This is a genomic window from Kineococcus anabasis (genome assembly GCF_054590795.1).
This window is the reverse complement of sequence record NZ_BAAIHU010000001.1, coordinates 597,193-652,731: the sequence shown is the minus strand read 5'-3', so window position 1 is coordinate 652,731 and position 55,539 is coordinate 597,193. Positions and strand designations below refer to the sequence as shown.

Genomic DNA, 55,539 nt, shown 5'->3' with positions numbered 1-55,539 from the left:
GATGAGCCCACCCAGCAGGGGCGCGACGATCGGCGCGATACCCCCGACGCCCTGGACGAGGTTCAGGGCCCGGACCAGCTGGGTGCCGCTGGCCAGGTCGACGATGACAGCGCGAGCGATGACCATGGCCCAGCCGCCGGCGAAGCCCTGCACGAAGCGGGCCAGCGCCATGAACGTGATGCCGGGGGCCAGCGCACAGGCCACCGAGGCGAGGAGCATGAGCACGGTCGCGGCCAGCAGGGGCCGGCGGCGGCCGCGCTGGTCGGAGACGGGCCCGCCGATGAGCTGGCCGGTGGCCATCCCGACGAAGAACGTGGTGAGCGTCAGCTGCACCTGGGTGGCGCTGGCATCGAGGTCACGGGCGACGTCGGGGAAGGCCGGCACGTACATGTCGGTGGCCAGCGGCGCGATCGCCGTGACGAAGACGACCGTGCCGATCAACGCCGCCGAGATCGGCCTGGCCGACCCGTGCTGGGTCGCTGCTGGTGAGATCGGCTGTTCCATCGCTCCTCAGATGACTGGACGACTTGCTCGGTGCCGGCAGGCGGAGCGCCGGCAAGCTGATGGGGGCGGGCGGGTGGTGGCGGGGGCGTGCTGGCAGCCCGCCACCACCCGCCGGCAGCCACGGGGGCGCGGCCGGTTACAGGTTCTGCGTGAAGAAGCTGGTGAGCTTGTCCCAGGGGATGAGCTCCACGCGGTCGTAGAGGTCCACGTGACCGGCGCCGGGAACGATGTGCAGCTCCTTCGGCTCGGATGCGCGGGCGTAGGCGTCCTCGCTGAAGTAGCGGGAGTTCGCAATCTCCCCGTGGATGAGCAGTAGCGGGCGCGGGCTGATCCAGTCCAGGTGATCGAAGGGGAAGAACTGCATCAGTGCGCCGTTGCTGTTCAGGGACATCTCGGTCGTGGAGCGGGGGTGGTGCCCGCGCGGGGTCCGGTAGTAGTCGTAGAACTCTTCGGCCACGTCCGGGGAGTCCGCGGTGATCTGCTCCGGAGTTCCGATGACGTACTCGGTGGGCCAGCCCTCCGCCTCGGCCCAGCGCTGCTGGCCGATGTCGACCAGGTGCTGCCGGCGTTGTGCTTCGGTCATCGTGTCGCCGAGCTGCTGGCGGCGGTCGCGGCCCATGTCGTACATGCTGACCGTGGCGACGGCCTTCATGCGGGGGTCGATCTGCGCAGCGGCCAGGGAGAAGCCGCCGCTGCCGCACACGCCGATGACGCCGATGCGGTCGCGGTCGACGCGGGGGTGCAGGCCGAGGTAGTCCACGGCGGCGCTGAAGTCCTCGACGAAGGCTTCCGGGGAGGCGATGGCGTGGGGCCGGCCACTGCTCTCACCGTTGTAGGAAGCGTCGAAGGCGAGGGTGACGAAGCCGCGTTCGGCCATGGTCTGGGCGTAGAGCCCGGACGTCTGCTCCTTCACCCCACCGAAGGGGTGACCCACGATGATCGCCGGGGCCCGGGTCGTGCGGTCGAGGCCGGCCGGGGTGTAGAGGTCGGCGACCAGGCGGATGCCCAGGCGGTTGCGGAACCCCACCTTCTCGTGGGTCACCAGGTCGCTCCTGGGGAAGGTCTTGTCCCAGGACTCCTCGCTCGCCTCGTGCGCGAGGGCATCGCCTGCGGTCATGGTGACTGCCCCCGTAGCCAGTGCGCCGGCTCCGGCCAGCTTCAGGAGTTGACGCCTGCCGAAGCCGTCGCTGTCTCGCTTCGGCGACGACGCCAGGTCGTGTGCGTCGGAAGTCGTGCTCATGCTCAGTCCTCCTTGAGGCCAGGTGAAGGGGTGACCGGTTCCGGGCGCCCTCTGTGGGGTCAGGGCTGCAGGAGGGTCTTGATGGCGCGACGCTCGTCCATCGCGCGGTAGCCCTCGGCGGCCTGGTCCAGGGGCAGGGTGAGGTCGAAGACCTTGCCCGGGTCGATGCGGTCGGTGAGGATCCGCTCGATCAGGTCGGGCAGGAAGTGGCGCACGGGGGCGGGACCGCCGTGCAGGTGCACGTGGGAGAAGAACAGCTCCATGCCGGGCAGTTGGACCTCGTGGGCGACGCCGACGTAGCCGACGTGGCCGCCGGGGCGGGTGGAGTGGATGGCCTGCATCATCGACTCCTGGGTGCCCACGGCTTCGATCACCGAGTGCGCCCCGAGGCCACCGGTCATCTCCTTGATCCGTGCCACACCCTCGGTGCCGCGTTCGGTGACGATGTCGGTGGCGCCGAAGTCGCGGGCCAGGGCCTGACGGGACTCGTGCCGGCTCATGGCGATGATCCGCTCCGCGCCCAGCTCCTTCGCGGCCAGCACCCCGAGCAGTCCGACGGCCCCGTCACCGACGACGGCGACGGTCTTGCCCGGGCCCACCTGCGCGGCCACGGCGCCGAACCAGCCGGTGCCGAGGACGTCGGAGGCGGCCAGCAGGCTGGGGACGTACTTGGCGTCGGGGGCCTCGGGGGTTGCGACCAGGGTGCCGTCGGCCAGCGGCACCCGCATCAGCTGCGCCTGCGAGCCACCGGTGCCCTGCCGCTGCACGCAGGAGGTCTGGTAGCCCGAGCGGCAGACCTCACACGTGTTGTCGGAGGCGAAGAAGGAGCCGACGACGAACTGGCCAGGCGTGATCGTGGTGACGTCGCTGCCGACGGCCTCGACGATCCCGGCGTACTCGTGGCCCATCGGCCTCGGCCCGTCCAGCTTCTCGATGCCGCGGTAGGGCCACAGATCCGAGCCGCACACGCACGCCGCGGCCAGGCGGATGATCGCATCCGTCGGCTCGACGATGGTCGGGTCGGCGACATCCTCGACGCGGACGTCTCCGGGGGCGTACATGAAGGTAGCGAGCACGAGGGATCCTCTTCTCTCAGCAGCCGTACAGCAGCAGCGCATTGACGGCCGGGCAGCTGCCCGGCTCGACGTCGTCCATGCAACCCCCGTCCGCGTGCGCGTGGGAGGCCGCGTCTACAGGGGGGTCCAGCACGACCCCCCTGCGGCCGCTGGACGTGCCTAGCCTGGGTGCATGGACCACCGCGCCGAGATCCGCGAGTTCCTCGCCACCCGCCGGGCGAAGATCACCCCCGAACAGGCCGGGATCCCGCTGTACGGGGGCAGGCGCCGGGTGCCCGGTCTACGCCGGGAGGAGGTCGCCATGCTCGCCGGGGTCTCCACCGACTACTACGTCCGGCTGGAGAAGGGCAACAGCGCCGGCGTCTCCGACGAGGTCCTCGACGCCGTCGCCCGCGCCCTCCAGCTCGACGAAGCCGAGCGGGTCCACCTCTTCGACCTCGCCCACGCCGCCCGTCCCACCCGCACCCGTGCCCCGCGCCGGCGGCAAGGGCAGGTACGGCCCAGCGTGCAGTGGATGCTCGACGCCCTCGCCACGGCGCCCGCGTTCGTCGCCAACGCCCACCTCGACGTCGTGGCCATCAACGCCCTCGGGCGGGCGTTCTACGCACCCATGTTCGACGGCACCGCAGAAGCCAAGAAGCCAGCGAACTTCGCCCGCTTCTGCTACCTCGACCCCCGCTCCCACGAGCTCTACCCCGACTGGGACGGCGCCGCGAACGTCGCCGCCGCGCAGCTGCGGATGGCGGCTGGACGCGACCCGCTCAACCGGGACCTGTCCGACCTGGTCGGCGAGCTCGCCACCCGCAGCGAGGACTTCCGCGCCCGCTGGGCCGAACACGACGTACGTCTGCACCGCGCCGGGGCCAAGCAGTTCACCCACCCCGTCGTCGGACCGGTCGAGGTCGCCTACAACTCCATCGACCTGCCCGCCGACCCCGGCCTCACCATGACCGTCTACACCGCCGCCCCCGGCTCCCCGGCGGCAGACGCCCTGCACATGCTCGCCAGCTGGGCCGCCACCCACACCACGACCACGTCGACCGACCGTCACGCCGTTTGAAACGAAGCCCTCACACCGATGCTCAGCCAGGAACAAGAGGAGCAGGGGGCCAGCTCCACACCAGGTCGCTCACGGCACCTGAGAAGCCCGGAACGCCTCACCAGCAGTTCGATCCCCGAGAGCCTGGTGCGGACGAAGGGTGGGGGCACCTCCCGCGCGGAGCGTGGGGGAGTGTAGGTCTGGCGGAACAGGTTCACCTCAACTGCCAGAGCATCACCGCCGTCGATGATGGCGCGGTAGAGGTGCTCGTACTTGAGGGTGCCGAAGAACCGCTCGACGACGCCGTTGGTCTGCGGGCTCCGGACGCGGGTGCGAACGTGGCGCAGCAGTGGGTCCGGGCCGGTAGGGGCACCTCCCGCTCGCGGGGGAGCGGTGACCAGAGCGATGGGTACGGGCCGGTCGAGGAGCTCCCCGGTGGACTCGTCGAGAACCTCGACGCTGCCGCGGTCGGCCCGCAGGTCCTCCAGACCCAGTTGGCGCTGCGCTGCGGTGATGGCGGCGTGGACGCAAGCCACCGCATCGGCGCCGCGACTTGTCGTGGTCACGGTGACAGCGAGGCAGAACTTCGTGGCGTGGTCCACGACCGCGCAGAGGCGCCAGATGCCGCCGGTAGGGGTCTCGAACGAGGTGGGGGTACCTCCCGCTTGCGGGGGCAAGTCCATCTGCCACGCCCGGTTCCTCACCGTGGGCGGGTCGTGGAAGACCCGGCGGCGCACCATCGACCACGCCTTGCGGTCAGCGCGGAAGCCCGACGACAGCAGCAGTCCCCGGCGGCGCAGCGCCCGCTCCACTGTCGAGGTCGACACCTGGTGGCCGTCGGCCCGCATGAGGGCGGCGATCTTGCGGTGGCCCCAGGCGGGCCAGTCCGCGGCGTACTTCGCGGCCAGCGCCTCGACGGCGTCCACCTTCGGGGAAGGCCACGGCCCCCGGCCCGGATGGTCTGGGCCGAGCTGGCGGTAGCGAGCGAGCCGGCGTCGGTAGGTCCGCTCCGGCACCCCGGCCAGCTTCGCGAGCCGCCCCCGCGAGCGGGAGGTACCCCCAGAGACCGGCAAGTCAGCCTCGCCTCTCAGGGCCTCTGGGGTACCCCGCTTGCGGGGCGGTCTTCGAAGGGACCCGATCCACCGCCGCCGCGCCGGTGTCGGGGTAGCGGGTGGCCATCTGCAGGATGCGCACCTGGATGACGGCCTCGGCCAGGGCGAGCTTGAGCTGCTCGTTCTCCACCCGCAACCGCCGCTCCGTCGACGTCCCGGCTCCAGGGGTGCCCGGCAGCTTGGGGACGAGGCCTTCCTTGCCGGCGGTGATGAAGCGGTCGCGCCAGTTGCCCACGGTCGCCTGGGCGACGCCGTGGCGGCGGGCGGGCTCCGCCATCGAGACCTCCCCGGCCAGCACGACGAGCACCACACACCACTACGCTCGAACACGTGTTCGAGCAGCGTCGTGCCCCCGGCACCCCGCCGGGCTGGCCCCCCGGGGTGCCGCCGCCCGGGGCGCCCGACTTCGAGGACGTCGCCGTGCGCTGGCTGCTCGACCAGGCACCGCCGGAGTACCGCTCCTACCCGGTGGCCCGCCGCCACCCCGTGCTCCTCGTGTGGCTCGTCGGGCACCACGTCGAGGGGCAGGCCGAGGCCGTGCGCCGCGCCGTGTCCACCGCCCGCGTGGACCTGTCCGACGTCCTGCCGGTGGAGGCCGCACCCCGCGTCTTCGAGGTGCTGGAGCGCGAGGAGCTGCGGCTGCGCCGGCTGCGCCGCTCCGTGGGGCTGCTGTCCGAGGCGCTGCGCGGGCGGCGCTTCGTGCCCCGGCTGTGAGGAGCCGGGTGCGGGCCGTCGTGAGCATCCGGGGAGAACCTGTACGCACCCGGCCGTCCCGGAAGGCGGCGCGCGCAGGTGCTCCTACACTCGATCAGGCGGGGCAGCCGAGGTCCCGTCCACGCCCGGCCCCGGGCCAGGTGTGCTGTCGCACCCCAGGAGGAACGCCCGCATGGGGCTGCTCGCATCCATCACCGGCCCGCAGGACCTGCGCACCCTGGACCCGCAGCAGCTGGAGCAGCTCGCGCGGGAGATCCGGGACTTCCTCGTGGACTCCGTCAGCCGCACCGGCGGCCACCTCGGGCCCAACCTCGGCGTCGTGGAGCTGAGCATCGCCCTGCACCGGGTGTTCGAGTCCCCGCGGGACCGCATCGTCTTCGACACCGGCCACCAGTCCTACGTGCACAAGCTGCTCACCGGCCGGCAGGACTTCTCCCGGCTGCGCTCCCGCGGCGGCATGTCCGGCTACCCCAGCCGCGCGGAGAGCCCCCACGACGTCGTGGAGAACTCCCACGCCTCCACCTCCCTGTCCTGGGCGGACGGGCTGTCCCGCGCCCACCAGGTGCGCGGCGAGCACGACCGGCACGTCGTCGCCGTCGTCGGGGACGGCGCGCTCACCGGCGGCATGGCCTGGGAGGCGCTGAACAACATCGCCGCCGGCGACCGGCCCGTGATCATCGTGGTGAACGACAACGAGCGCTCCTACGCGCCCACCATCGGCGGCCTGGCCTCCCACCTGGCGACGCTGCGCACCACCAGCGGCTACGAGAAGTTCCTGGAGTGGGGCCGCGGCACCCTGCGCCGCGGCGGGGCGCCCGGGCGCCTGGCCTACGACACCCTGCACGGCATGAAGAAGGGGATCAAGGACATCGTGGCCCCCCAGGGCCTCTTCGAGGACCTGGGGCTGAAGTACGTCGGGCCCGTCGACGGCCACGACGTCACCGCCGTGGAGCACGCGCTGCGCCGCGCCCGGGCCTTCGGCGGCCCGGTCATCGTCCACGCCCTCACCCAGAAGGGCCGCGGCTACCGCCCGGCCCTGGACGACCACGTCGACCACTTCCACGCCGTGGGGATCATCGACCCCGAGACGGGGGAGGCGCAGGCGTCCTCGGGCTCCTCCTGGACCAGCGTCTTCTCCGAGGAGATGGTGGCCGTCGGCTCCGAGCGCGACGACGTCGTGGCGATCACCGCCGCGATGCTCGCCCCCGTCGGCCTCGACGCCTTCGCCCGCGCCCACCCCGGGCGCGTCGTCGACGTCGGCATCGCCGAGCAGCACGCCGCCACCTCCGCGGCCGGGATGGCCGCCGGGGGCCTGCACCCGGTGGTCGCCGTCTACGCCACGTTCCTCAACCGGGCCTTCGACCAGGTCCTCATGGACGTCGCCCTGCACCGCGCGGGCGTCACCTTCGTCCTCGACCGCGCCGGGGTCACCGGCCCCGACGGCGCCAGCCACCACGGCATGTGGGACATGTCGCTGCTGCGCCTGGTGCCCGGTCTGCGTCTGGCCGCGCCCCGAGACGCCACCACGCTGCGCGAGGAGCTGCGCGAGGCCCTCGCCGTGCCCGACGCGCCCACCGTGCTGCGCTTCCCCAAGGGCAAGGTGCCCGCCGACCTGCCCGCCCTGGCCCGCACCGGCGGCGTCGACGTCCTGGAGAACGCCGGCTGGGCCGAGGGCACCGACGTGCTCCTCGTGGCGGTGGGGGCGATGGCGCCCACCTGCCTCGACGTGGCGGCGAGGCTGCGCGCCCAGGGCGTCGGGGTGACGGTCGTGGACCCCCGCTGGGTGATCCCGCTGCCGTCCGCGCTGACGGAGCTGGCCCGCACCCACCGGCACGTCGCGGTCGTGGAGGACGGCGGGGAGGCCGGCGGGGTCGGCTCCGCCCTCGCGGACGTCCTGCGCCGGGAGGGGGTGGGCGCCAGCGTCCTCACCTTCGCCCTGCCGCAGCGCTTCCTCGACCACGGCACCCGCGACGAGATCCTCGAGGAGGCGGGCCTGGCCCCGCAGACGGTGTCGCTGCGGATCGTGGAGGCCGTCGCGCGCCTGCAGGAGGTCGGCTCGCCCGCCGCGGCGTCCTGAGGAGCGCGGGCCGGCGCTCTCACACCCGCAGCGAGCGCCGGTCCAGGTCGACGTGCGGCTCGGGCATCGCCACCTCGTCGCGGGTGACGAGCAGCGCCCGGGGGAAGCCGCGCCGCTCCACCTCCGTGGCCGACCACGCCGCCCCCACGAACGCCGGGTCGATGCGGGCCAGGTCGAACCAGCCGCGGTCCCGCATGGGCACCGCCACCGCCCGCAGCCCCTGCGCGCCGCCGGCGAGGAAGTCCCGCAGGGCCGACGACGCCAGCAGCGTCGGCACGTCGCAACCACCCACCGGGCGCAGCACGTCACCGCCGCGCACACCCTCGTCCCGGCGCAACCGCGAGGCCGCGTAGCCGCCCATCCGCTCCAGGTACGACAGCACCCCCTGCGGCTGCGCGCCGCCCGGCAGCACGTCCAGCCCCAGCCGGGCCGCCACCGGGCGCGGCAGCGGGACCACGCGCGCCTCCGGCGGCTCCGCGGAGGGCACCCGCACCCCGAGCCCCAGGTCCAGCGCCCCGCCCAGCACGCGCGTGCTCGCCCACGCCGCCCCCAGGTGCGCGGCCGAACCCACGGGCAGCGCCAGCGGGAGCAGCAGGTTCCACGGGTCCGTGCCGGCCGCGGCCTCCTCCTGCAGGCCGCGGTGTGCCAGCAGCCAGTCCCGCACCCGCAGCCGGGCGGGCGCGCCCGCGCTCCCCGACGGGCTCCCGACCGCGGCGGCCACCTCCGGCCACGGCACCAGCGGGTCCCCGCCGGCCACGGGAACCCCCACCCCGTCCTCGCCCAGCTCCAGGTCCAGGTCGTCCAGCACCACGACGCCGAGCAGGCAGCGCCGCAGGGCGGCGAGGTCCGGACCGGGGGGCACGGGGGAGACGCTAGTTCGCGGTGCCGGGCACGCCCCCGTCCGCCACGCCCCCGGTTGGTCCGATCGGACGAGCCGCCCCGGCCGGGCGGGGAGCTCAGGCCTCCGGGTCCCCGCCCTCGGCGGGAGCCTCCAGCACGTCCTCGGCGCGGGCACCGGCGAACGCCTCCGCGAGGGCCGCGGCGACCAGTTCCCGCTGCCAGGGACGCGCGCCCCGGGCCGCCAGGGCCGCGTCGACCTCCGCGGGGCCGGCCGGGTCCGGGGGAGCCCACGCCAGGCGGCGCAGCGCGTCGGGCTGCAGCACGTTCTCCACGGGCAGCCCCCGCTCGTCGGCGATGCGCTGCACCACCGCGCGGCCGGCAGCCAGGCGCGCCGCGGCCAGGGGCTCGCGCTGCGCCCACGCCCGCGGCGGCGGCGGGCCGTCACCGCGCGGCGGGTGCACGGGCAGCTCGGCCTCCGGCAGGGCCAGCGCCCGCTCGACCGCGGCGGCCCACCGCTCCGCACCGCTGCGCGCCGCCCGGCCCCTGAACCCCGGCAGCTCCAGCAGGTCCCGCGCCGAGCGGGGCATCGCGCGAGCCGCGGCCACCACCGCCGAGTCCGGCAGCAGCCGGCCCGGGGAGGTGTCCTTCGCGCGGGCCTGCGCGTCGCGCTCCAGCCACAGCTCCCGCACCACCGCCAGCTGCCGGCGCGAGCGCACCGCGTGCAGGCCCGACACCCGCCGCCACGGGTCCGCCGGGGCCGGGGCGGGGGTGGCCGCCGCGACCGCCGCGAACTCCTGCAGCGCCCACTCCAGCTTCCCCTGCGCCGCCAGCCGCGCGGCCAGCACGTCGCGCAGGTCCACGAGGACCTCCACGTCCAGCGCGGCGTACGTCAGCCACGGGCGCGGCAGGGGACGGGTCGACCAGTCCACCGCCGAGTGCTCCTTGGCCAGGCGGATGCCGAGCAGCTCCTCCACGACCGCGCCCAGCCCGACCCGCGGCAGGCCGGCCAGGCGGGAGCCGAGCTCCGTGTCGAAGAGCACCGCGGGCCGCATGCCGAGCTCCGCCAGGCACGGCAGGTCCTGGCTGGCGGCGTGCAGGACCCACTCCACGTCCCGCAGCGCCTCCCCGAGGGAGGACAGGTCGGGCAGGTGGGTGGGGTCGAGCAGGACGGTGCCCGCCCCGGCGCGGCGCAGCTGCACCAGGAAGGCGCGCTGCCCGTAGCGGTAGCCCGAGGCCCGCTCGGCGTCCACGGCGACGGGACCGCTGCCGGCGCGGAGCGCGGCCACGGCCTGCGCGAGGCCCGCCTCGTCGACGACGAGGTCGGGCAGGCCGCCGGAGGGGGTGTCCAGCAGGGGCAGCGGCGGGGGCGCCTCCTCGTCCGGCGGGGCTCCCTGCTGCTGCGTACCGTGCGACGACACGCCCCCACGGTACGCACCGGGGGCGCGCGACGTGGGGGCGGTGGTCCCCGGCCGGTCAGCCCCGGCCGGGGAGGGGTGTCACTGGATGACGCCGGCGCGCAGGCAGATGGCGACCATCTCCGCGCGGTCGCCCGTGCCCAGCTTGCGGGCGATGCGGGCGAGGTGGCTCTTGACGGTGAGGGCGGACAGGCCGAGCAGGGCGCCGGTGTCCTTGTTGGAGCGGCCGTCGGCGACGTGCTGGAGCACCTCGATCTCCCGCTCGGAGAGGCTGTCGACCCCGTTGTCGCCCTGGCGGGCGTCGGGACCGGCACCCTCGGGGCGGCTGGTGACGAGGTAGCAGCGCACACCGGCGGCGACCGCGCCGCGCACGGCGAACGGGTCGGCGTTGGTGGACAGCACGACGCAGCGGTTCCAGCCGGCGGCGCGCAGCTCGGAGACCAGGGCGGCGCCGGAGCCGTCGGGCAGACCGGCGTCGGCGACGAACAGGGCGCGGGGGCCGGTGCGGGCGAGAGCACGGGCCTGCGCGACGCTGGTCGCGTGGTCCACGTGCGCGGCACCGAGCAGGCGCAGCGTGCGGGTCACCGACTCCCGCGTCGCGGGGTCCGCGACGGCCACCAGCGCCGCGAACCGACCGAGCCGCGAGGGCACCGCCATGCCGGGGCGTTCCACGAGGGCAGTCATCGAAGTCCTCCTGCGGACACGGGAACCCGCCTCCTGCGGATCCCTCCCCAGGTGCATCGGTCGCCCGTACGGGGGACTTGACAATCCGGCGTGCGCCGGTGTTGCGCGGGGACTGTCGTTCGGAGCCGCGCACCGGCCCCGATGGGTGCCGCGACAGTGTAGGTGCGCTCCTCGGGTGCCCGGAAACCGGTTGCGCTCCGCTGATCTGCCCTCTGCGGAGCGTCAGCGGACGCGGGTTCAGTGCAGCCGCTGCCCCAGCACGGCCACGCCGTCGGGCAGCGGGGGCAGACCCGCCACCGCGCACAGCAGCGCCCCCCACGCCCGCAGGTGCCCCTCCACGGCCACCTCGCCGTCGGCGTCGGGCACGGGTGTCCAGGAGGCGCGCACCTCCACGTCCACGGACGCCGGCCGGTCCGCCAGCGCCCCGTAACCCTCCGACAGCACGCGCGTCACCGTCCCGCCGGCGCCGGTGGCCAGCGCCCCGGCCTCGGCCAGCCCGTCCTCCAGCCAGGACCAGGCCACCTCGCCCAGCAGCGGGTCCGCGCCCACCTCGGGGTCCAGGTCGGCGCGGACGTAGGCCACGACGCGGAACTGCCCGCCCCACTCCTCGGGAGCGGCCTCGTCGTGCAGGAGGATGAACCGGCCGGTCGCGACCTCCTCGTCGCCGACCACGACGTCACCGGCCAGGGCGGCGGCACGCGGCGCGATCCGGGCGGGCGGCGGCACCTCGCCGAGGGTGACCTCCGCGCGCAGGCGGACCTGGAGCATCTCGGCGACCGCCCGGTCGAACGCCGTCAGCCGGGGGCCGGGGACGCGGGGCACGTTCACGGCGACGACCATAGGCAGCGCGCGGGGCGCCGCGGTGGCGCGGCGCGCCGACGTGACCGATCCGTGCCCTGTGCCCTCCCCGCGCCCGCCCCGCGCCCGCCCGGCGCGGGGCCGGGCGGGCGGCGTCCGGGGTGCGTGCGACGATCGGGGGGTGCCGCCGACCTCGCCGTACCTGCAGGTGTGCCGGGGTCTCCCGGCCGACCGCGTCCCCGTCTGGTTCATGCGGCAGGCCGGGCGCTCGCTGCCGGAGTACCGCGCGGTGCGCCAGGGCGTGCCGATGCTGGAGAGCTGCCGGCGCCCCGAGCTCGTCACCGAGATCACGCTGCAGCCGGTGCGCCGCTACGGCGTGGACGCGGCGATCTTCTACTCCGACATCGTCGTGCCGCTGGAGGCCGTCGGCGTCGACCTCGACATCGTCGCCGGCACCGGCCCCGTCATCGCCGAGCCGATCCGCACCCGCGCCGACCTGGACCGCCTCCCGGAGCTGCACCCGGAGCAGCTGGAGCACATCACCGCCGCCGTCCGGCTGATCACCGCCGAGCTGGGCGCCACGCCCCTCATCGGCTTCGCCGGCGCCCCCTTCACCCTCGCCAGCTACCTCGTGGAGGGCGGTCCCTCCCGGGACCTGCTGCGCACCAAGGCGATGGCGCACGGCGACCCGCAGCTGTGGCACGACCTGCTGGCCCGCCTCGCGCAGATCTCCGGGGCGTTCCTGCGCGCCCAGGTGCAGGCCGGGGCCTCGGCGGTGCAGCTGTTCGACTCCTGGGTCGGGGCGCTGTCCGCCGCCGACTACCGCGCCCTCGTGGCCCCGCACTCCGCCGCCGCCCTGGCCGCGGTCGCCGACCTCGGGGTGCCGCGCACCCACTTCGGCACCGGCACCGGCGAGCTCCTCGCCGACATGGCCGCCCCCGCGGGCAGCGCCTGCGTGGACGTCCTCGGCGTCGACTTCCGCGTCCCCCTCGACGAGGCCGCCCGCCGGGCCCGCGGCGCCGGCGGGGCCGTGGTGGCGGTGCAGGGCAACCTCGACCCGGCGCTGCTGTTCGCGCCGGCCGAGGTGCTGCTGGAGCGGGTGCGGGCCGTGCTGGCCGCGGGCGGGCGCGCCCCCGGGCACGTGTTCAACCTCGGCCACGGCGTGCCGCCCACGGCGGACCCCGACGTGCTGCGCCGCGTCGTGGACGAGGTGCACGCCTGGGAGCCCGGCCCGGCGCGGACGGACGCGGCGGGCCTCGGGCAGCCGGTGGGCTGAACGTGCCGGAACCGCGCCCGCGCCCGCGCGTCGTCGTCGTCGGCGCCGGGATCAGCGGCCTGACGGCGGCGCTGCGCCTGGCCTCCGGGCCCGCGGCGCCGGAGGTGGTGGTGCTGGAGGCGGCACCGCGCACCGGCGGGGTCCTCGACCTCGCGGAGGTCGCCGGGATCGTGGTCGACACCGGTGCGGAGTCCCTGCTGGCGCGCCGCCCCGAGGCCGTGGAGCTGGCCCGCGAGGTCGGCCTGGCCGCGGACCTGGTGTCCCCGGCCACCACGAGCGCACGCGTGCGGGCCGGCGGGCGGCTGCACCCCCTGCCCGCCGGGACGCTGCTCGGCGTGCCGGGCAGCGCCGGGGACGTCGAGGCCCTGCTGGGGGCGCGGGCCGCGGCGCGCGTCGCCGCCGAGCCGGACCTGCCCGCGCCGCCGCTGGAGGCCGACGTGGCCGTCGCCGACTACGTCGCCGCCCGGATGGGCCCGGCCGTGGTGGAGCGGCTGGTGGAGCCCCTGCTCGGCGGGGTGTACGCCGGGCACGCCGCCGAGCTGTCGCTGCAGGCCGCCGCGCCGCAGCTGTGGGCGCACGCGGTGCGGGGCGGCTCCCTGCTGCACGCCGTCCGCGACCGCGCCCCCGCCGCCGGGGCGGGGCCGGTGTTCGCGGGCATCCGGGGCGGGGTGGCGCGCCTGCCCGCCGCGGTGCGGGCGGCGCTGCTCGCCGCGGGGGGCACCGTGCGCTGCGGAACGGCGGTGGAGGCCCTGGAGCGCACCGCGGCCGGCTGGTCGCTGCGCACCGCGGGCGGCGCCCTGGACGCCGACGCGGTGGTCCTCGCCGTGCCCGCGCCGGTCGCCGCGCGGCTGCTGGCCCGCGCCGTGCCGGGCGCCGCGCGGGAGCTGGCGGGCGTGCGGACCGCCGGCATGGCCATCGCCACCCTCGCCGTCCCGGCCGCACAGCTCGAGGGCCTGGCCGGCTCCGGTGTCCTCGTGCCGCCCGTGGAGGGCGCGGCGGAGGGGCTGCAGGCGAAGGCGCTGACGCTGTCGGCGTCGAAGTGGGACTGGGTGCGCGCCCAGCGCCCCGACGTGCGGGCGCTGCGGGTGTCCCTGGGCCGGGCGGGGGAGGACGTGCTGCACCGGGAGGACGCGGACCTGCTGCGCGCCGCGACCGCCGACGCCTCGGTGCTGCTGGGGCGGGAGCTGCACCCGGTGGACGCGGTGCTGACGCGCTGGCCGGGTGGGCTGCCGCAGTACGCCGTCGGCCACACCGGCCGCGTCGCGCGGCTGCGGGCGGCCGTGGCGGAGGCCGGCGGGCTCGCCGTCTGCGGGTCGGTGCTGGACGGGGTGGGCGTGCCCGCGTGCATCGCCGCAGCCACGCGCGCCGCCGCGCAGGTGCGGGCCGCCCTGGACGCGGCGAACCCTGGCGCCGCCGCCGCGGCGGGCCGGGGGAGGATGGGGGCATGACGCAGAGCACGACCCCCTCCGCGCAGGAGATCAACGAGAGCATCCGGTACACGATGTGGTCGGTGTTCGCCGCCTCCGGCTCCCTCGGCGAGGACCGCGCGGGCAGCGCCGCGGAGGTGCAGGCCCTGCTGGACGAGCTCACCGGCAAGGGTCTGGTGGTGCGCGGCTTCTACGACGTGGCGGGGCTGCGCGCCGACGCCGACCTGATGGTGTGGTGGCACGCCGACAACGTCGAGCTCGTGCAGGAGGCGTACCGCCGGCTGCGCCGCACCCACCTGGGTCGGCACCTGGAGCCGGTGTGGTCGGTGGTGGGCCTGCACCGGCCCGCGGAGTTCAACCGCGGTCACGTCCCCGCGTTCATGGCGGCCGAGGAGCCCCGCGGGTACGTGTGCGTGTACCCGTTCGTGCGCTCCTACGAGTGGTACCTGCTCCCCGAGGAGGAGCGCCGCAAGATGCTGCGCGACCACGGCCTGGCGGCCCGGCCGTTCCCCGACGTGCGGGCCAACACCGTCTCCGCGTTCGCCCTCGGGGACTACGAGTGGATCCTGGCGTTCGAGGCGGACGAGCTGCACCGCATCGTCGACCTCATGCGGGACCTGCGGAACACCGAGGCGCGCCGGCACGTGCGCGAGGAGGTCCCCTTCTTCACCGGCCCGCGGGTGCCGCTGGCGGAGCTGGTCGCCGCGCTGCCCTGACGCGTCCGGCCCGGGTCCGTGCCCGGACCCGGGCCCGGTTCCCCTCAGCCGTGCCCGACCTGCTTGTCCACGACGTTGGCGTCGAACGTGTCGGCCTCCGCGACGTGGTCGGGGCCGGTGCTGGCGGCGCCGATGTCCCCGACGTCCGGCTCCTCCTGGGCGAGGCGCTGCTCGATGGTCTCGTTGTCCGGGTCGTCCTCGGTGATCAGCAGCCCCGTGGCGTTCGACAGGGTGTAGTCCGGCTCGAACGTCTCGTCCTCCTCGTCACCGTCGAGGGTGTCGCTCGTCAGGCCGTGCGGGTCCGCCGGGTTGCCGGGCTGGTCCTCGCCGCCGATCTGGCTGTCGTGCTGGCGCAGGTCGGGGTCGTTCAGGGCGTCCAGCTCCGGGTCGATGCCGTTGTCGGGGATCTCTGCGCTCATGGTCCAACCCTGCCGCGCGCCGCCGGTCGCCGCACGCCGGGCGGCGGCCCGCGGCACCGCCCGGCGGCCCGCGCACGACCCGCACCCGGCGCCGCCGCGCACCGGGCGGGGAGCCGGGCGGAAAAGGGCGTGCCGGCCCGCGCAGCGCCCGCGTAGCCTCGCGCCGGCAGCGGCGCGGGCAGCGGCAGCGGACGGGGGTGGCCTGTGGCGGACGGCGGGCACGACGACGCGGTGGGCGCCCGCCCGGTCGCGCTGGTGACGGGGGTGGGCCGCACCCGGGGCATCGGGGCGGGCATCGCCCGGCGGCTCGCGGCCGGCGGCTGGGACCTCGCCCTCACGTACTGGGGCGCCTACGACGAGCGGATGCCCTGGGGCCCGGAGCCGGGCGCCCCGGCGGCGATCGCGGAGCTCCTGCGCGCCGAGGGCGCGCAGGTCCTGGCCGTGGAGGCCAACCTGTCCGACCCGGCCGCGCCCGCCCTCGTCCTGGACCGGGCCGCGGAGGCGTTCGGCGAGGTGCAGGCCCTGGTCCTGTGCCACTGCGAGTCGGTGGACAGCGGCCTGCTGGACACCACCGTGGAGAGCTTCGACCGCCACGTCGCCGTCAACGCCCGCGCGACGTGGCTGCTGCTGCGGGAGTTCGGCCTGCGGGCGCGCGGGGCGGACGACCGGCGCCGCATCGTCGCCCTGACCAGCGACCACGTCGTGGGCAACGTGCCCTACGGGGCGAGCAAGGGGGCGCTGGACCGGATCGTCCTGGCCGCCGCCCGCGAGTTCGCGCACCTCGGCGTGCGCGCGAACGTCGTCAACCCCGGACCCGTGGACACGGGCTGGATGAGCGAGGAGATCCGGGAGTCGGGGGCGCGGCGGACCCCCCTGGGCCGGGTCGGCACCCCGCGGGACGTCGCGGAGTTCGTGGCCTTCCTCTGCTCCCCGCAGGGCGGCTGGGTCAACGGCCGGCTCCTCACCTGCGACGGCGGTTTCTCCGCCTGAGTCCCGCGCCTGGCCGGGAGCGCATCACGCGACGGTGCGTAGTCGTCGCGCGACGCAACCGGCCTCCCGTGTGCCCCGCCCGCGTGAAATCCCGCCGCGCGTGCCCGCTCCCGCGCTCCGGTGACGGACGCTGCCTGCACGGACGACGCAGGAGGCGGCATGAGAAGCGGGCAGCCAGGCAACGGGTGCATGGACCCCCGTCACCGGCACGAGCACTGGTGCGGGTTCTGCGGCGCGGTGCGCGTCTTCTCGATCATCCAGTGCCGCATCCTCACGGTGGTGCCGCCCTGCCAGCGCTGCGGGGAGCGGCAGTGGCGCGACGAACTGGACCCGGTGACGCTGCCGGACCTCGGCGAGGGCTGAGCGGGCCGGTCCGCCGGGAGCACCCGCGCGACGGGCCGGCCGCGGGAGCGTTCACCACCGCTCCCGCGACCGGCCCGTCGTCGTGCGTGCGACGCCGCGGCGGTCGCCCGCCGGGTTCTCAGTCGCCGGTCAGCGCGCGTGCGCCGAGTTCCACCCCGGGCTCGGGCCGGGGTGCCCGGTCGTCGCCGTGGCGGGCGAGCAGGACCACGAGCAGGCACGAGAAGAGCATCAGGCCGCCCACCACGAACATGGGCACGACGTAGCCGCCGGTGAGGTCGCTGAGCCAGCCGGTCACGTAGCCGGCCGCGAAACCGCCCAGGTTGCCCACGGTGTTGATCAGGGCGATGCCCGCGGCGGCGGCCGCGCCGGAGAGGAACCGGGCGGGCAGGGTCCAGAAGTTCGGCAGGGCGGCGAAGATCGAGCAGGCGGTCACGGTGATGACGGCCACGGTCGCGGCCGGCGAGTCCATGAACAGGGCGACGGGGATGCTGACGCCGCCAACCGCCGCGGGCACGGCCAGGTGCCAGGTGCGCAGTCCCCGGCGGGTGGCGTCCCGCGACCACAGGTACAGCACGACGGCGGCGGGCAGGTACGGGATCGCCGTGATCAGGCCGCGCTGCAGCAGGGTGAACTCGGTGCCGAACTGCTGCTGGAACCCGTCGATGATGGTGGGCAGGAAGAACGCCAGGGCGTACAGGCCGTAGATGAACCCGAAGTAGATCAGCGCCAGCGTCCACACCCGGCCGCTGGTCAGGGCCGAGCCGATGCCGACGTTGGCCCTGTGGTGGACCTTGGTCGCCGCCTCGCGGTCCAGGGCGGAGATCAGCCAGGTCTTCTCCTCCGCGGTCAGCCACTTCGCCTGGGCGGGGCTGTCGCTGAGGTAGAACCACGCGACCACGCCGACGAGGATGGCGGGGACCGCCACGCACAGGAACATGAAGCGCCAGCCGCTCAGCCCCAGCGCCCCGTCGGCCGCGATCAGCGAACCGGCGAGCGGTGCGCCGATGACCGTGGTCAGCGGCTGGGCCAGGTAGAACAGCGCGAGGATCCTGCTGCGGTGCGCCGCGGGAACCCACAGGGACAGGAAGAGGATCGCCCCGGGGAAGAAACCGGCCTCGGCCACGCCCAGCAGGAAGCGCAGGAAGTACAGCCCACCCGCGGTGTCGACCCAGGTGAAGAGCAGGGCGACGATGCCCCAGCTCACCATGATGCGCGAGAGCCAGCGGCGGGCGCCGAACCGGGCGAGGGCGACGTTGCTGGGGATCTCCAGCAGGATGTAGCCGATGAAGAAGACCCCCGAGGCGAAGCCGAACTGGGCCGCCGACAGGGCGAGGTCGTCGTTCATCCCGTTCGGGCCGGCGAAGGAGATCGCGGTCCGGTCCAGGTAGTTGATGAAGAACATCAGGGCGACGAACGGCACGAGCCGGATCGCGACCTTGCGGATGGCCGATCTCTCGACCGCTGGTGCGACGACCGCGTCCACGGGAACTCCTCAGGGTGGGGAAGAACGACTCTCGGGCTCCGGAAGCAGCGCGTCACAGGATCGCGGGGGGAGTCCTGCGGTGTGGGTGGTGCGGGGAGCGCTGCTCCGGTGCAGCGGTGTCCCTCTGGGAACGAGTGTGCTCGCTCGGCGACAACGAGTCAACCGGTTGACCAATATTGTGCGAGGCGGGTGCCCGTGGGCGCCGCAGCCGGTACCCGCCCGGCGCCGGCCCCCGCGGCGCCGCCCGGCCGGCACCCCGGAGAACCCCGTCGCGGCGGGCGGTGGCGCTGGATCCGTTGCGGTGCAGCCTGTGCGGGCACGGGGTGGCGGATCAGGAGGCGTGCTGGGGCGCCGGGTGGCGCCGGGCGGCGCGCAGGACGTCCACGGACCGCCGCGTCCACTCCTCCTCCGCGCGGCAGGTGGTGCCGGCGTCGCCCTGCCAGGGCAGCCAGTGCTCCACGATCTGGCTGATGCCGCGCTCGTCGGGACGGACGGTCGCGAGGAGGTGCCCCAGGTCGAGCAGACCCTCGCCGAGGGGGCGGCCGGTGAGCTCGAACCCCACCCAGCCCTCGGCCCGCGCGAAACCGAAGTCCTTGACGTGCAGGTTGACGGTGCGGTGCGCCAGGCGCTCCACCACGTCGACCGGCCGCTCCAGCCCGGCGACGGTGTTCCCCGGGTCCAGGCAGATCCCGAGCCGGGGGTGGTCGATCGCCTCGACGAGGGCGAGCAGGTCCCCGCTGCGGACCTGCTCGTAGGTCTCCAGTGCGATCGTGATCCCGGAGGCCGCGAACTCCGGCAGGACGTCGCGCAGGCGGCGGGCCGCCTCCTCCGGCCCCGGGCGGTCCGTGCCGCTCGTGAGCATCGTCCTGAGCAGCGGGGCCCCGAGCGCCGCGGCGATCTCGAGGTGGCGCAGGAGGTGGTCCTGTCCCAGGCCGCGGGTGCCGACCTCCAGCGCCACCCCGGCCGCCTCCGCCACCGTCCGCAGTTCCCGCAGCCCGGCGGCACCCAGTTCCGCCAGTCGTGGGTCGTCGCAGATCTGCAGCAGTTCCAGCCCCGCCCGGCGGGTCGCCTCCACCACGTCCGGCAGGGACATCGGGTTCTCCGCGCGCGAGGAGGTGCGCCAGAAGAACGCGTACGTGCTCAGCCCGATCGCCACGCCGTCAGCTCCGCCGGGTCAGCGGCGGACGGCGTCGATCTTGAGCATCCGTGCGATCACGGCGTCCAGCTCCTCGTCGCGGAAGACCTTCTTCCAGTCCTCGCGCACGATCGACTCGCGGCCGTAGTCCATGGCGACGTGGCAGGCCTCGGAGAACGGGTTCGAGCCGCGCAGGGCGTTGGTCAGCGCGATCCCGACGTGACCCCACAGCATCGCGCGCGCGGCCTCGGCGGGGACGCCGGCGGTGTGCACGGTCTCGTGCAGCGCCTCCTTGAGCAGGTCGCCGATCATGCAGGCGATCGTCTCCACGAGGGTCGGCTCCAGGACCGCGAGCTGCTTCACGCTCACCCAGTGGACCTGGATCACCGGTGCGTAGATCGTGGTGATGACCTCCTCGGCCCTGGCGCGCACCGATTCGTCGTCAACCTCCAGGGCGGCGACGACCTCCTGCGGGGCGGCGATGCCGCCGAAGGTGTCCGCGTACTCCTCGTCGGTGCGCCGCTCGAGGAAGACCGAGGGGTGGCAGGGGTGCGCCACGGCCTGGGCGACGCCCTCGCGCCGGGCGAGCAGGCCCGCATAGGCGGCGGCCGGGTCCAGGGTGAGCAGGATGGAGCCGGGTCGCATCAGGGGCACCACGTGCTCGGAGACGGCGCCCAGCACGACGTCGGGCACGGCCAGGATGACCACGTCGGAGTCGGTCACCGCCTCGTCCGTGTCGCTGACCTCGCGCCCGAGCTCGGTCAGGGCCTGCCGGCCGCGGGGGGAGTTCTCGCAGTACCGGACGGCGAAGGGGCTCTTCTGCAGGTTCGCCGAGACCCGCATGCCCATCTTCCCCCCGGCGCCGACGACGGTGACGGTGAGCGGCTGGGTCTGCTGGTCGGTCCGCGGGTCGGTCTGCTGCACGGTCATCGCGTTCTCCTGTGGCAGGTCGGGTGCTCGGGTGGGCTCGTGCCCGGGGCGTGCGCCCGCAGGGTGCTGCGCGCGAGGGGGCGGGGGCGACGCTCGTGCCGCGATCCCGGCTGCCCGCCCGGCGACCTCGCCGGGCGGTCCTGCTCGCCACGCTCCGGTGGCTCTCGCTCATCCTGACCCTCCACCGGCATGATGTCAACCGGTTGACCAATTCCCGGCGCGGAGTCGTCCCAGCAGCGGGGGTGGGTCACCGGTGCGCGACGACCCCGCCCGCGGGTAGGACGGGACGGCGGTCCGGGTGGCGCCTGCTACGCGTGGTCGCCGAGGGTCTGCGCCAGGCGCTGCCCGGCGGTGCGCATGTGCTCCCGCATCGCCGTCTCGGCCGCCTCCGGGTCACGCGCGGCGATCGTCTCGAGGATCCTCTGGTGTTCCCGGCAGGCGGCCTCGGCCTGCTCCCGCTCCGTCAGGCCGCGCTCCACCCACAGCCGCAGCATCGAGCGCACGCTCTGCAGCAGGTCGCTGAGGACCGAGTTGCCGGAGCTGACGGCGATCTGCAGGTGGAAGCGGGCATCCGCCTCGATGAAGGCGGGCAGGTCGTCCAGGTGCTCGCGCATGACCTCGACGTGGGCGGTGAGCCTCGCGACGCCCGCGTCGTCGATGCGCTCGGCCGCCAGGGTCGCGGCCTGCACCTCCAGCCCACCGCGCAGCTCCACCAGCTGCTCCGTGTGCGAGGCCGCCAGCATCAGGCCCCAGCTCAGGGTCGTGGGCAGGAGCTCGGACATGCTGTCCCGGATGTAGGTGCCCGAACCCGGCCGGACCGTGACGATGCCGAGGATCTCCAGCGCCGCCAGCGCCTCGCGCACCGCTGAGCGGCCGACGCCGAGGGACTCGGCCAGCTGCCGCTCCGGGGGCAGCCGCGCACCGGGCTGGAACCGCCCCGACACCAGGAAGGACGTGAGCTGCTTGGCCACCTCGGCGACCGCCGTGCCCCGCGGGAGCGCCTGCAGCTCCAGCTGCACGAGGGCGGGGTCGTCCGCGGGGTAGGCAGGCATCCGCCCATGCTAGTGCGGGGCCTGCGACCCACCCCGTGCCGCAGGGGGCCGGCGCCCCGCGGCACCGCCTCTCACGCGCGGGCGGGGCGCAGCTTCAGGGACACGGAATTGATGCAGTACCTCTGGTCCGTGGGCGTCGGGTACCCCTCGCCCTCGAACACGTGCCCCAGGTGGGAGCCGCAGTTCGCGCAGCGCACCTCGGTGCGGACCATGCCCAGCGAGCGGTCCTGGATCAGCTCGACCGCGTCGTTGTCCTTGGCGTCGTAGAACGAGGGCCAGCCGCAGTGCGAGGCGAACTTCACGGTGCTGGTGAACAATTCCGCCCCGCAGGCCCGGCAGGCGTAGACGCCCTCGGTGGTGGTGTCCTCGTACTCCCCGGTGAAGGGCCGCTCGGTGCCCGCCAGCCGCAGCACCTGGTACTCGAGGGGGCTCAGCTGCGCGCGCCACTCCTCGTCGCTCTTCTGGACGGGGTAGCGGCCGGTCTGCTCGGTGGTCACGACCGGTGCAACTCCCGGCGGGGGACGGGTGTTCCGGTTCCTCCCCGCGGTGGCCGCCCTCCTCAGACGACCCGGGCGGTCCCGGCGTAGACGTGCAGCACGGGCACGCCCAGCTCGGCCCGCGCCCGGGAGGCCCAGTCGCGGTGGAAGGTGTCCTCCACGGCGTGCATGCGGGTGACCACGACGACCTCGCGCGCGGGTTGCTCCCCGTCCGCGACGGCCTCGCGCAGCGCCGGCAGCGGGTCCTGCCCGGTGGTGGTGCCGACCGCGTGCAGGCCCGCCTCGTGCATCGACTGCAGGGAGCGCACCAGCGTCTCGCCGGGCTCGGGGTGCTCGGCGTGCCGGCTGCCGCGGACGGTGTCGAGGGCGGCGCGCAGCTCCCCGAGGCTGAGGTGGTCCAGGAGGTCGGCCAGCACGCTGCGGTGGGTGTCGGTGGGCACGAGGACCGTCCAGGCGAGGTCCTCGCCCTCGTGCAGCGCGGCGAGGCGCGCGACGTCGCCCGCGCCCAGGGGTTCCTCCGTCAGGACCACGACCCGCTCCGCCATGCCAGTCTCCTCCGGTGGTGCCGCCGCGCCGTCGGCCCCGACGCTACCGACGCCGCTGCCCGCGCGCCCGGCGGCTGGGGGATGATCGGGGCATGGCTGCTGCAGGAGCGCGCCCGCCGCGCCGGGCCGCCGGCCCCCTCGTCGTGGCGGCGGTGGGCGCCGGTGCCGTCGCGGGTGCCGCCGTCGCGACCACGGGGCTGGCGGCGCTGATCGCCCGGATCGTCGTCACACCGGTGCGGCACCGGCCCGACGACGTGCGGGTCCTCGCGGTGACGGGGGAGACCGTCACGCTGGCCGCCTCCGCGCAGACGCGCGCCCCGGGCCGCTACGGCGTGTGGACCCGCCGCGGGCGCGGGCACCTGCGGGTGGGGGAGGTGCTCGCCGAGCGGGACGGGCGGGTGACGCGGGCGCTGCTGGGCGTGGACCGCGGTGCGGCGGTGCCCGGACGGGCGCGCTGGAACCAGTACTTCCATGAGGGCACGCCGTCCACGGCCCTGGGCATCGCCCACGAGGACGTGCTCGTGCGCTCGGAGGTGGGGGACCTGCCGTCCTGGTGGGTGGGCGCGGCACGGGCACCGGGCGCGGCGGGGCCTCCGGTGCCCACGTGCGCGGTCCTCGTCCACGGCCGCGGCGCGACGCGGGAGGAGGCGCTGCGGGCCGTGCCGGTGCTGCACCGCGCCGGCCTGGACGTCCTGGTGCCGAGCTACCGCAACGACGCGGACGGCCCGTCCTCACCGGCGGGCCGCTACGGCCTGGGCGACACGGAGTGGCGCGACGTGGAGGCGGCCGTGGAACTGGCGCTGGCGCGCGGCGCGCAGCGCGTGGTGCTGGTGGCCTGGTCGATGGGCGGGGCGATCGTGCTGCAGCTGGTGGCGCAGTCGCCGCTGGCGGAGCGCGTGGCGGCCCTGGTGCTGGACGGGCCGGTGCTGGACTGGTTCGAGGTGCTGGACCACCAGGCCCGCCGGCTGCGCCTGCCGGTGGGGCTGGGCCGGTACGGCCTGCGCCTGCTGGGGCACCCCCAGGCCCGGCGCCTGGTGGGCGTGGACGGGCCGGTGGACCTGCGCCGCATGGACTGGGTGACCCGCGCGGCGGAGCTGCACCTGCCGATCCTGCTGCTGCACAGCGACGACGACGAGGTGGTGCCGTCGGGGCCCTCCCGGCGCCTGGCCGAGGCGCGCCCGGACCTGGTGACGCACGTGCCGAGCAGCGGGGTGCTGCACACCAAGGAGTGGAACCTCGACCCGGCCGCGTGGGAGGCGGCGGTGGTGGCGTTCCTCACGCGGCACGGGGTGCTGACGTCCTGAGGGCCGGTCCCCGGGACCGGCGTCCGGGGGTGGGGCGGCCGTTCGGGTGGAGCGTGCCGCGCGGTGCTCTCCCGGCGCCCGGATCGGGCCGATGCAGGGGACGCGGGCGAACCGGCCCGCGGAACCACGGGCCCCGCCGCACCCGCAGAGGTGTCGTGGGGCGGCCCGGTCACCGATGGGGGAACACGGATGCGCACCACCACCAGGACCGCTGTCGTCGCCGCACTCGTCCTCGGGCTCACCCTGCCCGCGGGCGGCGCGGCGCTCGCCGCGGGCGGGCAGCACGCACAGCGCGGGACCGCCGCCGTCGCGGCCCAGAAGGAGAAGCCGGCCAAGCAGGCGAAGAAGCCCCGCAAGGCCACCGTGAAGTTCACCGCCGGCGGGGTCGTCACGGCCGTCGCCGCGGACGGCCTGACCTTCACCGTCAAGGGCGGCAGGGACAAGGCGCTGCGCGACAAGCCCCTGACGGTGGTCCTCGGCAAGGACGCCCGCGTGCAGCGCGACGACGCGCCCGCGACCCTGGCCGACGTCGTCGTCGGCGACCGCGTCACCGTCCTCGGCACCACGGCCGCCGGTGCCTTCACGGCGGTGCGCGTCAACGCCTCCTCCGCGCAGGCCACGCCCACCCCGGCCCCCACCGAGACCCCGGCCCCCACCCCGGCGCCGAGCGAGACCCCGACCGCGGGGCCGACCCCCACGGCGAGCGCCGCGCCGGCCCTCTGAGCGGGCGCACGGACGGGCGAGGGCCCCGGGGACGCAGCGTCCCCGGGGCCCCCCCCCGTTCCGGTCCCGGCGTCAGCCGGCCTGCGCGGCGGCCTTCTGCGCGCGGATCTGCCGCTTGACGCGCCCGAGCATGCCCGTCATGCCGCGCAGGCGCAGCGGGCTGATCGCCGCGGTCAGGCCCAGGCGCGCGCACACGTCGTCCGGCACCGCGAGGACCTCCTCGGAGGGCATGCCCTCCAGGCCCTCGCGCAGCACCCCGGCGAAGCCCCGCGTGGTGGGCGCCTCCGGCGGCGCGGAGAAGTGCAGGTGGGTGCGGTCCGCGTCGTCGATCTCGACGCTGACGAACACCGGCGACTGGCACTCCTCGACCTTCTCCAGCAGCTCCGGGTGCCCCTCCAGGCGCGCCGGCAGCGCCGGCAGCCCGTCGGAGTACTCCAGCAGCAGCTTCAGCCGGTCGCGCTCGGAGACGGAGTGGAACTCCTCCACGATCTCCGCGAACTTCGGCGACAGGCCCTCGGTGTCCGGCCCGGTCAGGTTCACCATCACTTCCCACCCTTCTGCGGGGCCTCGCCGGGCGCCTCGCCCACGGCGATCGGCACCCGCACCGTGTTGCCCCACTCCGTCCAGGAGCCGTCGTAGTTGCGGACCCTGCCGAACCCCAGCAGGTGGGTCAGCACGAACCACGTGTGCGAGGAGCGCTCGCCGATGCGGCAGTAGGCGATGACCTCCTCGTCGGGGGAGAGGCCCTTCTCCTGCTGGTAGATCGCCTCCAGCTCGGCGCGGGCCTTGAAGCTGCCGTCATCGGCGGCCGCGCGCGCCCACGGCACGGACTGGGCGCCGGGGATGTGCCCGCCGCGCAGGGTGCCCTCCTGCGGGTAGTCGGGCATGTGGGTGCGCTCGCCGGTGTACTCCTGCGGGGAGCGCACGTCGACCAGCGCCCCGCCGAGGTGGGCGAGCACGTCCTCCTTGAACGCGCGGATCGGCGCGTCCCGCCGCTCCACGACCGGGTACTCCGTCGCGGCGGGCTCGGGCACGTCCCGGGTGAGCTCGCGCTCCTCGGCGATCCACTTGGAGCGGCCGCCGTCGAGCAGGCGCACGTCCTCGTGGCCGAAGAGGGTGAACACCCACAGCGCGTACGCGGCCCACCAGTTGTTCTTGTCGCCGTAGATCACGACGGTGGTGTCGCGGGAGATGCCCTTGGCGGACATCAGGCGGGCGAAGCCCTCGCCGTCGACGTAGTCGCGGGTGACGGGGTCGTTGAGGTCGGTGTGCCAGTCGACCTTCACCGAGCCGGGGATGTGCCCGGTGTCGTAGAGCAGGACGTCCTCGTCGCTCTCGACGACGACGAGGCCCTCGTCACCGAGGTGCTCGGCGAGCCAGGAGGTGGTGACGAGCCGCTCCGGGGAGGCGTACTCGGCGAGCTTCGCGTCGGGGTCGTGGGGCAGGGCCACGGATGTCCTCCGGTGTCGTCGTGCTGGTCTCGTGCTGGTCCTCGTCCTGCTGACGTGCGGCAACACCACGACGTGCCCTGGCGTTCCCCGCGCGCCGAGTGTCCCAGACCGCGGGCCCTGCGCGCGCCGCCCGCGCCCGGCCCCGTGCGGGGCCCGGCCCGGCCGCAGGCCCGCGCGGGCGAGGCGGGGGCGTCCCGGGGCGGGGCGCGGGTGCGCCTACGCTCGACGGGTGACCGCCGTCGACCGCGCCCCCGCGGCCCGCCTCGCCGACCGCGACCCCCACGTCGAGCCGGGCCGGCTCGTCGCCGAGCTGGTGCCGCCGCCCCGCTTCCGGGACGTGCGCTTCGGCACCTACGTGCCCGACCCGGCGCAGCCCTCGCAGGCCGAGGCGGTGCGGCGGCTCGGCGCCTTCGGGCAGGAGGTCGCCGCGGGCCGCCGCGCGGGCGGGGGCGGCCTGCTGGGCTTCCTGCGCCGCGGGCGCGGCGAGGAGCCCGGGAGCTCGGGGCGCTACCTCGACGGCGGCTTCGGCGTCGGCAAGACCCACCTGCTGTCCTCGCTGTTCCACCAGGTCGCCACCGAGGGCGGGCGCCCCGCGGCGTACGGCACCTTCGTGGAGTACACCAACCTCGTGGGTGCGCTCGGCTTCGCCCCGGCGGTGCAGGCGCTGTCCGGCAACGCGCTGGTGTGCATCGACGAGTTCGAGCTGGACGACCCGGGCGACACCGTGCTGATGTCCCGCCTGATGCGGGAGCTGGTGGACGCCGGGGTGAAGCTGGCGGCCACGTCGAACACCCTGCCCGACGCGCTGGGTGAGGGGCGCTTCGCGGCGCAGGACTTCCAGCGGGAGATCCAGGCCCTCGCCTCGCAGTTCGAGGTGCTGCGCGTGGACGGGGAGGACTACCGCCACCGCGGCCTGGCGCCCGCGCCGGACCCGCTGGCCCCCGAGCAGGTGGCCGAGGTGGCCCGCACGCACCCCGGCGCGACGTGCGACGTGTTCGCGGACCTGCAGGCGCACCTGGCGCGGGTGCACCCCAGCCGCTACGGGGCGATGGTGGAGGGCGTCTCCCTGGTGTGCCTGCGGGACGTCACCACGGTCGCGGACGACGTGGTGGGGCTGCGGCTGGTGGTGCTGGCCGACCGGCTGTACGACCGCGACGTGCCGGTGGTGGCCTCCGGGGTGCCGTTCGACGCGCTGTTCACCGAGCGGCTGCTGACGGGCGGCTACCGCAAGAAGTACCTGCGGGCCGTCTCGCGGCTCTCGGCCCTGGCCCGCAACGGCGCAGCCCTGCGGGGCTGAGCCGCCGCGGGCGGCGCCGAGCGCTCAGTCCCACTCCGTGGGCAGGGACCGGTCGCGGTGGTGCGCCAGGACCGTCTCCAGCTCTGCGGGCAGCACCCGGCCCAGCGACAGCGGCGGCAGCTCGTCGATGCCGAACCAGCCGACCTCCAGGGTCTCCAGCGCCTGCGGGGCCTGCGGGGGCCCGGCGGGCTCGCAGAGGAAGAACAGCTTGTGCACGGCCACCGGCAGCGGTGGGGTGTGCCCGCGGGCGTCGCGGTCCCACACCGCGACCAGCTTGACGGCCCGCACCGGGTGGCCGGTCTCCTCCAGCACCTCCCGCTCCGCGGCCTGCCCCGGCCGGTCGCCCGGGTCCGCCCAGCCGCCCGGCAGGGACCACAGGCCGTCGCTGCGCTCGCGCATGAGCAGGAACCGCTCGGACCCGTCGATCACCGCGGCGCGCACGTCGACCTTCGGGGTGGCGTAGCCGCTGTCGCGCCCCAGCTCCAGGAGCAGCTCCTCCCGGGGCAGGCCCGACTGGGCGCTGAGGATCTCCGCGGCCAGTTCCCCCATCAGGCGGTACCGGGAGGTGTCGTAGTCCTTGGCGGGGTTCCCCACGGTGAACGCCAGGCCGGACTGCGCCAGCCCGGCGAGCAGCACCGCCGCCCGGCGGACCCGCTCGCCGGGCGGCAGGTCCTCGGCGGCGACCTGCCCCGCCTCCTCCGGCGGCGCCGGGACGCCGGGAGGCGTGCTCACGACAGCGCGACGACGGCGACGCCCTGACCGGACAGCCGCACCCCGCCCGCGGTGGGCTCGGCGCCGCCGGGGCCCTCGTCCGTCGTCGCCAGCACCACCCGCGCCGCGGGGGCATCCAGCGGGACCTCCCGCGCGGGGCCGAGGTTCACCACCACCCGGAACCTCCCGCGGTGCACGACGAGCCAGCCGTCGTCACCCTCACCGGAACCCGCTTGCACGTCCACCCGCACGGCGGCCAGGTTCCCGTCGCGCAGGTCCTCCTCCGCGCGCCGCAGGGCGATGAGGTCGCGGTACCAGGTGAGGACGCGCGCGTGCCGCTCCTGCCCCATCTCCTCCCACCGCAGCACCGAGCGCTCACGGGTGGCGGGGTCCTGCGGGTCCGGGACGTCCTCGGCGTTCCAGCCGTGCTCGCCGAACTCCGAGCGGCGGCCCTTGCTGACCGCCGCCCCCAACTCGGGGTCGGGGAAGTCGGTGAAGAACTGCCACGGGCTGCTCGCCGCCCACTCCTCGCCCATGAACACCATCGGCGTGAAGGGGCCCGTCAGGTACAGCGCCGCACCGGCGGCCAGCCGGCCCGGGGAGAGCGCCGCGCCGATGCGGTCACCCACGGCGCGGTTGCCCACCTGGTCGTGGGTCTGCAGGTAGCCGAGGAAGCGGTGCCCGCTGGTGCGCTCGCGGTCCACCTTCTTCCCCCACACCTCGCCGCGGAAGCTGGAGTGCCGCTCCGCGTGCCAGAACGCCTCGGTGAGGGTGGTGGCGAGGACCTCGGGGGAGCCGAAGTCGGCGTAGTAGCCCTGGCGCTCGCCGGTCAGCAGCGCGTGCAGGGCGTGGTGCACGTCGTCGTCCCACTGCGCCGTCATGCCCTGGCCCCCCTCGGCCGTGGGCGTCACCATGACGGGGTCGTTGAGGTCGCTCTCGGCCACCAGCGACAGGGGCCGGCCCAGCTCCGCCGACAGGGCGGCGGTCTCCTCCGCGAGCTGCGCCAGGACGTGCTGCCCGGAGTCGTCCACGAGGGCGTGCACCGCGTCCAGGCGCAGGGCGTCGACGTGGAACTCCCGGAACCAGCGCAGGGCGTTGTCGACGATCCAGCGGCGCACCTCGTGCGAGCCGGTGTCGTCGAGGTTCACCGCCTGCCCCCAGGGGGTGTCGTGCTTGTCCGTGAAGTACGGGCCGAACCGCGAGAGGTAGTTCCCGCTGGGGCCGAGGTGGTTGTAGACGCAGTCCAGCGCGACGGCCAGACCCCGTGCGTGGCAGGCGTCCACGAACCGGGCGAAGGCGTGCGGGCCGCCGTAGGGCTGGTGCACCGCGTACGGCGCGACGCCGTCGTAGCCCCAGCCCCAGCGCCCGTCGAACGCCGAGACCGGCAGCACCTCCACCACGTCCACACCGAGGTCGACCAGGTGGTCGAGCCGGGCGGCGGCCGCGTCGAACGTGCCCTCGGGCGTGAAGGTGCCCACGTGCATCTCGTAGAACACCGCGCCCCGCGCGTCGCGCCCGGCCCAGCCGGAGTCGCTCCAGCGGAACGATGCGGTGTCCAGGACGGCGCTCGGGCCGTGCACGCCGTCGGGCTGCCAGCCGGTGCGGGGGTCGGGGGTCGGGTCCCCGCCGTCGATGCGGAAGGCGTACAGGACCCCCTCCGCGGCCGGTCCGCCGGCCTCCTCGTCGCCGATGCCCCACCACCCCGGGCGGGGGTCGTCGGTGCGCCGCATCGGCACCGTCCGGAACCCCTGCCCGTGGTCGACGTCCAGTTCGACGCGCTCCGCGTCCGGAGCCCACACTGCGAAAACCATGGGGCTCACCCTGTCGGAGAAGGCACCGGCCCGCGACCCGGTGCGGGCAGGTGCACGCCGCTCCCGGCGGTCGTGCCGGCGGCCCCGGCCGGGGCGGCGGGCGGCGGTGCCAGCGGTGCGCGCGGAACGGGCGGGCGGGTCGCGGAGGGCAGCCGGGAACCGCCGTAGCGGACCCCGCCGCGGGCCCGGGCGCCGATCGCGAGCCACACGCACACGGCGCGCTCGGCCGCCCACGCCGGCGCCCACAGCGCCGCCGCGGCACCGAACGCCTCCCGCCCGCGGTGCCGCCGCCGGCCCACCTCGGCCACCGCCACCGCCGCACCGGCCGCCAGCGCCGTCGCGGCCGCACCCCGGCGGGGCCGGCGCCACGCCAGCGCGAGCGCGGGCAGCCAGCTCGCCTCCCACAGCAGGCGGCCGGGCTGGGCGAAGTCGTCGTAGGCCTGCCGCACCCGCTGCCCGAGGAAGTGCCGCGTCGTCGGCGGGCGCCGCGTCACGAACAACTCCGGTGCGCGCAGTTCCACCCCGCCGGCCGCGCGGATCGTGCGGAGCATCTGCAGGTTCTCGAACAGCACGTCGCCGTCGTAGCCGCCCGTCGCGCAGAAGGTGCTGCGCCGCAGGCCGAACGTGCCCGGGTAGTCGGCGCCGGCCGCGCGGTTCAGCAGCGTCCGGCCGGTGTCCCAGCGCGCGTGCCACGGCGCGGGGCAGAACACGTTCTGCGGCCGCACCACGTCCGCGCGCTCCAGCAGTCCCGCGATCCGCCGCAGCCCGGCCTCGTCCCAGCGCACGTCGTCGTCGGCCACGACGACGTGCTCGTGCCGGGCCAGGCGCACCCCGGTGACCACCCCGGCCACCTTCCCGTTGCGCCCCGGCCACGGCTCCGGCGGCACGTGACGCGCGCAGGACCCCCACGCCGCCGCGTGCACCGCGAACTCCGCGGGCGCCGAGCCGTCCACAACCGTGACGTCCACCACGCGGGAGAGGGCGCGGAGGTATCCCGTCATCTCCCGCACGGGCCCGTCCGGGCCCCACCGCAGCGGGACCACCACCTCCAGGTCCAGGCGTGCGGACACGTCAGCTCCCGGTGCCGGGCCGCAGCGAACTGCCTCCCGCCTCCCAGCACTCCAGCAGGTGCCGGCCGGCGACGGCGTCCAGCGCCAGGCAGGCCGCGGCGCCGAACAGGACGTCCGCGGCGCGGGCCGGTTCCTGCCGGGCCAGGCCCCCGGCCATGTCGCGCCCGGCGATCTGCTCGTGCACGGCGTCGGCCTCGACGTGCTCGTCGAAGAACCACGTGGCGTCCTCGTCGAAACCCAGCCGTCGCATGCCGTTGCCGTAGAGCCTGTTGGGGATCGAGGACGTCATCTCGAACACCGCGAGGTGGCCGACGATGGCCCCGACGAGGCGGCGGTTCAGCCCGAACATCGACATGGCGTTGGTCCCGGCGAGCGTGGTGGCGGGAACCCGGTCCACGTACGCACCGTAGGTGTCGTCCAGGCCGGCGGCACGCATCGTGCGGGCGAACAGCGCCGCGTGCATGCGGTCGGGGCGCCCGCCGCCGTACTCGTCGGCCTGCACCTCCACGAGCGCGGCCTTGGGCACCCCCGACAGGCGCGGGATGGCCCACGTGTGCGGGTCCGCCTCCTTCAGGTGGTACACCGAGCGGTGCACCAGGAACTCCCGGAACTGCTCCAGGGAGGCGGTGCGGCACAGGTGGCGCGACAGCGGGGGACCGGTGTCCTCCGCGGCCATCGTGAACAGCGTCTCGGCGACGTCCCGGGCGTCCGCCTCGGGAACCTCCACCAGCTCCCGCAGCGCGCGCTCGAACCCCGCCTCCAGGACCCGCCGCGCCGCGATGAGGTCGAGGTCCCACTCCCAGGCGTCGTCCACGCCGCGCAGGCCGCGGTAGTGCAGCTCGTACAGCAGGGTGAGGCTGAGCTGGACGTCCTCGTCGGTCACGACGTCGTCACAGGCGACGGCGATCCGCGCGAGCGCGGCGAACTCGCCGTCCTCGTGGGCGCGGCTGCCGCTCAGGACGGCCAGGAGGGCGGAGCTGAGGGGCCCGCGCGCGGCGGGCAGCGGCATGCGGGGGGCCGTCGCGTGCGCGGGATCCGGCAGGACGGCAGGCATCTCGGGAACGGCGGACGCGGGCAGGGTCGCGGTCATCGAAACGTCGTTCTCCTTCTGCGCAACTGCGACGGGTACGTCATTGTCTGAGCATGGACGAGTTCTCCGATGCGGCAACCGCACCCGCGGGCAGGGACGAGCAGGTGACCATCTCGGTGTGCCCGGACGGCCCGCTGCTGGTGCGCGGCCCGGCGCGCATCGTCGACGCCGAGGGTGAACCGGTGCAGCGCCGCAGGGCGACGGTCGCGCTGTGCCGCTGCGGGCGCTCGGGCATCGCGCCGTACTGCGACGGCGCGCACAAGGTGCGCGGCAGGGTGGGCGCGCAGCGCCGGGTCCCGGAACAGGGGAGCGGTTCCCCGCAGGAGCGGGGTCTGCCGCGGGGCTGACGGACGCCGGCGCGCCCCGCCGGACCCGGGAACCCCACCGCGGGGCGGGGCAGGAACACGCCGGGTGGGGCGCGGGTCCGCCGGGCGCTCAGGCGCCCTCGCGCACCGGGACCTCAGGCGCCGTCGCGCACCGAGACCGCGCCGTCGCGGCCCAGCGCGACCACCACGCCGCGGCGCTGGCCGGGATCGGCCGGTGGGCGCACCACCACGGGCAGGCGCACCTCCGGCCAGCAGATGCCGTGCACCCGCACCAGCGAGGCCGGTGGCCGGGCGATGCGGAACTCCGCGCCCGTGGTGCCTGCGTGCCGCGCCACGTCGAGCAGCGCCCGCACGGAGGCGCTGTCGAAGAAGATCGCCTCCCGCAGGTCGACGACCGTGGTGCTGGACCCCGCAAGCGCGCACGTCAGCGCGTCGGAGAAGGCGGTGGCGTTGCCGGAGTCGACCTCGCCCGTGACGCGCACGGTGGTCACCACACCCGACGGGGGGTCGCCGGCGCGGGCCGCGGCCCGGCGGTCGAAGTGCACCTCGAGGCAGTCGCGGTCCACCCGGTGCCGGCGGCTGCGCGGGCCGCTGGGCCGCAGGGCCCCCGGGACGTGTGCGGACCGTGCGGGGACCGGGGTGCGGCGAGCCGACGACGACGCTGTCATGACGGGCTCCTGGGGCCGGTGGCCGGTACCCGGCCGTGCCCCCGACTATAGGTACCGCGCCCGTCGCGGCAACTCGGCGCCGACGGCGCCCGCCGTCGCGGACGAGCAGCGCCACGGGCAGCCCCTCCAGCAGCTCCGCGAGGCGCACGCCGCCACCGGGGACCGTCGTGCCCGTCAGCACGCAGCGCCAGGTGCCCTCGGGCAACGCCAGGGTGTGCTCGCCCCAGCCGCCGTTGCGCTCCAGCGCCACCGGCAGGCGCGTCGCGACGGCCACGACGTGCGTGCCCAGGCCGTCCCCGCGCGCCACCGCCACCGCGTTGCCGGTGCTCGTGGGCACCGGCGCGTACGCGGCCTGCGGCCCGAGGAACCACTCCGGGTGCTCCCGGCGCAGGCGCAGCGCCCGGGAGGTGACGAGGAGCTTCTCGTCGGAGAGGTCCGCCGGGGCGCGACCGGCGTCCAGCTCCGCCAGGCGCCGCTCCCGCTCCGCGTAGTCCACCGGGCGGCGGTTGTCGGGGTCAACCAGCGACAGGTCGACCAGCTCGCTGCCCTGGTAGACGTCCGGCACACCGGGCATCACCAGCTGCAGCAGCTTCTGGCCGAGCACCGCCGTGCGCGTGGACCCCGCCAGGGAGGCCACGAACGCCCCCACCTGCTCCCGGATCGCCGGGTCCCCGAGGATCCCCTCGGCGAAGCGCCGCACCGCCGTCTCGTACGCCTCGTCGGGCGCCGTCCACGTGGTGTGGTCCTTCGCCTCGCGGGTGGCCTTCTCCAGGTACGCGACCAGCCGCTCCGCGCTGATCGGGCCACCGGCCCCCCACGTCCCCACGACCGTCTGCCAGATGAGGACCTCGGTGCGGGTGTCGAGCTCCGCCTCGCGGTGCGGACCGGCCGCCTCCCGCCACGCCGACAGGGCCTGGTGCCACTCCTCGTGGCGCTCCGAGAGCCCCGACAGCTGCGCGCGCACGTCCTCGCTGCGCTTGGTGTCGTGGGTGGACAGGGTCGTCATCGTCGCCGGCCAGTCGCGGGCCAGGCGGGCGGAGTAGGCGTGGAACTCCTCGGGAGCCACCCCGAAGCGGGCGGGCTCCCCACCGACCTCGTTGAGGGAGGACAGCCGGAACCAGCGGTAGAACGCGGTGTCCTCCACGCCCTTGGCCATCACGGGGCCGCAGGTCTGCTGGAAGCGCACCACGAACTCGGCGCGCCGGGCCGTGGACCCGCTCTCGCCCGCGGTGTCGGCGGTGCCCAGCCCCAGGGCGAGGTCCACCACCACGTCGAGGGTGTCGTGCCGCTCCGCCGGCAGGTGGTGCCTGGCCCGCTCCGCGGCCGCGCGCAGCACCCGCTCGGACTCCGCCGGCGCCGGCTCGCCCGGCACCACGTAGGCGCGGTAGCGGTCCATCGCGACCAGCAGCTCCACGACGGACTCGTGCAGCCCCCGCCGGGTGTGGTCGCGCAGGTCCACGTCGGCGTGGCAGATGTCCACCAGCAGGTCCACCAGGCGGTGCACCTCCGCGTAGAGGCCGTGCTCCACGACCTCCCGCTTGGCCTTGTCGACGACCTCGTGGAAGTCGGAGGTCTCACCGGTGAGCGTGGCGTAGTGGGCCAGCAGGGGAGCGGCGCCCGCGGGGTCGAGGAACAGCCCGCCCACCACGTGCAGCGCGTCGTAGCCGGTGGTGCCGTCGCAGGCCCAGTCCTCCTCCAGCGTCTCGTCGCCCTCCACGATCTTCTCCACGACCACCCAGGCGCCGCCGTCGCCCCGGTCGGTGGCCGCGCGCAGCCGGCGCAGGTAGCCGGCGGGGTCGGCCAGCCCGTCGGGGTGGTCGATGCGCAGCCCGTCGAGCTGGCCGGCGTGAAGCAGCTCCAGCAGCAGCTCGTGGGTGGCGTCGAACACCTCCTCGTCCTCCACGCGGATCGCCGCGAGGGTGTCGACGTCGAAGAAGCGGCGGTAGTTCAGCTCCTCGTCCGCGACCCGCCAGTGCGCCAGGCGGTACCACTGCCGGTCCACCAGCTGCGGCAGCGGCAGGTGCTCCGTGCCCGGGCGGACGGGGAAGACGTGCTCGTAGTATCGCAGCAGCGGCTCGGGGCCGCCGGTGTCCAGCGAGAGCTCCCCGGCCGCCAGCACCTGGCCGATGCGCCCGCCCAGCACGGGGACGAGCAGCGCCCGGTCCGGCACGGACCAGTCCACGTCGAACCACTTCGCGAAGGGCGAGTGCGGTCCCTCCCGCATGACCGACCACAGCTGGCGGTTGTCCGACGCGGGGGTCGGCACCGCCATGTGGTTGGGCACCACGTCGGCCACCGCGGCCAGGCCGTACCCGGCCAGCGCCTTCGTCAGCCGGTCGAACGCCTCGCGCCCGCCCGCCTCCGGGTTCAGCCGGGAGTGGTCGACCACGTCGTAGCCGTGGGTCGAGCCCTTCGTCGCGGCCAGGACCGGGGACAGGTAGGCGTGGGAGACCCCGAGGGAGCCCAGGTAGGCGGCGCGCGCGGCGGCGTCGTCGAACGTGAAGGCCGACTGGATCTGGAACCGGTAGGTGCCGGTGGGCACCACCCGCTCGCGGCGCCCGGAGCCCTCCGCCGCGCTCACGCCTGCACCGCCGGCCGGCGCGCGAGGACGGTGATCGAGCGTGACGCCACGGGCAGCTCCGTGCCCGGCCCGAAGGCCGTCTCGTCGGTGAAGATGTTGACGACGCCCACCTGGTCGTCGGCGGTGTCGAGGCGCAGGTGCCAGTCCTCGCCGTAGGCGGCCTCCGGCAGCGTGAACGTCACGTCCTCGTGCCAGGGGTTGAAGAGGATCAGGAAGGAGTCCCCGACGATGCGCTCCCCGCGCCGGTCCGGCTCCGGGATCGCCTCGCCGTTGAGGAACACCATCACGCAGCCCCGGGAGGGGGCGGACCAGTTCTCGTCGCCCATCGGCTCACCCGAGGGGGCGAACCACTGGATGTCGGCCACGCCGGCGCCCTGGGCCTGCCCGCTGAAGAAGCGCCGACGCTGGAACACCGGCTCGGTGCGGCGCAGCGCCACGATCCGCTTGGCGTACGCCAGCAGCTCCTCCTGCGTGCCGTCGAGCTTCCAGTCGATCCAGGAGATGTCGTTGTCCTGGCAGTAGGCGTTGTTGTTGCCGCCCTGGGTCCGCCCCAGCTCGTCGCCGTGGAGGATCATCGGCACGCCCTGGCTCAGCAGCAGCGCGGTGAGCATGTTGCGCTGCTGGCGGGCCCGCAGGGCGATGATGCCGTCGTCGTCCGTCGGGCCCTCCGCCCCGCAGTTCCAGGAGCGGTTGTGGCTCTCCCCGTCCGCCCCGCCCTCGCCGTTGGCGTCGTTGTGCTTGTCGTTGTACGAGACGAGGTCGCGCAGGGTGAAGCCGTCGTGGGCGGTGACGAAGTTGATGCTGGCGATGGGCTTGCGGCCGGTGTGCTCGTAGAGGTCGCTGGAGCCGGCGATCCGGCTGGCGAACTCCGCGAGGGCCTGGGGCTCGCCGCGCCAGAAGTCGCGGACGGTGTCGCGGTACTTGCCGTTCCACTCCGTCCACAGGGGCGGGAAGCCGCCGACCTGGTAACCGCCCTCGCCCACGTCCCACGGCTCGGCGATCAGCTTGACCTGGGAGACCACCGGGTCCTGCTGCACGATGTCGAAGAAGGCCGAGAGGCGGTCCACCTCGTGGAACTGCCGGGCCAGGGTCGCCGCGAGGTCGAAGCGGAAGCCGTCGACGTGCATCTCCTGCACCCAGTACCGCAGCGAGTCCATGATCAGCTGCAGGACGTGCGGGGAGCGCATGAGCAGGCTGTTGCCCGTGCCGGTGGTGTCGTAGTAGTGCGCCTGGTCACCGTCGACGAGCCGGTAGTAGTTGGCGTTGTCGATGCCGCGGAAGCACAGGGTCGGGCCCATGTGGTTGCCCTCGGCGGTGTGGTTGTAGACCACGTCCAGGATGACCTCGATGTCGGCCTCGTGCAGCGCCCGCACCATCGTCTTGAACTCCTGCACCTGCTGGCCGCGCTGGCCGGCGGAGGAGTAGGCGTTGTGCGGGGCGAAGAAGCCGATCGTGTTGTAGCCCCAGTAGTTCGACAGGCCCTTCTCCACCAGGTGGGTGTCCTGCACGAACTGGTGCACCGGCATCAGCTCCACCGCGGTGACGCCCAGCTCCTTCAGGTGCTGGATCATCGCCGGGTGCCCGAGGCCCGCGTAGGTGCCGCGGATGTCCTCGGGGATGTCGGGGTGCAGCTGGGTCAGGCCCTTGACGTGGGCCTCGTAGATCACGCTCTCGTGGTACTCGTGCCCCGGGCGGCGGTCGTTGCCCCAGTCGAAGAACGGGTTGACGACCACCGAGAGCATCGTGTGCCCGGCGCTGTCCTGGTCGTTGACCTTCCCCGTCTCCAGGAAGTGGTAGGAGAAGAGCGACTCGTGCCCGTCCACCTGGCCCTCGACCGCCTTGGCGTACGGGTCCAGCAGCAGCTTCTCGGGCTGGCAGCGGTGACCCGCGGCGGGGTCGAAGGGGCCGTGCACCCGGTAGCCGTACCGCTGCCCGGGCTGGACCGCGGGCAGGTAGGCGTGCCAGACGAATCCGTCGACCTCCGGCATGTCGATCCGCGTCTCGGCGCCGTCGTCGCCGACGAGGCAGAGCTCGACGCGGTGGGCCGCCTCGGAGAACAGCGCGAAGTTGGTGCCGGCCCCGTCGTACGTGGCGCCCAGCGGGTAGGGCCGTCCCGGCCAGATCTGCATCCCTCGTGCTCCTCCGTGCTCGTTGCGGGCCCCCGGCCCCGTGCGGGCCCGCCCCCGGGGCCGGCCGGCGCGGCCCCGGGGGCTTCCGTCGATCCCGGTCATTGTTGCGGTACGGGCGTCGGCGCACGACCGGAGGTCCGGTGCTCCCCTGGAGGGGCGGGCGGGCAGCGGGACGAGCGCTGCCCCGCGGGGGAGGGCGAGGTCGCCGCGGCGGGGTGGGTGCGACGCGCGCCGGGCGGTGCCCGTGAACGCCGAAGGCCCGCTCCCCGTGGGGGAGCGGGCCTTTCGTGTGGGCGATACTGGGATCGAACCAGTGACCTCTTCCGTGTCAGGGAAGCGCGCTACCGCTGCGCCAATCGCCCGGTCGAGCGGAGCACCCGTCGCAGGTGTCCGGCCGAGGTGGAGACGGGATTCGAACCCGTGTACACGGCTTTGCAGGCCGTTGCCTCGCCTCTCGGCCACTCCACCGTCGAGGCTCGTGCCTCTGAAGCTCGCGCCTCCGAGCGGACGACGGGACTCGAACCCGCGACCCTCACCTTGGCAAGGTGATGCGCTACCAACTGCGCTACGTCCGCATGCTTTCCGCCGGTGGAACTCCTCGTTCCGTTCCCTGCGGTGCGAGAAGAACAGTAGCCGACGTCCGGGGGTGCGGTCCAACCGCCCCCCCTCCGGCGCCCGCCGGAGGGGGGGCGGCCACCGTCAGCGCCAGAGCAGGTCGGGCCCCAGGTCCGCCACCGTGCGCGCCCCGCACAGGCCCATCGCCATCCGCAGCTCCGTGTCCAGCATGTGCACCGAGGCCAGCGCGCCCTCGCGGCCCGCCGCCGCGAGGCCCCAGAGGTAGGGCCGGCCGACGAAGACCGCGTTCGCGCCCAGGCACAGCGCCTTCAGCACGTCCGTGCCGCGCCGGATGCCGGAGTCCACGACGACGGGCACGCGGCCGCCGACCTCCGCGGCCACGGCCGGCAGCGCCACCGCGGTCGGGACCACCGTGTCGAGGTTGCGGGCGCCGTGGTTCGACACCCACACCGCCGCCGCGCCGTGGTCGACCGCGCGGGCGGCGTCGTCCGCGCGCACCACCCCCTTGACGATCACGGGCAGGTCCGTCAGCTCGGCCAGCCAGGTGATGTCCTCCCACGTCAGCGTCGGGTCCAGCCGCTCCACGTAGACCCGGCGGTGGGCCGGCAGCTCCTCCTCCCGGCGCGGCGTCAGCGCGGGGAGGTTGGCGAACGTCATGCCCTCGGGCAGGCGGACGCTGCGGCGCCGGTCGGTGTCCCGCGCGCCCAGCACCGGGGTGTCCACGGTCACCACCAGGCCCGTGTAGCCCGCCGCGGCGGCACGGCGGGCCAGGCTCGCCGTCAGGTCCCGGTCGCGGCGCACGTAGAGCTGGAACCACAGCGGCGCGCTCGCGGCGGCCGCCACGTCCTCCATCGACGTGGTGCCCAGGGTGCTCTGCACGTACAGCGCACCGGCCTCCCCGGCGGCGGAGACGACTCCCAGCTCCCCGTCGGGGTGCCAGATCCGGTGGCTGGCGGCGGGGGACAGGCCCACGGGTGTGGCCAGGCGCTGCCCGAGCAGCTCCACGGAGGGGTCGATCCCGTCGACACCCACGAGGCAGTGCGGCGCGAGGCGGATCGAGCCCCACGCCTCCTCGTTCCAGGCCAGGCTGCGCTCGTCGCCGCTGCCGCCCTCGAGGTAGTCCCACATCTCCTGGCCGAAGGCGCCCGAGCGCAGGCGCGCCAGGGCGAGGTCTCGCAGCTCCCGGACGTTGAGCGCAGGGTTCGGCTGCGGCTCCACGGGAGCGGGGGTGGTGTCCGTCATACCCCGTCAGTACCAGAGAAGCGGGCACGGCGGGCGCGATCACCCCACCGGACGCGGACACCCCCCGCCGGAACCACCCGGGCGGAGGAGCCGTCCGGGTGCGGCGGGGGGTGTCCGTCGCGGTGCGCGCCGGGCCGGGGGCCGGTGCGCCGGGGGTCAGGAGACCAGGCGGCTCACCAGGTCGTCGAGGTCCAGGTGGCGCGTCTCGCTGCCCGGGGGCACGAGGGCGTCGGCGCGGCGCAGGAAGCGGCGCACGTCGGCCTCGTCCGCCTCCAGCTCGGCGTTGCCGTCGGGCGAGGACAGCCGCAGCAGCACGCGCGGGAAGCCGTCCGCGCTGTCCTGGCACGGCTGGACCTGCACGTCGCCGGCGCCCGCGGGCCGCAGGAGGCCCTCGCGCAGCAGGTCCCGGGCGAAGACCCACTCCACGTCGGCGTCACCGCCGTGGAAGAGGGCGTGGATGGCGTAGGGGTCGTCGGCGCCGTAGTGCAGGCTGGCCGGCACCGGGACGGCGGTTCCGCCGGCCGTCCGGAGGCGCAGCGACACGTCGACGTCGACCTCGGTCTTCCGGTGGGGCAGCGAGGGCACGTCGGCCTCCCATTGGATTCCGTCAAGATCGGCCGCCGACGGGCTTCGGCGACCGTGCCGAGCAGATTCCCCTTCCGGGGACCGGTGAAACATCCCCCGGTGCACGTCATGCTAGACGCCCGGCGGACGGGTGGACGCCGAAACGCTGACCTACCCTGGGCGCATGGAGCACCCCGGGCGCACCTCCCCGCCGGGAGGCGCGGTGCGCCCGGCCCGGCACACCGCGCAGGAGGCGCCCGCCCGCCGCCCGGAGGCACCGCAGGACGGGCCGCACGGGCTCCCGCACCCCGGGCCGGCACCCGCGGCCGCCCCGCACGTGCACCGCTGGACGCGCTGGCGCGCAGCCCTGCACGCCCGGCGCGAGCACATCCGCTCCGACCCGCGCACCAACCACCTCTGGCGGGTCGCCGTGGCCGTCGCCGGGAGCGCCGTCACCGCCCTCGGCCTCGTCCTGGTGCCGCTGCCCGGGCCGGGCTGGCTGATCGTCCTCATCGGCCTGGCGGTGCTGGGCTCGGAGTTCCACTGGGCCCGGCGCACCCACCTCTTCGCCCGCCGGCACGTCCACGCCTGGACGGCGTGGGTCGCCGCCCGCTCCTGGACCGTCCGGCTGCTGCTGGGCGCGGCGACGGCCTGCCTGGTCGCCGCGACGGCGTGGGGGTGGCTGGCCTGGCAGGGGGTGCCGGGCTGGGTGCCCCTCCTGGTCGCCACCGAGCTGCGGCGCCTGCCCGGCGTCGGGTGAGGCCGCGCCCGGCGCGGCGCCCGGCGGACCCCGTCGTGAGCGCCCCCGGGGACCGGGTATGGTTGCTCCTGCCGGTCGCGGTCGACGAGTTCGTCGGGCGCGCAGCTCCGGGCGATTAGCTCAGTGGTAGAGCACCTCGTTCACACCGAGGGGGTCACTGGTTCGAACCCAGTATCGCCCACACCGCACCTCAGCAGGAGTGCACATGCCCCTCTCAGGCACGCTCCTCCGGATCCACCTCTTCCCCGTGAAGTCCATGGACGGCGCACCCGTCGACGAGGTCCGGGTCGAGCCCGCAGGCCTCGTGGGGGACCGCGGCTGGGCCGTGGTCGACACCACCGGGCGCCCGCTGCGCACCAAGGACCACCCCGCCCTCGCCACCTGCCTCGCGCGCGCCACCCCCACCGGGCCCGAGCTGCTCCTGCCAGGCGCCGGCAGCCCCGTGCCCGCCGCCGCCGCGGGCCCGCACCTGGCCGCGCTGCTGGGCACCGGCCCGCTGGACGTGCGGCCGCAGCCCGGGGGCGCCCGCCAGGTCGCCGCCGTGCACGTCGTCGCCCTCGCCGACCTCGGCACCGCCCCCGGCGGGACCCGCGCCAACCTCCTGCTGGACCTGCCCGGGGGTACGGCGGGACGGGCCGGCTCCCGGCTGCGCATCGGGGACGTGGAGCTGCACCTGGACGCCCCGCCGCGGCACTGCGCCGGGGTCCACGCCTCCGTGCTGCGCCCCGGCACCGTCCGGACCGGGGACGACGTCGTCCTGCTGGAGGCCCCACCGGCGGCGGCGGCCGGGCGGACGCGCCGGGAACGCGGCTGAGCCGGCGCCGGGGCGGTGGATAGCATCGCCGGAGCGGCCGTCCCCCGGCCGCCGAGCGGATCCCGCTGACCGTCCCGTCCCGGAGGCCTCCCGTGCCCGCGCTGCTCACCGTCACCTCCGCCGGCTCCGCGCACCAGGTGGAGCCCGGGACGACGGCGGGGCAGCTCCTCGCCGGGCAGCACCCCGACGAGCGCGACATCGTCGTCGCCCGCGTCAACGGTGAGCTGCGCGACCTCGACGCCGTGCTCGCCGAGGGCGACGACGTCGAGCCCGTGCGCGCCGGTGAGCCGGACGGGCTGAGCGTCCTGCGCCACTCCGCCGCCCACGTCCTCGCCCAGGCCGTGCAGCAGCACTTCCCCGGCGCCAGGCTCGGCATCGGCCCCCCGGTGCGCGACGGCTTCTACTACGACTTCGACGTGGACACCCCCTTCACCCCCGAGGACCTCAAGACCCTCGAGCGGACGATGCAGCGCATCGTGAAGGAGGGACAGGGTTTCCGCCGACGCGTCGTGACCGACGCCGAGGCCCGCGAGGAGCTCGCCGCCGAGCCCTACAAGCTGGAGCTCATCGGCCTGAAGGGGCCGGGCGCCGCGGAGGCCGCCGAGGGCGCCTCCGTGGAGGTCGGCGCCGGCGAGCTGACCGTCTACGACAACCTCCGCCGCGACGGCTCCGTGGCCTGGAAGGACCTCTGCCGCGGCCCGCACGTGCCCACGACCCGGTTGCTGGGCAACGGTTTCGCCCTCACCCGCTCCGCCGCCGCGTACTGGCGGGGCAGCGAGAAGAACCCGCAGCTGCAGCGCGTCTACGGCACCGCCTGGCCCAGCAGGGAGGAGCTCAAGGCCTACCAGGAGCGCCTCGCCGAGGCCGAGCGCCGCGACCACCGCCGCCTCGGCTCCGAGCTGGACCTGTTCTCCTTCCCCGACGAGATCGGCTCGGGCCTGGCGGTCTTCCACCCCCGCGGCGGCGTCATCCGCAAGGAGATGGAGGACTACTCCCGCCGCCGCCACGAGGAGGGCGGCTACGAGTTCGTCTACTCCCCGCACATCACCAAGGGCCACCTGTTCGAGGTCTCCGGCCACCTCGACTGGTACCGCGAGGGCATGTTCCCCGCCATGCACCTCGACGCGGACCTCGCCGAGGACGGGACCGTGCGCAAGCCCGGGCAGGACTACTTCCTCAAGCCGATGAACTGCCCCATGCACAACCTGATCTTCCGCTCCCGGGGCCGCTCCTACCGCGAGCTGCCGCTGCGGATGTTCGAGTTCGGGACCGTGTACCGCTACGAGAAGAGCGGTGTCGTGCACGGCCTGACCCGCGTGCGCGGCATGACCCAGGACGACGCGCACATCTACTGCACCCGCGAGCAGATGCACGCCGAGCTCACCGGGGTGCTGGACTTCGTCCTGGGCCTCCTGCGCGACTACGGCCTGGAGGACTTCTACCTGGAGCTGTCCACCAAGGACCCGGCCAAGTACGTCGGCTCCGACGAGGTGTGGGACGAGGCCACCCGAACCCTCCAGGAGGTCGCCACCGCCTCCGGCCTGGAGCTCGTGCCCGACCCCGGTGGCGCGGCGTTCTACGGCCCCAAGATCTCCGTGCAGGCGCGGGACGCCATCGGCCGCACCTGGCAGATGTCCACGATCCAGCTCGACTTCAACCTCCCCGAGCGCTTCGGCCTGGAGTACACCGCCCCCGACGGCACCAAGCAGCGGCCCGTCATGATCCACCGGGCGCTGTTCGGGTCGATCGAGCGGTTCTTCGGCCTCCTCACCGAGCACTACGCGGGCGTCTTCCCGCCGTGGCTGGCCCCGGTGCAGGTCGTCGGCATCCCCGTCGCCGACGCCCACGTGGAGCACCTGCAGCAGGTCGCCGCGACCCTGCGCGAGCACCGCATCCGCGTGGAGGTCGACGCCTCCGACGACCGGATGCCGAAGAAGATCCGCACCTGGACCAAGCAGAAGGTGCCGTTCCTGCTCATCGCCGGGGAGGAGGACGTCGCGGCCGGCGCGGTGTCGTTCCGCTTCCGCGACGGCAGCCAGGACAACGGCATCCCCGTCGAGGACGCGGTGCGCCGCATCGTCGCCGCCGTCGAGTCCCACGCGCAGGTCTGATGGCGCAGCCGGATCCCACCGGGCACCCCCCGCTGGAGCCCGCCTCGGCGCTGGCGGGGGAGGCCGACGGTTTCGAGCGGTTGTGGACCCCCCACCGCCTCGCGTACATCAAGGGCGAGCGCAAGCCCACCGACCCCGCCGACGCGGCGCAGTGCCCGTTCTGCCGGGCCCGCTCCCTCGACGACGCCGAGGGCCTCGTGGTGCACCGCGGGCGCACCTGCTACGTCGTGATGAACCTCTTCCCGTACAACCCCGGCCACCTGCTCGTCTGCCCGTACCGGCACGTCTCCTCCTACGTCGACCTCGACGCGCAGGAGCTCGCCGAGTTCACCGCCCTCACCCTCGCGGCGTTGCGCACCCTGGCCGCCGCGTCCCGGCCGGCGGGCTTCAACGTCGGCATGAACCAGGGCGAGGTCGCCGGCGCGGGGATCGCCGCGCACCTGCACCAGCACGTGGTGCCGCGCTGGCAGGGGGATGCGAACTTCCTGCCGGTGGTGGGGCGCACCAAGGCGCTGCCCGAGCTGCTGGAGGACACCCGCCGACGCCTCGCCGCGGCCTGGGACACCTCCGGCGCGGACGGCGCGGGGGGCGCGGCCCCCTGATGCTGAACAGGATCGCCAGGGAGGGCCTCTCCCGCCTCCTGCAGCCCCTCGCGCGGCTGCTGCTGCGCCTGGGCGTCACCCCGGACGCGGTGACCGTCATCGGCACCCTCGGCGTCGTCGCCGGCGCGCTGGTGTTCTACCCGCGCGGTGAGCTCCTCACCGGCACCCTCGTCATCACCGCCTTCGTCTTCGCCGACAACCTCGACGGGGTCATGGCCCGCGCCTCCGGCCGCACCGGCCCCTGGGGCGCGTTCCTCGACTCCACCCTCGACCGCTTCGGCGACGCCGCGATCTTCGGCGCCCTGGTGCTGTGGTACGGCCGCGGCGGCGACTCCGGACTCACCGCCGTGCTGGCCCTGGCGTGCCTGGTGCTCGGCAACGTCGTCTCCTACGCCCGGGCCCGCGCCGAGGCCCTCGGCATGCGCGCCGACACCGGCATCGCCGAGCGCGCCGAGCGCCTCGTCGCGGTGCTCGTGGCCACCGGCCTGGTGGGCCTGGGCCTGCCGCGCGAGGTCCTCACCGTCGTCCTGGGGCTGCTGGCAGCCGCCAGCGCCGTGACCGTGGCCCAGCGGGTCCTCGCCGTGCGCCGCCAGGCCCCGGCGGGAGCGGGACGGCCCGCCGCGTGAGGCCGGGCGGCGAGGCGGCGCGCGAGGCGCTCGTCGCGGCGGCGTTCCGGGCCGGCTGGCGGGGCGTGCGGCTGCTGCCCGAGCCCGCCGCGCAGGCCGCCTTCCGCCTCGCCGCGGACGCCGCCTCCCGCCGCGGCGGCGCGGGCGTGGAGCGGCTGCGGGCCAACCTCTCGCGCGCCGCGCCCTCCGCCGGGCCCGCCGAGCTGGACGCCCTCGTGCGGGCGGGCATGCGCTCGTACGCCCGGTACTGGTGCGACGTGTTCCGGCTGCCGTCGTGGAGCGAGGCCCGCACCGTGGACACCGTGCGGACCGCGGGCGAGGCGCCCGTGCGCGAGATCCTCGCCTCCGGGCGCGGCGTCGTCGGGTTCCTCGGGCACCTGGGCAACTGGGACCACGCCGGCGCCTGGTCCCAGCTGCGGCTGGCGCCCGTCGTCACGGTCGCCGAGAGGCTGCGGCCCGCCGCGGTGTACGAGCAGTTCCTCTCCTACCGCCGCCGTCTCGGTATGGAGGTCCTGCCGCTGGGGGAGGCGGCGACGTTCGCCGCGCTGGCCCGCAGGCTGCGGGCGGGGGCGTTCGTGCCGCTGCTGGCGGACCGGGACCTGTCCGCCACCGGCGTGGAGGTGGAGCTGCTCGGGGAGCCGGCGCGGATGGCCGCCGGGCCCGCCGCCCTGGCCCTGGCCACGGGGGCCGCGCTCGTGCCGATCACCGTGCACACCGAGGAGCTGCCCGCGGGCTCGGCCGGGCGGCGCACCGGCGCCCGGCACGGCCTGGTCATCACCTTCGGCCCGGAGGTCCCCGCCCCCGCCGCGGACACCGCCGGCTCCGTGCGGACCGTGGAGACCGCCGGCTCCGCGCGGACCGAGGGCACCGCCGGCTCCGCGCGGACCGAGGGCACCGCCGGCTCCGCGCGGACCGAGGGCACCGCCGGCTCCGCGCGGACCGAGGGCACCGCCGGCTCCGCGCGGACCAGGGCCCGGCAGGAGGCGGTGCGGGCCATGACGCAGGCGTGCGCCGACGCCCTCGGCGCCGCCGTCGCCGCCCACCCGCAGGACTGGCACGTCCTGCAGGCGGTGTTCACGGCCGACCTGGCCCCCGCGCGCCGGAGCCGGCCGTGAGGGTCGGGCTGGTCTGCCCCTACTCCTTCGACGTCCCCGGCGGTGTGCAGGCCCACGTGCGCGACCTCGCCGCGGAGCTGGGGCGCCTGGGGCACGAGGCGTCGGTGCTGGCCCCGGCCGACGACCCCGCCGCGCTGCCCGCCTCCGTCGCCCCCGCCGGGCGGACGCTGGCCGTGCCCTACAACGGCTCCGTGGCCCGCCTCACGTTCGGCCCCGTCGCCGCCGCCCGGGTGCGGCGCTGGCTCGACGAGGGCCGCTTCGACGTCCTGCACCTGCACGAGCCCCTGGCGCCCAGCACGTCGCTGCTGGCGCTGTGGGCGGCCGAGAGCCCCGTCGTGGCCACCTTCCACACCGACAACCTGCGCTCGCGGGCCCTGCAGGTCGTCTCCCCGCTCCTGCGCCCCGTGCTGGAGAAGATCGACGCGCGGATCGCGGTGAGCGAGGAGGCGCGGCGCACCGTGGTCGAGCACGTCGGCGGTGACGCGGTCGTCGTCCCCAACGGCGTCGTCACCGTGCGCTTCGCCACCGCCGCCCCGCGCCCCGGGTGGTCCGGGACGCCCGGGCGTCCCGTGGTGGTGTTCCTCGGCCGCGTCGACGAACCCCGCAAGGGGCTGTCGGTGCTGCTGCGGGCCGTGCCGCTGCTGCGGGCCGCCGTGCCCGGGGTGCGGGTGCTCGTCGCGGGCCGCGGCCGGGCCGAGGCCGTGGCGGCGCTGCCCGCGGCCGACGCCGCCGCGGTGGAGCTGCTCGGAGAGGTCGGCGAGGACGACAAGGCCGCGCTGCTGCGCTCCGCGGACGTCTACGTCGCCCCCCACACCGGCGGGGAGAGCTTCGGCATCGTCCTCGTGGAGGCGATGAGCGCCGCCACCCCCGTCGTCGCCAGCGACCTCGGCGCCTTCCGGCGGGTGCTCGGCGGCGGCGCCGCCGGGCGGCTGTTCGGCGTGCAGGACCCCGCCGCGCTGGCCGCGGCCGTGCTCGACCTGCTCGCCGACCCCGCGGGGCGCGAGCGACTGGGCCGCGCCGGGCAGGCGGCGGCGCTGCGCTACGACTGGTCCGGCGTCGCCCGCGACGTCGTCACCGTCTACGAGACCGTGCTCGGCGCCCGCCCGGCGCGACCGGGCGGCCGGCCGTGACGTGGCTGCCGTGGGCGGCGGTGCTCGCGCTGTGCCTGCTGGCCTGGTACCTGACCTTCACCGCCTCGCGGCTGGACCGGCTGCACCACCGCGTCGAGACCAGCCGGGCGGCGCTGGAGGCCGAGCTCGCCCGCCGCGCCTCGGCCGCCGTGGAGCTGGCCACCTCCGGGCTGCTGGACCCGGCGGCCGCCCTGGTCGTGGCCTCCGCCGCCGCCGCGTCCCTCGACGCCCCGCCGGCGCCCTCACCGCTGCGGCCGCGCGCCCGGCACGGGCCCGGCCGGCACCCGGCCGAGCCGCCCGACGAGGCCCGCTGGCGGCTGGAGACCGACCTCAGCCAGGCCCTCGCCGTGGCGCTGGTGGCGCAGGTGCGCGCCGCCGCGGCCGGCGCCCCGTCGCACGCCGAGCGGGTGGGCCGGCTGCTCGCGGCGTGCCGGCGGGTGGAGCTCGCCCGGCGCTTCCACAACGACGCCGTCGTCCAGGCGCGGCGCCTGCGCGCCAAGCGGGTGGTGCGCTGGTGCCGGCTCGCGGGGCACGCGCGGCTGCCCCGCACCGCCGACTTCGACGACGGCGCGACCCTGACGGCCCCGCCCGCGGGAGAGCGGTCGACCGGGCGGCGTCCGGGGCCTCCCCGCGGCTCCTAGACTGGGGGTGGGCCGTCCCCGCGACGGTTCGGGAACAGGTGGCTGCACGGGGCGCAGCCCACGACGGCTGCCCCCCGGGTGACCGCACCGAGGACTGCGCACCCCGCAGCCCTCCTCCCGGCTGCGCACCCCGCAGCCCCACCGACGGCTGCGGAGATCGCAGCCTCACCGACGGCTGCGGAGATCGCAGCGACGAGACGCGCGAGGTTCAGACGTGAGCACCGAGACCAGCAACGGCACCCCCACACCCGCGGTGGGCGGCGACGCCCCGGCGGTCGGCACGGACCGCGTCAAGCGCGGCATGGCCCAGCAGCTGCGCGGCGGCGTCATCATGGACGTGGTCACCGCCGAGCAGGCCCGCATCGCCGAGGACGCCGGTGCCGTGGCCGTCATGGCGCTGGAGCGCGTGCCCGCCGACATCCGCGCCCAGGGCGGCGTGGCCCGCATGAGCGACCCCGACATGATCGAGAGCATCATCGCCTCGGTGTCCATCCCGGTCATGGCCAAGGCCCGCATCGGGCACTTCGTGGAGGCGCAGATCCTGCAGTCCCTCGGGGTCGACTACATCGACGAGTCCGAGGTCCTCACCCCCGCCGACTACACCCACCACATCGACAAGCACGCCTTCACCGTGCCGTTCGTGTGCGGCGCGACCGGCCTGGGCGAGGCGCTGCGCCGCATCACCGAGGGCGCGGCGATGATCCGTTCCAAGGGCGAGGCCGGCACCGGCGACGTGTCCAACGCCACGACCCACATGCGCACCATCCGCGGCGAGATCAACCGCCTGCGCTCGATGAGCCCCGACGAGCTGTTCGTCGCCGCCAAGGAGCTGCAGGCGCCCTACGAGCTGGTCAAGGAGGTCGCCGAGCGCGGCTCCCTGCCCGTGGTGCTCTTCACCGCCGGCGGCATCGCCACCCCCGCCGACGCGGCGATGATGATGCAGCTCGGCGCCGAGGGCGTCTTCGTGGGTTCCGGCATCTTCAAGTCCGGCAACCCCGTCCAGCGCGCCGAGGCGATCGTGAAGGCCACCACCTTCCACGACGACCCCGACGTGCTGGCGAAGGTCTCCCGCGGCCTCGGTGAGGCCATGGTCGGGATCAACGTCGAGGCCGTGCCCGAGCCGCACCGCCTGGCCACCCGCGGCTGGTGACCGCGACGCCGCCGCCGGACCCGCTGGGCCCCGAGTGGGGCACCGACCCCGACGGCGTGCGCACCCGCAGCGCGGCCCGCGTCCTCGTCCTCGACGACGCGGGCCGCGTGCTGCTGGTGCGCGGCTCGGACCCCGCACACCGGCCCGGGGAGCGCTGGTGGTTCCCCGTCGGCGGTGGCATCGGCGAGGAGGAGGACGCCCGCACCGCCGCCGCGCGGGAGCTGGCGGAGGAGACGGGCGTCCTCGCCGACCCGGCTGCCCTGCAGGGACCGGTGCTGCGCCGGGAGCCGGAGTTCGGCTGGCTCGGGCAGCGCTGCCGCCAGCGGGAGCTGGTCTACGTGCTGCGGCTGGAGCGGGCACCCGTCCTGGACCGCGCCGGCTGGACGGAGCTGGAGCGGGCCACGCTGGAGGAGCTGCGCTGGTGGAGCACCGCGGAGCTCGCGGCCACCTCCGACACCGTGTACCCGCCCGGCCTCGCGGCGATCGTCGAGGACCTGCTCGGCGGCTGGGACGGCGTCCTGCGCGACGTGGGCTGAGCCGCGTCCCGGCCACCGCCCGGGATGCTCAGGTCACCGCGGCCCGCACCGCGAAGCGCGGCTGCAGGTGCTCCCCGGCGTCCAGGACCGCCCGCAGCTCGCGCGCGGCGTGCAGCGCGTCGGCGTGCGTGACGTACAGGGGCGCGAAGCCGAGGCGCACGACGTCCGGCTCCCGGAAGTCACCGACCACGCCGCGCGCGATCAGCGCCTGCACCACCGCGTAGGCCTGCGGGTGCCGCAGCGCCACCTGCGCGCCCCGGCGGGCGTCCTGCGCGGGGGTCGCCACCGCCACCTGCGGCAGCAGCTCCCGCGCGCAGTCGAGGAAGAAGCCCGTCACCGACAGCGCCGCGGCGCGCAGCTGCGCAGGGGAGACCCCCTCGAACGCCGTCAGCGCCGCCTCCAGCGCCAGCAGCGACAGCATCGGCGGCGTCCCGACCCGCACCCGGCCCACACCGTCGGCGGCCACGTGCTCCCCGACCATCGCGAACGGGGTGGCGTGCCCCTGCCAGCCCGTCAGCGGCGAGTCGAACCCCGCCTGGTGCCGCCGCGCGACGTAGCAGAACGCCGGTGCCCCGGGCCCGCCGTTGAGGTACTTGTAGCCGCAGCCCACCGCCAGGTCCGCGCCGCCCTCGTCCAGCCGGACGTCCAGCGCGCCCGCGGAGTGGCACAGGTCCCACAGCGCCAGCGCACCCACCTCGTGCGCCGCGTGGGTCAGGGCGGGCAGGTCCCACCGCTCGCCCGTGCGGTAGTCCACCTCGGACACCGCCACGCAGGCCACCTCCGCGCCCCGGGCGGCGAGCACGCCGGGGATGTCCGGCACCCGGGCGGTGAGGACCTCCAGGTCCGCCAGGCGCGCGGCGCCGGAGAGCACGTGCAGGTCGGTGGGGAAGGAGTCCGGGTCGGTCACGACGACCCGCCGCCCGGGCCGCCGCCGCGCCGCGGCCACGTAGCACTTGAAGAGGTTCACCGACGTGGAGTCCGTCACCGCCACCTGGCCCGGCGCCGCCCCCACGAGCCGGCCGAGCGCGTCGCCCACCCGCAGCGGCGCCTCCCACCATCCGTTGGCGTTCCAGGAGGCGATGAGGTCGGTGCCCCACTGCCGCGCCACGACGTCGGCGACCACCGCCGGCACCGCGCGCGGCAGGGCGCCCAGGGAGTTGCCGTCCAGGTACGTCAGGTCCGCGGGCAGCTCGAAGCGCCCGCGGGTGCGGGCGGCGAGGCCGGTCGCGTCCAGGGCCGCGGCCCGCTCCTGCAAGGTGCCGGGGGTCTCGCTCACCTGCCGAGGCTAGCCCCGCACGCCGCGCCGCCCGCGGCTCCTTACCCTTCTCCGGTGAGCACGCAGACCCCGCCCGCCGCCCCGCCGACCGCCCCCGGGACGCAGGAGCGGCCCGTCGTGGGGGTCCTCGCGATGCAGGGCGACGTCCGCGAGCACGTCGCGGCGCTGGAGGCCGTCGGCGCGCGCGCCGTCCCCGTGCGCCGCGAGAGCGAGCTGGCCGGGGTGGACGGCATCGTCCTGCCCGGTGGGGAGTCCACCACCATGGACCGGCTGCTCGGGGTGTTCGGGCTGCGCGAGCCGCTGCGCGCGGCGATCGCCTCGGGTCTGCCGGCGTACGGCTCCTGCGCGGGCATGATCCTGCTGGCCGACCGGCTCGCGGACGCCGCCCCCGGCCAGCGCACCCTCGGCGGCCTGGACGTGCTCGTCAGGCGCAACGCGTTCGGCCGGCAGGTCGTCTCCTGGGAGGAGGACCTGCCGGTCACGGGTGTGGAGGACGGCCCGGTGCGGGCGGTGTTCATCCGCGCGCCGTGGGTGGAGGAGGCCGGTGAGGGAGTCGAGGTGCTCGCCCGCGTGGGCTCCGGTCCGGCCGCGGGTAGGATCGTCGCTGTTCGGCACGAGAACCTGCTGGCCACGTCCTTCCACCCGGAGATCACGGGGGACACCCGTGTGCACCGCGCGTTCGTGCGCATGGTGGCCGCGCGGAAGCGGGGCGGGGCCCCGGGCGGGTCCGGCACGGCGCACGCGAGCTGAGGGGAAGCACATGTCCGGCCACTCCAAGTGGGCGACGACCAAGCACAAGAAGGCCGTCGTCGACGCCAAGCGCGGCAAGATGTTCGCCCGCCTCATCAAGAACATCGAGGTCGCGGCGCGCACCGGCGGCGGGGACCCGGCGGGCAACCCGACGCTGTTCGACGCCATCCAGAAGGCGAAGAAGTCCTCGGTGCCCGCGGACAACATCAACAACGCCGTCAAGCGCGGCTCCGGTGCCGAGGCCGGCGGCGCCGACTGGCAGACGATCATGTACGAGGGCTACGGCCCCAGCGGCGTCGCGATGCTCGTGGAGTGCCTCACGGACAACAAGAACCGCGCCGCCATGGAGGTCCGCACCCGGATGTCGCGCAACGGCGGCAGCCTCGCGGACCCCGGCAGCGTCGCCTACATGTTCTCCCGCAAGGGCGTCGTGGTGATCGGGAAGGCCGGCACCGAGCTGACCGAGGACGACGTGCTCATGGCCGTCCTGGAGGCCGGCGCCGAGGAGGTCACCGACCAGGGCGACACCTTCGAGATCCTCTGCGAGGCGACCGACCTCGTCGCGGTGCGCGAGGCGCTGCAGGGCGCGGGCATCGACTACGACTCCGCCGACGCCTCCTTCGTGCCCAGCGTGCAGGTCCCGCTGGACGCCGACGGCGCCGCGAAGGTGTTCCGGCTCATCGACGCCCTCGACGACTGCGACGATGTGCAGAACATCTTCGCCAACTACGACGTCTCCGACGAGGTGATGGCGGCCCTCGAGGACGCCTGAGCACCCGCGCCGACCGGCCCCGCCCCCGCCACGTGCGAGGGTGGGGCCGTGCGCGTCCTGGCGGTGGACCCCGGCCTGACCCGGTGCGGGCTGGCGGTCGTCGACGCCTCCACCGGCGGGCGCGCCCGGATGGTGGCCGTCGGGCTCGTGCGCACCCCCGCCACCGACCCCGTGCCGCAGCGGCTGCTCGCCGTGAGCGAGGGGCTGGAGGAGTGGCTGGACGAGCACTCCCCGGACGTGGTCGCCGTGGAGCGGGTGTTCGCGCAGGCCAACGTGCGCTCGGTGATGGGCACCGCGCAGGCCGCGGGCCTGGTCCTGGTCGCCGCCGCGCGGCGTGGGCTGCCCGTGGGCACGCACACCCCGAGCGAGGTCAAGGCCGCGGTCACCGGCTCCGGCCGGGCGGAGAAGGCGCAGGTGGCAGCGATGGTGACGCGCATCCTGGGCCTGGCCGAGGCCCCGCGCCCGGCCGACGCGACGGACGCCCTGGCCCTGGCGCTGTGCCACCTGTGGCGGGGTGCGGCCGGCACCCGGCTGGAAGCCGCGGCGCACACGGCGCTGGTGACGGGGCGGCGCAACGGGTACGCGGAGGCGGCCCGGGCCGCGCGGGGCCGGCGCACCCCACCCGGGAGCCTTCCCCGACAGTGATCGCATGAGTACGCTCGGTGCATCCGTGGCCCAGGGGGGAGCCCCATGCGTGTCCGTGCCGACGTGCGCGCCCGCCCCGCCGCCCTGCTCGGCGGGCTGCTCGCCGCGCTGACGACCGGGCTGCTCCTGCCCGCCGCCCCGGCCGCCGCCGCGACCGCCGCCGTCACCTGCGGAGCGGTCCTGACCGCCGACGCCCGCCTCACCCGCGACCTGCACTGCCCCGGCGGCACGGGACTGCGCGTGCGCGAGCCCGGCGTGGTCCTCGACCTCGGCGGGCACCGGCTCAGCGGCGACCGCGGCATCGCAGTGTCCGTCACCGAGCCGTACGTCCAGGTCCGCAACGGCACCCTGGAGGGCTGGGACACCGGGGTCTTCGCCGGGCTGGAGTCGAGCGAGACCGACTTCGGCGGTGCAGGCGGGTCCTGGGAGGAGGACGAGCCCGTCCTGCTGCACCTCGACCGCCTGACGGTCTCCGGCGCCCGGATGGGCCTGGCCGTCGTCGACGGCTCCCGGGTCACGGCCTCCCGCTCCACCCTCGGCGGCAACGGCACCGGCGCCCGCACCGATCACGGCGGCGAGCTGCGGCTGACCGGCTCCACCGTGCGGGACAACCGCCTCGGGCTGCAGGGGCTGGAGGGCAGCCCTCTGCGCGTCACGTCCTCCACCGTGCGGGACAACGACACGGGCCTCGCCTGCTCCCAGGGCCACATCGTGCTCGACCGCAGCCTCGTCACCCGCAACGGGACGGGCTTCCACTCCTTCACCTGCTCCGGGTCGTGGATCGGGCGCTCGGTGTTCCTGTCCAACGACCTGCACGTGTGGACGGACGGCATCCCCGAGGAGATGCCCACCGCGGGCTGCACCGCCTTCCTCGGCGGTGACCCGCCGTTCCTGCCCACCGGCACCTGCACCCCGCCGCCCGCCTGGTAACGCCTCCCCACCAGGGCCGGCGCCGCGCGCGGCGGCCGATCGGAGACCCACCGTGCCGACCTCCCCCACCCCCCTCCTGCGGCTCGTGCGCCGCGCCCTGGCGCCGGCCGCGGCGGCCGTCCTCCTGGTCCCCTCCGCACCCGCCGCCGCCGCGCCGGGTCCCGCCCCCGCTCCGCGCTGCGGGGCGGTGCTGACCGCCGACACCACGCTGGGCGCGGACCTGCACTGCCCGGCCGGGGACGGGCTGGTCCTGGCCGGGGAGGGCCTCGTCCTCGACCTCGCCGGCCACACCGTGCGCGGCGGCGGCACCGGCACCGGCCTGCGCGTCGCCGCCGAGGGCGTGCGGGTCCGCGACGGGCGGGTCACGGGCTGGGAGGAGGCGGTGCAGGTCGGCGTGGACGGCGAGCCCGGCTTCCCCGCGGACCTGGCCGGCCTCACCGTCGAGGGCGTGCGCCTGGAGCGCTCCGGCGTCGGCCTGGACGTGCGTCCCCTCGGCGACGCCACGGCACGGCGGGTGACCGCCTCGGGCAACGGCGCGGGACTCCGCCTCGGGGCCGACGGCGCCCTGCACGTGTACTCCTCCGCCCTCGTCGGCAACTCCGTGGGCGCCGTCGCCGTGGTCACCTCCCGGCTCGGTGCACCGCTGGGCCTCATGCACACCGTGGTGCGGGGCAACGGCGTCGGCGTGAGCTGCGCCGGTGGCGTCGTGGTGGTCGACCGCTCCGTCGTCGCGGGCAACGTCACCGGCGCCTCCTTCGAGGACTGCGAGGGCGCCGCCCTGCGCCGCTCCGCGTTCGCCGCCAACGACAGCCACGTCCTCGTCCGCGGCGGGCCCGTCGTCAGCGCGTGCACGACCTACCTCGGCGGGCCGGCCCCCACGGGCGTCCGCCGCGTCCCCTGCGGCTCGGCGGAGGGGACGCCGTGAGGTCCCGGTCCGTCCCCGGCGCGGCGGTGGTCGTGCTCTGCGCGGCGACCACCGCGTGGGGCCCACCGGCCGCAGCGGCCCCGCGGCCGGTGCACCCGGTGTGCGGGCAGGCCGTCACCACCGACGTGCGCCTGAACGCCGACCTCGTCTGCCCGGCCGGCGGCGGGCTCGTCGTCGCCGCCGACGGGGTGGACGTCAACCTCAACGGCCACGCGATCGTCGGGCCGCTGCGCCCCGGGCCGCCGGTGCGGGTGGGAGAGGGCATCCGGGTCCGGGCGAGCGGGGTCGTGGTCCGCAACGGCGAGGTCCGCGGCTGGAACGCCGGGGTGTGGGCGGGGATCGAGACCGGCGGTGGCGAGGGTGCGCCCGGCAGCGCGGAGGTGCGCGGGGTGCACCTCACGGGCAACGGCGCCGGCGCCTCGGCGTGGTCCCGCGGAGAGCTGACGCTGAGGTCGACGCGGCTGACCGGCAACAGCACGGGCGCCTCGGCGGTCTTCGGCGGGAGGCTGCGCGTGGAGGGCGCCCTGGTCGAGCGCAACGACCGCGGGGTGTACATGTTCGAGGCGGCGGACGCGGTCGTCGTCCGTGACGCCGAGGTGCGCCGCAACCGGGTCGGGATCTGGTGCCACCAGTCCGATCCCGGCCTCCTGGTGGAGCGGACCCGGCTGTCCCGCAACGGCAGCGGGATCGACGTGGAGCGCTGCGGCGCCTCGCGGGTGCACGGCGCCGCGTTCGTGTGGAACACGCGGCACCTCTTCGTCTGGAACGAGGAGGAGCACCCGGTGACGGTGACGTGCAGCAGCGCCACGCGCGACGGCGGGCCGCTGCCGGTGCCGGTCGGCCCGTGCGGGGGCGCCCCGCCGTCCTGAGCCGGCGGCGCA

General features: G+C 75.6%; 55 protein-coding genes, 4 tRNA genes and 1 pseudogene (1 of these 60 only partly in view). 29 read left to right on the top strand and 31 right to left on the bottom strand.

What is annotated here, in order from left to right:
• From ACYQBY_RS03000 to ACYQBY_RS02990, 3 genes are all read right to left on the bottom strand, one after another.
• Positions 1-504, bottom strand: partial view of a multidrug effflux MFS transporter gene (locus ACYQBY_RS03000; RefSeq protein ID WP_459642301.1) — the 5' portion only. The gene continues 741 nt to the left of window position 1, outside the view; the window shows 504 of its 1,245 coding nt (coding positions 1-504); it begins with the start codon at positions 502-504; its stop codon lies off the left edge, out of view.
• Positions 505-640: 136 nt separating this feature from the next.
• The gene (locus tag ACYQBY_RS02995; RefSeq protein ID WP_459642300.1) at positions 641-1,621 is read right to left on the bottom strand and encodes an alpha/beta hydrolase; all 981 of its coding nucleotides are present in this window, start codon (positions 1,619-1,621) and stop codon (positions 641-643) included.
• A 182-nt stretch (positions 1,622-1,803) separates the two neighbouring features.
• Entirely contained in the window at positions 1,804-2,805 is a 1,002-nt protein-coding gene (locus ACYQBY_RS02990) for a zinc-dependent alcohol dehydrogenase family protein (RefSeq protein ID WP_459642459.1), read from the bottom strand.
• A 187-nt stretch (positions 2,806-2,992) separates the two neighbouring features.
• Between ACYQBY_RS02990 and ACYQBY_RS02985 the strand changes: the two genes are divergently transcribed.
• Complete coding sequence (locus ACYQBY_RS02985) at positions 2,993-3,880, top strand: helix-turn-helix domain-containing protein (RefSeq protein WP_459642299.1); 888 nt, start codon at positions 2,993-2,995, stop codon at positions 3,878-3,880.
• On the opposite strand, the gene ACYQBY_RS02980 is transcribed toward ACYQBY_RS02985, so the two are convergent.
• Together ACYQBY_RS02980 and ACYQBY_RS02975 are read right to left on the bottom strand one after the other, a co-directional pair.
• Positions 3,868-4,785, bottom strand: a complete 918-nt coding sequence (locus tag ACYQBY_RS02980) for an integrase core domain-containing protein (RefSeq protein ID WP_459642298.1) — start codon at positions 4,783-4,785, stop codon at positions 3,868-3,870. The two genes, ACYQBY_RS02985 and ACYQBY_RS02980, sit on opposite strands and share 13 nt — an antisense overlap.
• A 148-nt stretch (positions 4,786-4,933) precedes the next feature.
• Complete coding sequence (locus ACYQBY_RS02975; protein WP_459642297.1) at positions 4,934-5,281, bottom strand: helix-turn-helix domain-containing protein; 348 nt, start codon at positions 5,279-5,281, stop codon at positions 4,934-4,936.
• Positions 5,282-5,301: 20 nt separating this feature from the next.
• Here ACYQBY_RS02975 and ACYQBY_RS02970 point away from each other — a divergent pair, with 20 nt between their 5' ends.
• On the top strand, positions 5,302-5,685 hold the full coding sequence (locus ACYQBY_RS02970) for a hypothetical protein (RefSeq protein WP_459642296.1): 384 nt from the start codon (positions 5,302-5,304) through the stop codon (positions 5,683-5,685).
• Positions 5,686-5,857: 172 nt separating this feature from the next.
• Positions 5,858-7,762: a 1-deoxy-D-xylulose-5-phosphate synthase gene (gene dxs, locus ACYQBY_RS02965; RefSeq protein WP_459642295.1), complete on the top strand. Its 1,905-nt coding sequence runs from the start codon at positions 5,858-5,860 to the stop codon at positions 7,760-7,762.
• 19 nt (positions 7,763-7,781) lie between these two features.
• On the opposite strand, the gene ACYQBY_RS02960 is transcribed toward dxs, so the two are convergent.
• The 4 genes from ACYQBY_RS02960 to ACYQBY_RS02945 all read right to left on the bottom strand — a co-directional run bounded on the left by ACYQBY_RS02960 (position 7,782) and on the right by ACYQBY_RS02945 (position 11,529).
• Positions 7,782-8,624: a hypothetical protein gene (locus ACYQBY_RS02960; RefSeq protein ID WP_459642294.1), complete on the bottom strand. Its 843-nt coding sequence runs from the start codon at positions 8,622-8,624 to the stop codon at positions 7,782-7,784.
• Between the two features lie 94 nt (positions 8,625-8,718).
• Positions 8,719-10,020, bottom strand: coding sequence for an HRDC domain-containing protein (locus tag ACYQBY_RS02955; protein WP_459642293.1), 1,302 nt, complete (start codon positions 10,018-10,020; stop codon positions 8,719-8,721).
• A 78-nt stretch (positions 10,021-10,098) separates the two neighbouring features.
• Entirely contained in the window at positions 10,099-10,701 is a 603-nt protein-coding gene (locus ACYQBY_RS02950) for a response regulator transcription factor (RefSeq protein WP_459642292.1), read from the bottom strand.
• A 237-nt stretch (positions 10,702-10,938) separates the two neighbouring features.
• Positions 10,939-11,529, bottom strand: a complete 591-nt coding sequence (locus ACYQBY_RS02945; RefSeq protein ID WP_459642291.1) for a DUF3000 family protein — start codon at positions 11,527-11,529, stop codon at positions 10,939-10,941.
• A 220-nt stretch (positions 11,530-11,749) separates the two neighbouring features.
• Between ACYQBY_RS02945 and hemE the strand changes: the two genes are divergently transcribed.
• The 3 genes from hemE to hemQ are packed head-to-tail and all read left to right on the top strand — an operon-like array spanning position 11,750 to position 14,918.
• Complete coding sequence (gene hemE / locus ACYQBY_RS02940) at positions 11,750-12,775, top strand: uroporphyrinogen decarboxylase (RefSeq protein WP_459642458.1); 1,026 nt, start codon at positions 11,750-11,752, stop codon at positions 12,773-12,775.
• Positions 12,776-12,777: 2 nt separating this feature from the next.
• A complete protein-coding gene (gene hemG, locus ACYQBY_RS02935; RefSeq protein ID WP_459642290.1) occupies positions 12,778-14,223 on the top strand; it encodes a protoporphyrinogen oxidase in 1,446 nt (481 codons plus the stop codon).
• Positions 14,220-14,918, top strand: coding sequence for a hydrogen peroxide-dependent heme synthase (hemQ, locus tag ACYQBY_RS02930; RefSeq protein ID WP_459642289.1), 699 nt, complete (start codon positions 14,220-14,222; stop codon positions 14,916-14,918). Before hemG ends, hemQ begins: the two co-directional genes overlap by 4 nt.
• Positions 14,919-14,962: 44 nt before the next feature.
• Here hemQ and ACYQBY_RS02925 read toward each other — a convergent pair whose 3' ends face one another.
• The gene (locus tag ACYQBY_RS02925) at positions 14,963-15,337 is read right to left on the bottom strand and encodes a hypothetical protein (RefSeq protein ID WP_459642288.1); all 375 of its coding nucleotides are present in this window, start codon (positions 15,335-15,337) and stop codon (positions 14,963-14,965) included.
• 204 nt (positions 15,338-15,541) lie between these two features.
• Here ACYQBY_RS02925 and ACYQBY_RS02920 point away from each other — a divergent pair, with 204 nt between their 5' ends.
• Positions 15,542-16,327: an SDR family oxidoreductase gene (locus ACYQBY_RS02920; protein ID WP_459642287.1), complete on the top strand. Its 786-nt coding sequence runs from the start codon at positions 15,542-15,544 to the stop codon at positions 16,325-16,327.
• Positions 16,328-16,486: 159 nt separating this feature from the next.
• Positions 16,487-16,690 carry a hypothetical protein gene (locus ACYQBY_RS02915; protein ID WP_459642286.1) on the top strand — a complete coding sequence of 68 codons (204 nt, stop codon included), beginning with the start codon at positions 16,487-16,489 and terminating at the stop codon, positions 16,688-16,690.
• A gap of 118 nt (positions 16,691-16,808) precedes the next feature.
• On the opposite strand, the gene ACYQBY_RS02910 is transcribed toward ACYQBY_RS02915, so the two are convergent.
• The 6 genes from ACYQBY_RS02910 to ACYQBY_RS02885 form a co-directional block, all read right to left on the bottom strand.
• A complete protein-coding gene (locus tag ACYQBY_RS02910; protein ID WP_459642457.1) occupies positions 16,809-18,092 on the bottom strand; it encodes an MFS transporter in 1,284 nt (427 codons plus the stop codon).
• A 412-nt stretch (positions 18,093-18,504) separates the two neighbouring features.
• Positions 18,505-19,329 carry a sugar phosphate isomerase/epimerase family protein gene (locus ACYQBY_RS02905; protein WP_459642285.1) on the bottom strand — a complete coding sequence of 275 codons (825 nt, stop codon included), beginning with the start codon at positions 19,327-19,329 and terminating at the stop codon, positions 18,505-18,507.
• 18 nt (positions 19,330-19,347) lie between these two features.
• Positions 19,348-20,238, bottom strand: a complete 891-nt coding sequence (locus ACYQBY_RS02900; RefSeq protein WP_459642284.1) for a phosphogluconate dehydrogenase C-terminal domain-containing protein — start codon at positions 20,236-20,238, stop codon at positions 19,348-19,350.
• A 308-nt stretch (positions 20,239-20,546) separates the two neighbouring features.
• Positions 20,547-21,290, bottom strand: a complete 744-nt coding sequence (locus ACYQBY_RS02895) for a FadR/GntR family transcriptional regulator (RefSeq protein WP_459642283.1) — start codon at positions 21,288-21,290, stop codon at positions 20,547-20,549.
• Positions 21,291-21,361: 71 nt separating this feature from the next.
• Positions 21,362-21,787, bottom strand: coding sequence for a peptide-methionine (R)-S-oxide reductase MsrB (msrB, locus tag ACYQBY_RS02890; RefSeq protein ID WP_459642282.1), 426 nt, complete (start codon positions 21,785-21,787; stop codon positions 21,362-21,364).
• 62 nt (positions 21,788-21,849) lie between these two features.
• On the bottom strand, positions 21,850-22,332 hold the full coding sequence (locus ACYQBY_RS02885; protein WP_459642281.1) for a hypothetical protein: 483 nt from the start codon (positions 22,330-22,332) through the stop codon (positions 21,850-21,852).
• A gap of 92 nt (positions 22,333-22,424) precedes the next feature.
• On the opposite strand from ACYQBY_RS02885, the gene ACYQBY_RS02880 reads away from it, so the two are divergent.
• Together ACYQBY_RS02880 and ACYQBY_RS02875 are read left to right on the top strand one after the other, a co-directional pair.
• Positions 22,425-23,636 (top strand): alpha/beta hydrolase family protein, encoded by a 1,212-nt coding sequence (locus tag ACYQBY_RS02880; RefSeq protein WP_459642280.1) that lies wholly within the window; start codon positions 22,425-22,427, stop codon positions 23,634-23,636.
• A gap of 189 nt (positions 23,637-23,825) precedes the next feature.
• Complete coding sequence (locus ACYQBY_RS02875) at positions 23,826-24,359, top strand: hypothetical protein (protein ID WP_459642279.1); 534 nt, start codon at positions 23,826-23,828, stop codon at positions 24,357-24,359.
• Positions 24,360-24,431: 72 nt separating this feature from the next.
• Here the strand turns inward: ACYQBY_RS02875 and ACYQBY_RS02870 are convergent, their stop codons facing one another.
• Together ACYQBY_RS02870 and ACYQBY_RS02865 are read right to left on the bottom strand one after the other, a co-directional pair.
• Positions 24,432-24,902, bottom strand: coding sequence for a SufE family protein (locus ACYQBY_RS02870; protein ID WP_459642278.1), 471 nt, complete (start codon positions 24,900-24,902; stop codon positions 24,432-24,434).
• The gene (locus ACYQBY_RS02865; protein ID WP_459642277.1) at positions 24,902-25,810 is read right to left on the bottom strand and encodes a sulfurtransferase; all 909 of its coding nucleotides are present in this window, start codon (positions 25,808-25,810) and stop codon (positions 24,902-24,904) included. The genes ACYQBY_RS02870 and ACYQBY_RS02865 overlap by 1 nt, the downstream gene beginning before the upstream one ends.
• Before the next feature lie 229 nt (positions 25,811-26,039).
• Here ACYQBY_RS02865 and zapE point away from each other — a divergent pair, with 229 nt between their 5' ends.
• Positions 26,040-27,107, top strand: a complete 1,068-nt coding sequence (zapE, locus tag ACYQBY_RS02860; protein WP_459642276.1) for a cell division protein ZapE — start codon at positions 26,040-26,042, stop codon at positions 27,105-27,107.
• A 24-nt stretch (positions 27,108-27,131) separates the two neighbouring features.
• On the opposite strand, the gene ACYQBY_RS02855 is transcribed toward zapE, so the two are convergent.
• From ACYQBY_RS02855 to ACYQBY_RS02840, 4 genes are read right to left on the bottom strand one after another with little or no spacing between them, the layout of a single operon-like run.
• A complete protein-coding gene (locus ACYQBY_RS02855; RefSeq protein ID WP_459642275.1) occupies positions 27,132-27,839 on the bottom strand; it encodes an NUDIX hydrolase N-terminal domain-containing protein in 708 nt (235 codons plus the stop codon).
• Positions 27,836-29,629: a malto-oligosyltrehalose trehalohydrolase gene (gene treZ, locus ACYQBY_RS02850; RefSeq protein ID WP_459642274.1), complete on the bottom strand. Its 1,794-nt coding sequence runs from the start codon at positions 29,627-29,629 to the stop codon at positions 27,836-27,838. Before treZ ends, ACYQBY_RS02855 begins: the two co-directional genes overlap by 4 nt.
• A gap of 5 nt (positions 29,630-29,634) precedes the next feature.
• Positions 29,635-30,699: a glycosyltransferase family 2 protein gene (locus ACYQBY_RS02845; protein WP_459642273.1), complete on the bottom strand. Its 1,065-nt coding sequence runs from the start codon at positions 30,697-30,699 to the stop codon at positions 29,635-29,637.
• Between the two features lies 1 nt (position 30,700).
• A complete protein-coding gene (locus ACYQBY_RS02840) occupies positions 30,701-31,708 on the bottom strand; it encodes an iron-containing redox enzyme family protein (protein WP_459642456.1) in 1,008 nt (335 codons plus the stop codon).
• A gap of 134 nt (positions 31,709-31,842) precedes the next feature.
• On the opposite strand from ACYQBY_RS02840, the gene ACYQBY_RS02835 reads away from it, so the two are divergent.
• On the top strand, positions 31,843-32,136 hold the full coding sequence (locus ACYQBY_RS02835) for a CDGSH iron-sulfur domain-containing protein (protein ID WP_459642455.1): 294 nt from the start codon (positions 31,843-31,845) through the stop codon (positions 32,134-32,136).
• A 113-nt stretch (positions 32,137-32,249) separates the two neighbouring features.
• On the opposite strand, the gene ACYQBY_RS02830 is transcribed toward ACYQBY_RS02835, so the two are convergent.
• The 8 genes and pseudogenes from ACYQBY_RS02830 to ACYQBY_RS02795 form a co-directional block, all read right to left on the bottom strand.
• Positions 32,250-32,783 (bottom strand): STAS domain-containing protein, encoded by a 534-nt coding sequence (locus ACYQBY_RS02830; RefSeq protein WP_459642454.1) that lies wholly within the window; start codon positions 32,781-32,783, stop codon positions 32,250-32,252.
• A 97-nt stretch (positions 32,784-32,880) separates the two neighbouring features.
• A pseudogene (gene treY, locus ACYQBY_RS02825) lies at positions 32,881-35,364 on the bottom strand (malto-oligosyltrehalose synthase); the annotation flags it as partial.
• Positions 35,361-37,493: a glycogen debranching protein GlgX gene (glgX, locus tag ACYQBY_RS02820; protein WP_459642272.1), complete on the bottom strand. Its 2,133-nt coding sequence runs from the start codon at positions 37,491-37,493 to the stop codon at positions 35,361-35,363. The pseudogene treY and the gene glgX, both read right to left, overlap by 4 nt.
• A gap of 290 nt (positions 37,494-37,783) precedes the next feature.
• Positions 37,784-37,855: transfer RNA gene (locus ACYQBY_RS02815), tRNA-Val, on the bottom strand.
• Between the two features lie 35 nt (positions 37,856-37,890).
• A tRNA-Cys gene (locus tag ACYQBY_RS02810) sits at positions 37,891-37,961 on the bottom strand.
• Between the two features lie 34 nt (positions 37,962-37,995).
• Positions 37,996-38,068 (bottom strand) — tRNA-Gly (locus ACYQBY_RS02805).
• 124 nt (positions 38,069-38,192) lie between these two features.
• Positions 38,193-39,311, bottom strand: a complete 1,119-nt coding sequence (locus tag ACYQBY_RS02800) for an alpha-hydroxy acid oxidase (protein WP_459642271.1) — start codon at positions 39,309-39,311, stop codon at positions 38,193-38,195.
• A 156-nt stretch (positions 39,312-39,467) separates the two neighbouring features.
• Positions 39,468-39,896, bottom strand: coding sequence for an SsgA family sporulation/cell division regulator (locus ACYQBY_RS02795; RefSeq protein ID WP_459642270.1), 429 nt, complete (start codon positions 39,894-39,896; stop codon positions 39,468-39,470).
• 163 nt (positions 39,897-40,059) lie between these two features.
• On the opposite strand from ACYQBY_RS02795, the gene ACYQBY_RS02790 reads away from it, so the two are divergent.
• The 11 genes from ACYQBY_RS02790 (at position 40,060) to ACYQBY_RS02740 (ending at position 49,360) form a co-directional block, all read left to right on the top strand.
• Positions 40,060-40,635 (top strand): TIGR02611 family protein, encoded by a 576-nt coding sequence (locus ACYQBY_RS02790; protein ID WP_459642269.1) that lies wholly within the window; start codon positions 40,060-40,062, stop codon positions 40,633-40,635.
• A gap of 109 nt (positions 40,636-40,744) precedes the next feature.
• A tRNA-Val gene (locus ACYQBY_RS02785) sits at positions 40,745-40,816 on the top strand.
• Positions 40,817-40,840: 24 nt separating this feature from the next.
• On the top strand, positions 40,841-41,449 hold the full coding sequence (locus ACYQBY_RS02780; protein WP_459642268.1) for an MOSC N-terminal beta barrel domain-containing protein: 609 nt from the start codon (positions 40,841-40,843) through the stop codon (positions 41,447-41,449).
• Positions 41,450-41,541: 92 nt separating this feature from the next.
• Complete coding sequence (gene thrS, locus ACYQBY_RS02775; RefSeq protein WP_459642267.1) at positions 41,542-43,560, top strand: threonine--tRNA ligase; 2,019 nt, start codon at positions 41,542-41,544, stop codon at positions 43,558-43,560.
• Positions 43,560-44,162 (top strand): HIT family protein, encoded by a 603-nt coding sequence (locus tag ACYQBY_RS02770; RefSeq protein ID WP_459642266.1) that lies wholly within the window; start codon positions 43,560-43,562, stop codon positions 44,160-44,162. The genes thrS and ACYQBY_RS02770 overlap by 1 nt, the downstream gene beginning before the upstream one ends.
• Positions 44,162-44,788, top strand: coding sequence for a phosphatidylinositol phosphate synthase (gene pgsA / locus ACYQBY_RS02765; protein ID WP_459642265.1), 627 nt, complete (start codon positions 44,162-44,164; stop codon positions 44,786-44,788). The genes ACYQBY_RS02770 and pgsA overlap by 1 nt, the downstream gene beginning before the upstream one ends.
• Complete coding sequence (locus ACYQBY_RS02760) at positions 44,785-45,903, top strand: phosphatidylinositol mannoside acyltransferase (protein ID WP_459642264.1); 1,119 nt, start codon at positions 44,785-44,787, stop codon at positions 45,901-45,903. The genes pgsA and ACYQBY_RS02760 overlap by 4 nt, the downstream gene beginning before the upstream one ends.
• Positions 45,900-47,033, top strand: coding sequence for a glycosyltransferase family 4 protein (locus ACYQBY_RS02755; protein ID WP_459642263.1), 1,134 nt, complete (start codon positions 45,900-45,902; stop codon positions 47,031-47,033). Before ACYQBY_RS02760 ends, ACYQBY_RS02755 begins: the two co-directional genes overlap by 4 nt.
• A complete protein-coding gene (locus ACYQBY_RS02750) occupies positions 47,030-47,674 on the top strand; it encodes a hypothetical protein (protein WP_459642262.1) in 645 nt (214 codons plus the stop codon). Before ACYQBY_RS02755 ends, ACYQBY_RS02750 begins: the two co-directional genes overlap by 4 nt.
• A 253-nt stretch (positions 47,675-47,927) precedes the next feature.
• Positions 47,928-48,824: a pyridoxal 5'-phosphate synthase lyase subunit PdxS gene (pdxS, locus tag ACYQBY_RS02745; protein ID WP_459642453.1), complete on the top strand. Its 897-nt coding sequence runs from the start codon at positions 47,928-47,930 to the stop codon at positions 48,822-48,824.
• The gene (locus ACYQBY_RS02740; protein ID WP_459642261.1) at positions 48,821-49,360 is read left to right on the top strand and encodes an NUDIX hydrolase; all 540 of its coding nucleotides are present in this window, start codon (positions 48,821-48,823) and stop codon (positions 49,358-49,360) included. The genes pdxS and ACYQBY_RS02740 overlap by 4 nt, the downstream gene beginning before the upstream one ends.
• Before the next feature lie 28 nt (positions 49,361-49,388).
• On the opposite strand, the gene ACYQBY_RS02735 is transcribed toward ACYQBY_RS02740, so the two are convergent.
• Positions 49,389-50,636 carry an aminotransferase class V-fold PLP-dependent enzyme gene (locus tag ACYQBY_RS02735; RefSeq protein WP_459642260.1) on the bottom strand — a complete coding sequence of 416 codons (1,248 nt, stop codon included), beginning with the start codon at positions 50,634-50,636 and terminating at the stop codon, positions 49,389-49,391.
• A gap of 54 nt (positions 50,637-50,690) precedes the next feature.
• Between ACYQBY_RS02735 and pdxT the strand changes: the two genes are divergently transcribed.
• Genes pdxT through ACYQBY_RS02705 form a run of 6 tightly spaced genes read left to right on the top strand, consistent with a single transcriptional unit; the run spans position 50,691 to position 55,527 of the window.
• Entirely contained in the window at positions 50,691-51,386 is a 696-nt protein-coding gene (gene pdxT / locus ACYQBY_RS02730) for a pyridoxal 5'-phosphate synthase glutaminase subunit PdxT (protein ID WP_459642259.1), read from the top strand.
• Between the two features lie 10 nt (positions 51,387-51,396).
• Positions 51,397-52,158 carry a YebC/PmpR family DNA-binding transcriptional regulator gene (locus ACYQBY_RS02725; protein WP_459642258.1) on the top strand — a complete coding sequence of 254 codons (762 nt, stop codon included), beginning with the start codon at positions 51,397-51,399 and terminating at the stop codon, positions 52,156-52,158.
• A 48-nt stretch (positions 52,159-52,206) separates the two neighbouring features.
• Positions 52,207-52,803: a crossover junction endodeoxyribonuclease RuvC gene (gene ruvC, locus ACYQBY_RS02720; protein WP_459642257.1), complete on the top strand. Its 597-nt coding sequence runs from the start codon at positions 52,207-52,209 to the stop codon at positions 52,801-52,803.
• A gap of 45 nt (positions 52,804-52,848) precedes the next feature.
• A complete protein-coding gene (locus ACYQBY_RS02715; protein ID WP_459642256.1) occupies positions 52,849-53,733 on the top strand; it encodes a NosD domain-containing protein in 885 nt (294 codons plus the stop codon).
• Positions 53,734-53,785: 52 nt separating this feature from the next.
• Positions 53,786-54,658 carry a hypothetical protein gene (locus ACYQBY_RS02710; RefSeq protein WP_459642255.1) on the top strand — a complete coding sequence of 291 codons (873 nt, stop codon included), beginning with the start codon at positions 53,786-53,788 and terminating at the stop codon, positions 54,656-54,658.
• Positions 54,655-55,527 carry a right-handed parallel beta-helix repeat-containing protein gene (locus tag ACYQBY_RS02705; RefSeq protein WP_459642254.1) on the top strand — a complete coding sequence of 291 codons (873 nt, stop codon included), beginning with the start codon at positions 54,655-54,657 and terminating at the stop codon, positions 55,525-55,527. The genes ACYQBY_RS02710 and ACYQBY_RS02705 overlap by 4 nt, the downstream gene beginning before the upstream one ends.
• Positions 55,528-55,539: the final 12 nt, after the last annotated feature.

Coding starts and splice junctions, on each gene's coding strand:
- ACYQBY_RS02995 (WP_459642300.1), bottom strand. CDS start 1,621: ATGACCGCAGGCGATGCCCTCGCGCACGAGGCGAGCGAGGAGTCCTGG.
- ACYQBY_RS02990 (WP_459642459.1), bottom strand. CDS start 2,805: ATGTACGCCCCCGGAGACGTCCGCGTCGAGGATGTCGCCGACCCGACC.
- ACYQBY_RS02985 (WP_459642299.1), top strand. CDS start 2,993: ATGGACCACCGCGCCGAGATCCGCGAGTTCCTCGCCACCCGCCGGGCG.
- dxs (WP_459642295.1), top strand. CDS start 5,858: ATGGGGCTGCTCGCATCCATCACCGGCCCGCAGGACCTGCGCACCCTG.
- ACYQBY_RS02950 (WP_459642292.1), bottom strand. CDS start 10,701: ATGACTGCCCTCGTGGAACGCCCCGGCATGGCGGTGCCCTCGCGGCTC.
- hemE (WP_459642458.1), top strand. CDS start 11,750: ATGCGGCAGGCCGGGCGCTCGCTGCCGGAGTACCGCGCGGTGCGCCAG.
- hemQ (WP_459642289.1), top strand. CDS start 14,220: ATGACGCAGAGCACGACCCCCTCCGCGCAGGAGATCAACGAGAGCATC.
- ACYQBY_RS02925 (WP_459642288.1), bottom strand. CDS start 15,337: ATGAGCGCAGAGATCCCCGACAACGGCATCGACCCGGAGCTGGACGCC.
- ACYQBY_RS02915 (WP_459642286.1), top strand. CDS start 16,487: ATGAGAAGCGGGCAGCCAGGCAACGGGTGCATGGACCCCCGTCACCGG.
- ACYQBY_RS02910 (WP_459642457.1), bottom strand. CDS start 18,092: ATGTTCTTCATCAACTACCTGGACCGGACCGCGATCTCCTTCGCCGGC.
- ACYQBY_RS02900 (WP_459642284.1), bottom strand. CDS start 20,238: ATGACCGTGCAGCAGACCGACCCGCGGACCGACCAGCAGACCCAGCCG.
- ACYQBY_RS02895 (WP_459642283.1), bottom strand. CDS start 21,290: ATGCCTGCCTACCCCGCGGACGACCCCGCCCTCGTGCAGCTGGAGCTG.
- ACYQBY_RS02885 (WP_459642281.1), bottom strand. CDS start 22,332: ATGGCGGAGCGGGTCGTGGTCCTGACGGAGGAACCCCTGGGCGCGGGC.
- ACYQBY_RS02880 (WP_459642280.1), top strand. CDS start 22,425: ATGGCTGCTGCAGGAGCGCGCCCGCCGCGCCGGGCCGCCGGCCCCCTC.
- ACYQBY_RS02875 (WP_459642279.1), top strand. CDS start 23,826: ATGCGCACCACCACCAGGACCGCTGTCGTCGCCGCACTCGTCCTCGGG.
- ACYQBY_RS02870 (WP_459642278.1), bottom strand. CDS start 24,902: ATGGTGAACCTGACCGGGCCGGACACCGAGGGCCTGTCGCCGAAGTTC.
- treZ (WP_459642274.1), bottom strand. CDS start 29,629: ATGGTTTTCGCAGTGTGGGCTCCGGACGCGGAGCGCGTCGAACTGGAC.
- ACYQBY_RS02840 (WP_459642456.1), bottom strand. CDS start 31,708: ATGCCGCTGCCCGCCGCGCGCGGGCCCCTCAGCTCCGCCCTCCTGGCC.
- ACYQBY_RS02835 (WP_459642455.1), top strand. CDS start 31,843: ATGGACGAGTTCTCCGATGCGGCAACCGCACCCGCGGGCAGGGACGAG.
- ACYQBY_RS02830 (WP_459642454.1), bottom strand. CDS start 32,783: ATGACAGCGTCGTCGTCGGCTCGCCGCACCCCGGTCCCCGCACGGTCC.
- glgX (WP_459642272.1), bottom strand. CDS start 37,493: ATGCAGATCTGGCCGGGACGGCCCTACCCGCTGGGCGCCACGTACGAC.
- ACYQBY_RS02800 (WP_459642271.1), bottom strand. CDS start 39,311: ATGACGGACACCACCCCCGCTCCCGTGGAGCCGCAGCCGAACCCTGCG.
- ACYQBY_RS02790 (WP_459642269.1), top strand. CDS start 40,060: ATGGAGCACCCCGGGCGCACCTCCCCGCCGGGAGGCGCGGTGCGCCCG.
- ACYQBY_RS02780 (WP_459642268.1), top strand. CDS start 40,841: ATGCCCCTCTCAGGCACGCTCCTCCGGATCCACCTCTTCCCCGTGAAG.
- ACYQBY_RS02770 (WP_459642266.1), top strand. CDS start 43,560: ATGGCGCAGCCGGATCCCACCGGGCACCCCCCGCTGGAGCCCGCCTCG.
- pgsA (WP_459642265.1), top strand. CDS start 44,162: ATGCTGAACAGGATCGCCAGGGAGGGCCTCTCCCGCCTCCTGCAGCCC.
- ACYQBY_RS02725 (WP_459642258.1), top strand. CDS start 51,397: ATGTCCGGCCACTCCAAGTGGGCGACGACCAAGCACAAGAAGGCCGTC.
- ACYQBY_RS02715 (WP_459642256.1), top strand. CDS start 52,849: ATGCGTGTCCGTGCCGACGTGCGCGCCCGCCCCGCCGCCCTGCTCGGC.